A 54872-nucleotide genomic window follows, 5' to 3' on the forward strand; every position below is an offset into this window, starting at 1 on the left:
GCTGCTGGCCGGGCCGCTGTCGCTGGGCATCGCGGGACCGGCCCTCGGTCCTCGGGGAGGTCGCCGGTGATCTCGGCGTCGGGATCCCCGCGGCGACCTGGCTGGTGACGGCCTTCGGCTGGGGTGTCGCGGTGGGCACGCCGCTGATGGCCGGGCTCCTGGCCCGCCGGGGCGTCCGCGCCGTCCTCGCGGTGTGCGGGCTGCTCGTGGCCGCGGGCGCGCTGCTCGTGGTGGCCGGGCCGGCGCTGCCGCTGCTGGTCGTGGGGAGCGCGGCGCAGGCGCTGGGCTGCGCCGGGCTGACGGTGACGGCGATGAACCTCGCCGATTCGGCGCGGCGCATGGGGATCGTCACCGCCTCGCTCGCCGTGGTGGGCTCGGTCAGCCCGCTCGCCGGTCAGGTCGTCGCCGATCTGGCGTCCTGGCGCGCCACGCTCGCGCTGCCGGTGGTCAGCCTGCTCGCGGTGCCTGCCGCCGCGAGGCGCGCGTCGCCGCCGGAGCCGCCGGGCTCCCGGTTCGACGTGCCTGGCGCGGCGCTGGTGACCGCGCTGGTCACCGCCCTGGTGGCCGTCCCGCACTGGCCTGCGCCCGCCGCGGCCGCCGCCGTGGTCACCGTGCTGCTGCTGATCGTGCGCCTGCGGGCCCGGCCGGACGGTTTCCTGCCCGCGGCGCTGGCCCGCTCGCCCCGGTTCCTCGGCCTGTGCGGGGTGGGGCTGGCGCTCGCCGTGGTCAACTTCGGCATCCTGTACGCCGCACCCACGCTGCTGGCCCGGCACACCGGCTGGACGCCCGCGCAGATCGGCACCGTGATGGTGGCGCCCTACCTGCTCGGCGGCGCGTTGTCCTGGCTGGTGGTGGCGGCGTCCGGCCGGATGCGGCCCGGCGTGGTGACCGCGCTGCTGATCGGCGCGGCCACCGCGGCGACGGTGGTGATCTCCTTCGCCGGGGCGACGCCGGTGCTGCTGGCGGGCATGGCGGCCGGGTCGCTGGCGGCGGCCTCGGGGCAGGGGGTGTTCGCGGTGTACGCGGGCGCGGTCGCCGAGGAGCACCGGCCGACGGCGGTCGGTCTGCTCAACCTCTGCTACCTCCTCGGCGCCGCCTTCGGCCCGGCGATCACCGCGCTGATGTCCGCTTAGGACACACCTGTCGCCGAACCGACAACATCGATCGTCTTGACAAAGAAACTTGTCGGTGCCACGCTCGGCGGCATGATGGACGTCGCAGTGATAGACGAGCCCTCCGTGGCCGCCGCGGCGCTGGAACCGGTGCGGGCGCGGCTGCTGCACGAGCTCGCCGAACCCGGGTCCGCGTCGTCGCTCGCCGCGAAGGTCGGGCTCACCAGGCAGAAGGTGAACTACTACCTGCGCGACCTGGAGAAGCACGGCTTGGTCGGTCTGGTCGAGGAGCGCCGCAAGGGCAACATGACCGAGCGCGTGCTGCGCGCGACCGCCGAGGCGTACGTGATCTCGCCGTCGGCCACCGGGCCGGTGGCGCCGGACCCGGGCCGCGCGCCGGACCGGCTCTCCGCCCGCTGGCTGCTCGCCGTGGCCGCCCGCCTCGTGCAGGACGTCGGGGCGCTGATCGGCGCCGGGGCGAAGGCGGGCAAGCGGGTCGCGACCTTCGCGCTCGACGGCGAGGTCCGCTTCGCCAGCGCGGCGGACCGGGCCGCGTTCACCCAGGAGTTGTCCGACGCGGTCGCGGGACTGGTGGCCAAGTACCACGACGAAACCGCCGCCCGGGGGCGCAGGCACCGGCTCGTGCTGGCGATCCATCCCGCGATGACCCGTACCGAGGAGGCGAACGATGGGGCGTGAATTCGAACTGCCCAAGGAGATCGAACTGCCGGCGTCACCCGAGGAGGTGTGGCAGGCGATCGCCACCGGACCGGGCATGGCGGCCTGGTTCATGCCGATGGAGATCGACCCGGACAGCGCCCAGGTCGCCGAGTGGAGCCCGCCGCACCGGCTGTTCGTCCGCACCCCGGAGGCCCCGGACGGCAGCACGCAGGCCTTCCAGTACCTGATCGAGGGCAGGGACGGCGGCACCAGCGTGCTCCGGTTCGTCCACAGTGGCGTCCTCGGCGACGACTGGGACGGCGAGTACGAGGGCATGACCAGCAGTGGCTGGGACATGTACCTGTTCACACTCGGCGAGTACCTGCGGCACTTCCGCGGCCGCCCCGCCACCTACGCGGAGGCCGAGGCCCCCGCGCCCGGCGGCTGGGACCGGCTGCTGCGCGCGCTCGGCACGGCGCGGCTCGGCTCCCCGGTCAAGATCGACCTGCCCGGCGGTCCGTCGCTGGAGGGCGAGGTGGACTACGTGACCGCGAAGTTCGTCGGCCTGCGCACGCCCGACGCGCTGGTCCGCTTCCACGAGCGCTCCGCGGTCGGCCTGCCGATCGCGGTCAGCGACCACCACTACGGCGAAACCGGCGATCCGCAGGACCGCGCCGGCTCCTGGCAACGCTGGCTCGCCGCGACCGTCGGCGATGGGGCTCCACTCTGACGCCGCGCCGCACCCGCAGCGGTGACCGGCACCCGGTCTGACGCGCTCAGGCCGAGTGCCTGCCGTAGGGCACCGCGCGGAGCAGCGTCACCCGCACCGTCGCGCCGCTCGGCACCGTGTAGGTGCGGGTCTCGCCCTGGCGGGCGCCGGTCAGGGCGCGGCCCAGCGGCGAGCCGGGGGAGTACACCTCCAGGTCGTCGCCCGCGCCGTCGCGCACGCCGAGCAGGAAGGTCTCCGGCTCGGGGTCGTCGTCGAACCGGACCGTCAGCACCATGCCCGGTTCGGCGACGCCGTCGTCGGGCGGCGTCTGGCCGACCACGGCGCGGCGCAGCAGGTCCTCCAGCTCACGCGTGCGCGCCTTTCGCTGCCGCAGAGCCATTTCCCGGTCTTCCGGATCGTCGTCCTCCGGGCCGCGCAACGCGGACAGCTCCGCGCTCAGGCGCGCGTACGCCTCCTCGGTCAGCCACACGGTGTCCATCGCGTTACCTCCTTCGTTCGGCCGGGCGGCGGTGCGCCGCCGGAGCAGCGTGGCGTTGGCGTCGTCGGCGAAACCGGCCGCGACGCGCAGCAGGATGTCCCGTTCCACGCGCAGCAGCGCGTTCTCCGCGCGCAGGAACTCCAGGTCCTCGGTGGATCCCATGGCTCACCGCAGCGGGTCGAACGGCCGCAGGGACTCCGGCTGCTTGCCGGTGACGACCTGTTCGGCAAGCAGCTTCCCGGTGACCGGCCCCTGCGTGAGCCCCCACATGCCGTGCCCGCCCGCGACGAACACCCCTGGCTCGGCGGTGGCGCCGATGAGCGGGAGCCCGTCGCTGCTGACCGGCCGCGGGCCCACCCACGTGTCGCTGCGCTCGGCCCACCGCACGCCCTCGAAGAACGGCGCCGCGGACCGCACGATCGCCTCCACGCGCCGCTCGTCGGGCGGGTCGTCGGGGCCGCGGAACTCCATCGTCCCGGCCACGCGCATCGCGCCGCGGTAGGGCGTGCACGCGACGCGCACCGTGGGCAGGTACACCGGTTGCGCCAGCGGCGTCTCGGTGGGCACCGTGAAGGAGTAGCCGCGCCCGGCCCGCACCGGCACGCGCACGCCGAGTTTCCCGGCAAGGCGGCTGATCCACGCCCCCGTCGCGAGGACGGCGACGTTGGCCGAGAAGCTCACGTTGTCGCGGGACACGACCGTCACCGCGTGCCGGTGCGAGCGGACCGACCGCACGTCGAACCCGGCGCGGATGGTGCCGCCGCGGTGGCGCACCGAGTCCGCGAGCGCCCGCACGAACCGGCCCGGGTCGACGTAGCGCTGGCCGGGCAGGTCGATCCCGGCGCCCGCGTGGCCGGACAGTTGCGGCAGTCGCGCGCGGACCTGCGCCGCGGTCAGGCCGGTGTGGTCGGCGCGGGCCCCGGCCGCGGTGAAGCGCCGCAGCTCGGCCAGCAGTCCCGCGGCCGCGCCTGCGGATTCGAACACCGCGGTGATCGGGGCCTCGACGGTCTCCGCCGCCACGCCGCCGCGAACGAGGGTGTCGAAGGCGTCCAGGCAGTCGTCGTTCAGCGCCAGGTTGGCGGCCACCACCCGGCGCCACGCCGGCCAGGTGCAGTGCGCGGCGAACCGCAGCAGGAACGACCACAGCGCCGGGTCGGCGGACGGCGGCACGTGCAGCGGCGCGTCCCGCCGGACGAGCGAGGCGAACCCGGTGCGCCGCACCCCCGGTTCGTTGAGCGGGATCGCCAGCCCGGGCGAGAGCCAGCCCGCGTTGCCCCGGGACGCGCCGGCCGCGACGCCCGTGCGGTCCAGCACGGTCACCCGCACCCCGTGTTCCTGCAGGAACCACGCCGTCGACAGCCCGACGATCCCCGCGCCGACCACGACGGCGGAGCGTGGTCCCTGAGCGCTCTCGTCCACCGGCAACCTCCCTGACTTTCGCCTCCCCCCGAGCATCGCCCGCCCGCGGAAGCCACCGGGTGTCCGGATCGCACAAGTTGCCGGGTTGTGCTTGTAGGGTGGGCACATGGTCAAGCTCGACCGCCTGATCACGATCCTCGGCAGCTACGGCGCCCGCCTGTGCGGATCCGCCGACCGCGAAGCCGGGCTGCGCAGCGTCGCGCTGCACGACCCGGTGCGGCAGGAGTCCCCGGTCGGCGACATCTTCCTCGCCGTCGGCGTGCCGACGGTGGCCGAGGCGATCCGGCTCGCGCGGCAGGCCAGGGCGGTCGTGCTGGTCGTGCGGACCACCGAGGACCCGGCGCCGGACCTGCTGCGCAACGCGGACGGGATCGCCGTGCTCGTGGTCGAGCCGAGCGTGTCCTGGAGCCAGGTCGCCGGCGTGGTCTACGGGCTGGTGCTGGAGGGGCGGGAGACCGAGTCCGGCCGCGGCCCGGCCGACCTGTCCGCGCTGGCCGACACGATCGCCGCCGCGGTCGGCGGGCCGGTCACCATCGAGGACCAGCTGTCCAGGGTGATGGCCTACTCCAGCGAGCAACGCGAAGCCGACCCGGTGCGGCAGGACACGATCCTGGGCCGCCGCGTGCCGGACCGGGTGCGGGCCCTGTTCGAACGGCAGGGCGTGTTCACCCACCTCGCGCGGTCGGACGAGCCGTTGTTCGTGCCTGCCGCGCCCGAGCACGGCCTGCACGGCCGCTCGGTCGTCGCGGTACGCGCGGGCCGGGAGCTGCTGGGATCGTTGTGGGTGTCGTGCACCGCCCCGCTGGACGCGGCGCGCGCGAGCATCCTCGTCGACGGGGCGCGCACGGTGGCGCTGCACCTGCTGCGGTGGCGGGTCAGCGCGGACCTCGAACGGCAGGTGGAGTCCGAGCTGGTCATCCAGCTCCTCGAAGGCGACCCGGACGCGGACGCGGTCGTCCGGAAACTGGGCCTGCCCGCGTCCGGGCTGCGGGTCGTCGCGGTGCGGGCGCACACCGAGGCCGAACGCAACGCCGGGCTGCTGCTGGCGTTCGAGCGCGCCACCACCGGGTTCGGGTGGTCACGGGTCGGGCGCAGCACGTTGTTCGGCAACACCGTCTACACCGTGCTGCCCGCCGCCGATCCCGCGCCCGCGTTCCACTGGGTGCGGCAGCTGGTCGCCGGCCTGCCCGCGCACCTGCGGATCGTCGCGGGCGTGTCCGGGGAGTGCGAGGTCGCGGAGCTGCCGTCCGGGCGCCGGGAGTCCGACGAGTGCCTGACCCTGCACGACCGGCGCGGCAACGGGGAAGCCGTCTGCTACGACGAATCCTGGCACCAGGTGCTGCTGCAACGCCTGCGGTCGGCCGCGGCGACCGGTCGCATTCCCGCCCGCGGTCCGGTGGCGCGGCTGGCCGGGCACGAGGCGCCCGAGCTGCTGCCGACGTTGCGCGCCTGGCTGGAGGCGCAGGGCGACCTCGGCCGCGCCGCCGCGGTGCTGGGCGTCCACCAGAACACGGTCCGCAACCGTTTGCGCCGCGTCACGGCGGCGGTGCCGGGGCTGGACCTGGACGATCCGGCGCAGCGCCTGGCGATGCTGATCGCCATGGCCGTGCACGAGTAGTTCAGCAGCAGTGCTCGCCGCGCCAGGCTTCGCGGCCTTCCTTCACCGCGACCGCGGCGATCACCAGCGCCACCACCGGATCGGCCCACCACCAGCCGAGCAGCGAGTTGAGCAGCAGGCCCACCAGCAGCACGCCGGACAGGTACGTGCACAACAGGGTCTGCTTGGAGTCGGCGACGGCGCTGGCGGAGCCGAGCTCGCGGCCCGCGCGGCGCTGGGCGTAGGACAGGAACGGCATGACGACGAGCGACACCGCGGCCAGCGCGATCCCGACGGTCGAGTGCGCGGCCGGTTCCGCGCCGAGCAGGCTGCGCACCGACTCGACGGTGACGTAGGCGGCGAGCGCGAAGAACGACACCGCGATGACCTTCAGCGCCGTCCGCTCGCGGGCCTCCGGGTCGGCGCCGGAGAACTGCCAGGCCACGGCGGCGGCGGAGGCGACCTCGATCACCGAGTCCAGGCCGAAGCCGATCAGCGCCGTCGACGAGGCGACCGTGCCCGCGGAGATCGCGACCACGGCTTCGACGACGTTGTAGGTGATCGTGGCCGCGACGAGCAGCCGCACCCGGCGGGACAGCGCGGCCCGCCGCCCGGTCGGCGCGGGGGCGCAGCAGCGGTCGGCGTGCTCGCTCATCCGGTGGCGCCCGCGGAGTTCAGGCAGGGCTCGCCGGGATCCACCGCCAGCACGACGTGCACCAGCTCGCCCAGCGCCTTCTTCAGGTGCGGATCGGCCAGCTCGTAGCGCACCTGCCGCCCCTCGTACGTGGCGACGACCAGGCCGCAGCCGCGGAGGCAGGCCAGGTGGTTGGACACGTTGGAGCGGGACAGGTTCAGCTGGCCGGCCAGCCGGCCGGGGTAGTGGACGCCGTCCAGCAGGGCCACGAGGATGCGGCACCGCGTGGGATCGGCGAGCGCCCGGCCCAGCCGGGCCAGCGCCGCGCCGCGGGTCTCACAGGTCAGCATGGGGACAACAGTACAGCGATCGCTGACCTATTGGAAGCGCCGGGTCATGGAGACCACTTAGGACCGTCTACAAAGGTCTCGGCCGGGGCGGCCCCGCGATGCGGCGTTGACCAAAGTCCCGTCAGGTACCGGGTCCAACGGCCGTGGTCGCCGCGCCGGGGACGGGCCACGCTGGTGGGGTGACGCAGGAACCGGAACCGCACCCCAGCCCGGCCGACCACGACCTGGAGGTCGTCGAGGCGATCCTGGAGGTCGTCGCCCGCCACGGGGCCGGGCCGTACCCCGTCGACGACCTGGCGAGCCTCACCGGCCTGGACGCCGACGAGGTGTGGCGGGTGATGGAGCAGCTCGTCGAGGCGGGCCTGGCCACCCGGCACGGCCCGGCTGCGTGACGGGCGTGACGTTGCCGGCACGCGGGCGGTGTGTGCGAGGCTGCGGGTAGCCAACGCACCAGCACCGAAGGAACCGAGCGTGACCGACCAAGCCACCACCACTTTCGCCGACGTCAGCCGCGTCGAGGAGGTCGCCCCGGGGCGCTTCACCGCCGCCGCCCACCCCGAGTGGACCATCGGCGGCAAGCCCAACGGCGGCTATCTGCTGGCGATGCTCGGGCGCGCGGCCACCCACTCGGGGGCACACCGTGACGTGCTCGCGGCCAGCGCGCACTACCTGCGCGCGCCGGAGCCGGGTCCGGTGGAGCTGGGTGTGGAGGTGCTGCGGACCGGCCGTTCGGCGAGCCAGGTGCGGGCCCGCCTGACCCAGGGTGACACGCCGTGTGTGGAGGCGATGTTCACGCTCGGCGCGCTGGACGCGGAGTCCAAGCCGTACTGGAGCGAGGGCATGCCCGAGCCGGAGGGGCGCGAGTACGCCGACTGCCTGCCGGTCACCGGCCCGGCCGGGGGTGGTCCGGGGCCGGTCATCATGGACCAGGTCGACCTGCGCATCCAGCCCGAGGACCTCGGCTTCGGCCGGGGCGCCCCGAGCGGGGCCGGGGTGCTGCGCGGCTGGCTGGGCCTGCCCGGCGGCGCGGACTTCGATCCGCTGTCCCTGCTCTACGCCGTGGACGCCTTCCCGCCGGCCACGCTGGACATCGCGCTCACCGGCTGGGTGCCCACCCTGGAGCTGACCGCCTACGTGCGCGCGCTGCCCGCCCCCGGGCCGGTGCGCGTGCTGCACAAGGCGCAGCTCATCGAGGGCAACCGCGTCGACGAGGTGTGCCTGGTGTGGGACAGCCGCGGCCGCCTGGTCGCCCAGGCCACCCAGCTGGCCGGCATCCGCCTCGACCCACCCGCCTGAGGGGTCGAGCTCAGCCGGCGAACGAGCGGCTGAACCGCTGTCCGGACTCGACCAGTTCACGCGCCCGTCCCAGCGAGCGTTGCTGGTAGTCGCGCAGTGCGGCCGGGATCGCGTCGGCGCGGGCTTCGGCCACGGCCTTGGCGACCTCGTCGGCGAGGACTTCGGCGTCGGTGAGCGCGACGCCGAACCCGCGGCCGGTCATCGGGGTGGACACGTGCGCGGCGTCGCCGACCAGCGCGATCCGGCCGCGCACGAGCCGGTCCGGGACGTATTCGGCGACCGGGGTGCCGGTGACCCCGCTGCGGCGCAGGCAGGCGCGCACCGCTTCCCGCCACGCCGCCGGCCACTGCGCGGCCTCGGCGTCGAGTTCGGCGATCAGGCCCGCCGGCAGGTCCGCCGGGCGCAGCGAGTGCTGGACCACGTCGCCGTCGACGCACCCGGTGGCGCGCAGCAGGTCGTTGCGGCGCGGGTCGAACCAGGCCCAGCCCAGGCGGCGGCGGCCGGGCGGCGCGGACTCGGCCAGCGGGTAGCCGAGGAGGCAGTCGGTGCCTGCGTCGAAGATGTCCATGCCGGGCGGCCAGGCTTCCAGGTCGAGTTCCGTTTCCTCGGCGATGCCGAGCCAGATGACGTACCCGGCGAAGGTCGCGTCGGGGCGCTCGGGGGCGACGGCGCGGCGGATCACGCTGCGGTGCCCGTCGGCGCCCACCACGAGATCGCCGCGGTGGACCGCGCCGTCCGCGGTGCGCGCCCACGCCGAGGTCGCGTCCTGGCCGGCCTCGACGACGCGGGCGCCGTGGACGAGGTCGATGTGCGGGTCCGCCTCGGCGGCGCGGCGCAGCAGGCCGTGCGCCTGTGCCCAGCTCTGCAGGTGGAGGCGCGAGCCGTCCAGGGCGGCGGCGGTGGCCTCGGGGCCGGCGAGGCCGTCCGGGCCGAGGAGCCGGTGCAGGTTGCTCTCGGCGCCGCCCAGGGCCGCGCCGCTGCGGGGCTGCGGGCCGGAGCGTTCGAGGACCGTCACCGCGATGCCGAACTTGGCCAGGCCCAGGGCGGCCATCAGGCCGGCGAGCGACCCCCCGACGACGACGGCCGCTGCGTGATCAGTGGTGCGCATGACTCCAGTCAAACGGCGGAGGCCCACGCCGTGGCAGGACTGTTCTTGCCTGGGACCGGGACTACCAGGCAGTCACGGGCGGGCGCCCTCGCTGTGCGGGCTCGCCGCCTGATCACTGGCTACCAGGCGGTCACGGGCGACGCCCGCGACGGGCGGTGAGGCGCTCGCCCAGTGCCGCTGCGATTTCGCCCGCCGCGGCGAGTTGGTCGGGGCTCAGCGCGTCGACGAAGAGTTCGCGCACCGCGGTCAGGTGCGGGACCGTGGCGGCGCGGAAGGCGGCCGCTCCCTCGGCGGTGAGGACGACCTCGGCGCCGCGGCTGTCGGTGGCGCAGTGCTCCCGCCGGATCAGGCCGCGCCGTTCCATGCGGCCGAGGTGGTGCGACAGCCGGCTGCGTTCCCAGCCGACGCCGTCGGCCAGCTGCGAGGACCGCAGCCGCTGCCCGTTAGCCTCGCTCAGCGCGAGCAGGACCGTGTAATCGCCGGAGGACAGGCCCGCCTCGCTCTGCAGCCGCGAGCCGAGTTCGCCGCGCAGCGCCTCCGCGGTCTCGATGAACCCGCGCCACACCCGCAACTCGCCGGTGGTGGGCAGGACCCGCTGCCGTCGTGCTGGACTCATTCCGACCTCCTGATTGACATGTCAATCATACCGGCGTATGACGGGTGATGACAGATTGACGTGTCAATTACTTGGCGCTCACGGAGGAGCCTTCTGATGTCTGATCTGGTGTTCGGGCTCGACACGTTCGGCGACGTGCCCGAGGACGACGACGGCCGTCCGCTGTCGCATGCCCAGGCGATCCGGCAGGTCGTGGACGAGGCCGTGCTGGCCGACGAGATCGGCGTGGACGCGATCGCGCTCGGCGAGCACCACCGCCCGGAGTACTCGGTTTCTTCGCCGGAGACGGTGCTGGCCGGCATCGCCACCCGCACGTCGCGGATCCACCTGTCCTCCGGTGTGACCGTGCTCAGTTCCGACGACCCGGTGCGCGTGTTCCAGCGCTTCGCCACGGTCGACGCGCTGTCGAACGGGCGCGCCGAGGTGATCCTCGGCCGGGGTTCGTTCACCGAGTCGTTCCCGCTGTTCGGTTACGACCTGGCCGACTACGACAAGCTGTTCGAGGAGAAGATCGAGCTGTTCGCGCGGCTGCTGGACGAGAAGCCGGTGACCTGGAGCGGCACGCTGCGCCCGGCGCTGGAGGACGCCGACGTCTACCCGAAGACGGAGTCGGGGCGCCTGACGACGTGGGTCGGGGTGGGCGGCTCGCCGCAGTCGGTGGTCCGCACCGCGCACTACGGCCTGCCGCTGATGCTCGCGATCATCGGCGGCCCGCCGAAGCGGTTCGCGCCGTACCTGGACCTGTACCGCAGGGCGGCGGGGGAGTTCGGCACGACCGCGCACCCGGTCGGCATGCACTCGCCGGGGTTCGTCGCCGACACCGACGAGCAGGCTCGCGAGGTGTTCTGGCCGCGGTACCGGGTGATCCGCGACCGGATCGGGCGTCAGCGCGGCTGGCCGCCGATCCGCCGCGAGGAGTACGACGCCGAAATCGAGCACGGCTCGCTCTACATCGGATCGCCGGAGACGGTCGCCCGCAAGATCGCCCGCGCGGTGACGGACCTGGGCGTGGGCCGGTTCGACATGATCTACAGCAGCGGTTCGCAGCCGGCGAGCGCGCGCCTGCGGGCGGTGGAGCTGTACGGCACCAAGGTGATCCCGATGGTGCGCGACATCCTGTCGGAGGCGGAATGACCACCATCGGCATCCTCGGCGCCGGCAAGGTGGGCACGGTGCTGGCGCGGCTCGCGCTCTCGGCCGGGTACCGCGTGCTCATCGCCGGCTCGGGCGCTCCGGAGAAGATCGCGCTGACCGCCGACGTCCTCACGCCGGGCGCGATCGCGACCACTGCGGCGGAGGCGGCTGCCGAGGCCGATATCGTGATCTTGGCTCTGCCGCTGGGCAAGTACCGCGCCGTGCCCGTCGCGGCGCTCGCGGGCAAGCTGGTCGTGGACGCCATGAACTACTGGTGGGAGGTCGACGGCATCCGCGACGACCTCGACGACCCGCGCACCTCGTCGAGCGAGACAGTGCAGTCCTTTGTGGCCGGTGCTCGCGTCGTGAAGGCCTTCAACCACATGGGTTACCACGACCTGGAGGACGGCGCCCGCCCCACCGGAACCTCGGACCGCAAGGCGATCGCCATCGCCGGCGACGACCCGGCGGACGTCGCGGCGGTCGCGGAACTGGTCGACGCGCTCGGCTTCGACCCGGTCACCGCCGGCCCGCTCGCCGAGGGCGTGCGCCTCGAACCGGGCTCGGAAGCCTTCGGAGCCAACGTCACCGCCACCGAACTCCGCGCGATCCTCGACCATTTCCCGGACTCCGAACGGGGACGGCAGGTCGCGAAGGCGCGCGCGCTCGACGGGTGACCCCGGTTGAGCCCGACGTGCGAAACTGGCGCGGTGTCGGACTTCGCGGAGCTACGGGAAACGCACCGGCGCAAAGTCCGGGCGGCCGGGCTGGGCGAGTTTGCCGATGAGCTAGTAGCGGCTTCCCTGCCGAGTGTCCGGCTGCTGCCCGCCCGAGGTCCGCACCGCACCCGGCTCGGCGGCGATCCCGAACTGCCTCCCGCGACGCCGTGGCCGCGTGCCGGCCATACGCCACTCAGCTTCGTCGCCCAGCTGGACCTGTCCGAGGTGGCCCCGTACGACGCGGAAGGCATCCTGCCGGCGGACGGCTTGCTGTCCTTCTTCTACGACGCGATCCATCAGCCCTGGGGTTTCGACCCGGCGCACCGGGACTCGGCGACGGTCCTGTTCACACCCGGCGACGCCGAGGTGGCAACCCGGCAGGCGCCGTCGGACCTGCCCGCGAACGGGCGGTTTTCGCCGGTTCCACTGCGGCCACAGGCGGACTGGACGTTCGTGCCCTGGGAGTCCGCCACCGCCGATTCGCTGGGGATGACCAGGCGCACGTTCATCGACGAGAAGCCGGTCATCCGCCGCTCGTTCTACTGGGTCAGGCACGAGGACCTGCTCGCGCGGGCGTGGGACCGGAGCTGGCTCGTGCTGCAGTGCGCGTAGGCCGGGCTCAGCCGCGGGTCAGCTCGATGACCGTGACCTCCGGGCGCGCCCCGATGCGCATCGGCGGGCCCCAATAGCCCGCGCCGGCCGTTACGTAGAGCTGCGTGTCGCCGTGGCGGGAGAGGCCTTCGACCGCCGGCTGGTCCAGCCGGATGGCGTAGTCGAAGGGCCAGAGCTGCCCGCCGTGGGTGTGGCCGGACAGTTGCAGGTCCACGCCGGCCGCGCGGGCCTGTTCGACCTGCACCGGCTGGTGGGCCAGCAGCACGAGCGGGACGTTGTCGTCCCGGCCGTCGAGCGCGGCGTCGAGGTTCGCGCCGTGGCCGGGCAGTCCGGAGCGCGCGGCGGTGCGGTCGTCGATGCCGGCCAGGTCGAAGGTCACGCCTCCGCGGCCGAGCGGGACACGTTCGTTGCGCAGCACGTCCACCCCGAGGGTCGGCAGGTGCCGCAGCCAGGCCTCGGTGTCGACGAAGTACTCGTGGTTGCCCGTGACGAAGTAGACGCCCTGCCCGCTGACCAGGTCGGCCAGCGGGGCGACGTCCTCGCGCAGCTCGTGCAGCTCGCCGTCGACCAGGTCGCCCACGATGGCCACGGCGTCCGGCCGCTGGGCGTTGACCGTCTCGACCAGGCGCTCGAACCGGCCGCCGCCGTAGGTGGTGGACAGGTGCCCGTCGGAGAAGGTGACGATGCGGTAGCCCTCCAGCGCGGGGTCGAGGCCGGCGATCGCGATGGGCACCCGGCGCACCACGGGCGCGGAGTTGGCCAGCACGGCCCCGGTGCCCGCGGTGCCGACCGCGACAGCCCCGGCGGTGAGCGCCAGCGAGCGGGCCAGGAACAGCCGCCGCGACGGGTCCGGCGGCGCCTCCACGGCACCGGGGCCGGACGCGGCGGGCATCGCGCGCCGCCGCCGGTTCAGCAGCCAGCGCACCGGTTCGAGCACCAGCAACGCCAGGAACGCGTAGAGCGCCAGGCCGAGCCAGCTGTAGGCGACCCAGTCCAGCGGAACCTGCGCGGACCAGGGCAGCACGCGGCGCCCGATCACGGCGGCCGCGGGCAGCACGGCGAGGACGACGGTGAGCACGGTCAGCCGCCGCCGCGCCCGCCCGGCGACGGTGGTGGCGCGGACCAGCCGGAACCACAGGTAGCCGTGCAGCACGAGCATCGCGGCGAGGACGACGAGGCCGAAGAGGATGGCGGTCAGGACGTGCTCCAGGCGGCTGGGACGGACACGAACGGGTCAACCGTATCGGCGTGGTCCGCGCCGGTGCGCCAGGGGAGCAGCCTTCCGGGACCGCGTGCCCGGCCGCGGCGGGCCATCAAGGGTGCGGCTTTACGCCGACTCAAGCGCCGCGGCCTCGGGTGGTGACGACGCCGAGCACGATCATTGCGACGCCGAGGACCAGGTGCAGCCAGTTGTCCGCGTTGTTGACCGGGACGAAGTTGGCCGCGCTCGCCTCTTCCACGACCAGCCCGTACAGCCACAGGACCAGGTAGATCGCGCCGCCGCCGACCAGGTAGGCGCGGGCGGCACCGGCGCTGCGCGACATCGCCAGGCCGGCGACCCCGAACAGCAGGTGCACGGCGTTGTGCAGGACCGACACCGAGAACACGCCGAGCAGCATCGCCCTGGAGTGGTGCCCGGCGAAGGTCAGGTCGTCGTAGCCGGTGGTGATGCCTGGGACGAAGCCGAGCACTCCGACCAGGAGGAACACCGCCCCCACGGCTCCCGCCGCGACGCGCACGGGGCTGGTCTTGGACGCAGTGGTGGATCGGGACATGGTGCTCACCTCGTCTGGCTGGATCGGATCGGTCGCCAGCCATTCGTCGCGCCCCGTGGTCCGGATGGGTGCCGGGGCGCGGCGCGTCAGTAGATGTTCGTGTCCGTGAACGAGCTCTCGTGGCTGTTGATCTGCGCCCGCAGCGCGATCTGGTCGAACACGCGGATCTCGCGGGTGATGCGCCCGCCCTGAACCAGGAACTGCGACACCCCGAGCAGGTCCACCGGCTGGCCGGTGAGCGGCCCGAACTCCGGCACGCCCCGGTAGGACCCTTGCATCACCCACAGCACGGCGATGCGCAGCCCGGCGTAGCGCTCCGCGTAGTTGGTCTGGATGTCGCGCACCTCGAACCGCGCGTCGGGGAACGGCGCGATCTGGGTGAGCAGCTCCCGCTGGTACCCCTCGGGGCGCAGGACCGTCCGGTCGCCGATCGTGTGCAGGAACAGGTCGCGCGGCATGAAATCGGTGACCTTGTGCAGCCGCCGCGCGTTCCACACCTCCTCGATGAACTCCAGCACCATCTCGCACTCGGGCCGGTGGTCGTCCGGGCGCGGGCCGCTGTCGCCCGCGGTCAGGACGTCCGCCGGCGCCGGCTTGGTCATCGAGCCCTCGTACCCGCGGAACCGCAAGCCGCGCGCGACCTCGGCCGGGTCCAGCCCGAGCTGCAGGCAGTCGGCGAGATCGTCCCGCACTACCCATTCCTCGACCATCCGCCCGCGCCGGTAGAGGCAGTTGGCGATGGTGCGCTTGCGGATCGGCACCTCGACGCCGTTCACGATGTGCGTGTCCGCGGAGAAGACGAGGTGCGAGCTGAGGAACGCGTCGTCGCCGCGGGCCTCCCACACCACGTCCTCGGCCTGGCCCACGTGCTGCGGCACCTGCGCGATCCGCATCAGGCTGCCTTCGATCACGCCGTCCCTGCCGACGACCGTGCCGAGGCCACCGTGGACGATCGAGTCCGGCTCGTAGTTGTCGGTGATGTAGGAGATGTCGCGCTGGACCCAGATCCGGTCGGTCACCTCGCGGATGAAGTCGTCCGGGTCCTCGTAGGGCTGGTAGGCGACCGGATCGAGGGGCATGGCGTCGTCCTTTCCGTGGCTGGGCCGGGGCACGCCGACTGTATCCGTATGCATGATCGTCGGCAAGAGCGAACAAGCGGCTGTGATCTGCGTCTTGACCGCTTCGCTTCGCCCACCTATGTTGCAGTCCATACGTATGCAAACGGCTCAGCCGTTGTGGCACAATGGAGGTGTCATGTCCACCGTCGCGCCGACCACAGCCGCGTCCACGGACGCGCCCGGACGTCGGAAGACGATCCGGCGCACGATCATCGCCGGCAGCATCGGCAACTTCGTCGAACAGTTCGACTACGGGTTGTACGGCTACATGGCACCCGTCCTCGCCTCGTCGTTCTTCCCGGCGAGCGACCACACCGCGAGCGTGCTCAGTGCGTACGCGGTGATCGCGATCGCCTGCCTGGTCCGCCCGCTCGGCGGGACCCTGCTCGGCAGGTGGGGCGACCGGTTCGGGCGCAAGAAGGTCCTGCTGTGGACCGTGGTGTTCATGGGCATCTCCACGGCCGCGATCGGCGTGCTGCCAACCTACGGCCAGATCGGGCTGGCCGCGCCGCTGATCCTGTTGCTGCTGCGCGTGGTGCAGGGCATGGTGGCCGGCGGCGAGTACGTCGGCGCCGTCGCGTTCGTGGTCGAGTGGGCCGAGCCGCGCCGTCGCGGGTTCTACACCTCGTTCGCCTCCAACAGCTGCTTCCTGGGCATCCTCGCCGGAGCCGGGGTGGCCGCGCTGATGAGCGCGGTGTTCACGGACGAGGCGCTGCACAGCTGGGGCTGGCGGATCCCGTTCCTGGCGGTGCTGCCGCTGTGCCTGATCGGGGTCTGGCTGCGCAGCCGGATCGAGGAGACGCCGGAGTTCGTCGCCGCGACCGAGCACGGCACCAACGTCGTCGCGGCGCCGTTCCGCGAGGCCCTGCGCTCCCAGTGGCGGCCGATCCTGGTGTTCTGCGGCGCTTCGATCATGCTGGCGATCCTGTCCTACACCTGGGTCACCTTCTACCCGGAGTACCTGTCCGACACGCTCGGGCTGTCCAAGTCGGCCGCGTGGCTGTCCAACATGATCTCGGTCGCCGTGCTGATCCCGCTGCTGCCCGTCGCCGGCGCGATCTCCGACCGGATCGGGCGCAAGCCGATGCTGATCACCGGCGCGGTGGCGTGCATCGTGCTGGTGCCGCTGGCGTTCTGGGTGGGCCAGCACGGCACGTTCGGCGCCGCGGTGGTGAGCCAGCTGATCTACATCATCCCGGAGTTCTTCCTGACCGGCATCGTCACGGTGTGCGCGGCGGAGCTGTTCGCGACCCGCACCCGGTTCAGCGCCAGCTCGATCGCCTACAACAGCTCGTTCTCGATCTTCATGGGCATCACGCCGTTCGTCGCGACGCTGCTGGTGTCGACGTTCGGCACGATCTACGCCGTGTGGGTCTACCTCGCGGTGGCCGCGGTGCTGGCGCTGGTGGTGATCACCTTCTTCATGACGGAGACCTACCGCAGCGAGCTCGCCGCGGACAAGTTCGCCCGCTGAGTCCACTCAGGACACCGGCGGCTCCTCCCGTGCCGGGAGGGGCCGCCGGTGTTCGAGCATGTCGTTGCGCATCAGCAGGTCCACCGCGAGTCGGGCGAGTTCTTCGGTGGCGGGGGAGAGCCTGCTGTGCTCCCGCCGGACGAGGGCGAACGTGTTGTGCAGCGGCGGGTCGAAGGTCGTGGTGTGCAGGCGCAGGCCCTCGGTGCGCACGAGCCGTTCGGCCACCGCGCGGGACAGGAACGTGTCGCCGAGCCCGCGGGCGACCAGGTGCAGTGCCGCCTGGGCCTGCTCGACCTCGATGAACGGCTCGATCCGCACCCCGGCGACCTGGGCCCGCTCGGTCAGCTGCAGCCGGTCCGGGTCGGCCTGCCCCACGTGCGCGTCGTAGAGGACGAGGCGCCGCCGCGCCATCGTCTCGATGTCCACCGGTGCCGCGACGTGGTCGGGATCCGCCGACACGTAGAGCACCTCGTCGCGGGCGAGCGGCGTGATCTCCAGCCCGGCCGGGGTGACCGGCAGGACGACGATGCCCGCCTCCAGGTCCCCGGCCGCGACCGCCTCGGCGACGAGCGCGGCGTTGACCCCGACCAGCCGGACCCGCACGTCCGGGTGCGCGGCGGCGAACCGCTCGCCGAGCTCGGCCAGCAGGTAGAAGTCGGCATTGCGGAACAGGCCGAACGAGGCCACGCCGCCGGTCAGCCCGCGCACCGCCTTCACCGTGTCCTCGGCGTTGCGCGCCGCGCTCACCGTCTGTTGCGCGTGCGGCAGCAGTTGCGCGCCCGCGGGTGTGAGCGTCAGCCGACGCCCGCCGCGGTGGAAGAGCTGCAGCCCGCACTCCTCCTCCAGCCTGCGCACCAATTCCGAGATCGCCGCCTGGGTGTAGCCGAGCGCGGCGCCTGCCGCCGTGAACGAGCCGAGTTCGGCCGCCGCGACGAGTGCGCGCAGCTGCGTCAGAGTCACAAGGAAATCCTATAGGTGTCCCAACGGAAGACAAGGTGGTCCTGTGTCCGGTGTGGAGCTAGCTTTCCGGGCATGTACTTCACCGAAGCCACCCAGCGCCGCTTCGCCGGCCGGTTCACCGTCGTCAAGGAGCCCGCGGCCGGGGGCGCCCCGGCTCAGCGCGACGCGGGCGTCATCGACACCGTGACCCGCATGCTCGACCGGATCCGCGCCGAGGGACTCGACGCCGTCACCCGCTACGCCGCCGAACTCGACGGCTACGACGGCAGGCCGCTGGAGATCTCCCGCGAGGAGATGCGCCGCAGCGGCGACGCGCTGCCCGGCGACCTGCGCGCGGCCATCGAACTCGGCGCCGCCCGCACCGCGGCGTTCGCCAAGGCGTCCCGGGACGCGCTGAAGGATCTGGAGGTCGAGCTCGAACCGGGCCTGGTCGCCGGGTACCGCTACGTTCCGGTGCAGCGCGTCGGCGCCTACCTCCCGGCGGGCCGGTTCCCGCTGACCGCGAGCGCGTTCATGACCGTCAACGTCGCCAAGGCCGCCGGGGTCCCGTCGGTCGTCGCGTGCACCCCGCCGCAGCCGGACGGCGGCCCCAACCCCGCCGTGCTCTACGCCGCGTACGTGTCCGGTGTGGACCGGGTCTTCCTGCTGGGCGGGGTGCAGGCGCTCGCCTCGATGGCCTACGGCCTGGTCGGGGACGCGCCGGTGGACATGCTCGTCGGCGCGGGCAACGCGTTCGTGGCCGAGGCGAAGCGCCAGCTGTTCGGCACGGTCGCGATCGACCTGCTCGCCGGACCGTCCGAAGTGGCCGTGATCGCCGACGAGACCGCGGATCCCGAGCTCGTCGCCGCCGACCTGCTCGGCCAGGCCGAGCACGGCCCGGACTCGCCCGCGGCGCTGATCACGACGAACGCCGACCTGGCCGCCCAGGTGTCCGCCGAGATCGACCGCCAGCTCGCGACGCTGGCCACCGCGCCGATCGCGGGCCCGGCCTGGCGCGACCACGGTTCGATCACCGTGGCCGCCGACCGGGAGACCGCGGCGGCGCTGATGGACGACCTCGCGCCGGAGCACCTGGAGATCCAGACCGCCGACGACGGCTGGTACCACGAGCACCTGACCGCCTACGGCTCGCTGTTCCTCGGGCCGTGGAGCACCGTCGCCTACTCCGACAAGGGCATGGCCGGGACCAACCACGTGCTGCCCACCGCGGGCGGCGCCCGGCACGGCGCCGGGTTGTCGGTGTCCCGGTTCCTCCGCCCGCTGACCTACCAGCGGGTCGCCCGCGAGGCCACGCCCGCGCTCGCCGGCGCCGTCGAGGTGATCTCCGCTTCGGAGGGCATGGCGGCCCACCGCGCCACCGCCACCCTGCGCACGCAGCGGCTGGCATTGCAGGAGGCCTGATGGGACGGCCGCTCACCCTCGCGCTCGCCCAGGTGCCGGGTCGCACCGATCTCGACGGGCTCGCCGCGCACGCCACGGCCACGATGCGGCGGTTCCCGGGCACCCGGCTGCTGGCCTACCCGGAACTGCACCTCACGGGCGAGTCCGAATTGGACACAGTGGACAGCGTGGAACCACTGACCGGGCCACGGCACCGGTGCTTCGCCGAGCTGGCCGGGGACCTCGGCGTGTGGCTGTGCCCGGGCAGCGTCGCCGAGCTCGGGGACGACGGGCACGTCTACGACACGGCGGTGGTGTATTCGCCGGAGGGTGAGCTGGCCGCCGCCTACCGCAAGGTGTTCCCGTGGCGCCCGCACGAGCCGTTCCGGCCGGGCCGGGAGTTCGTCGTGTTCGCCATCCCGGGCGTCGGCCGCGTCGGGCTGTCCGTCTGCTACGACGCCTGGTTCCCCGAGGTCACCCGGCACCTGGCGTGGCTGGGCGCGGAGCTGGTGCTCAACGTGGTGCGCACCGACACCGCCGACCGCGCCCAGGAGATCGTGCTCGCCCGCGCCAACGCGATCGTCAACCAGGTGTTCGTCGCGAGCGTCAACGCGGCCGGCCCGACCGGTCTCGGGCACTCGGTGCTGGCCGGGCCGGAGGGGCAGGTGCTCGCCGAGTTGCCCGGCGCGGCCGCCGGGGTGCTCACCGCCGTGGTCGACCTGGACGCGGTGACCGCCGTGCGGCGGCACGGCAGCTTCGGCGTCACCCGCGTGTGGGACCAGCTGCGGGAGGGCGACGAGCCGATCCCGATGCCGCTCTACGGCGGCGCGCTCACGCCGGCGGCCTGGGCCGCGGCGGAACAGCGGCGGACCGCGGAGGCGTGAGGGTCACCGCGCCGCGTGCGTCCCCCGCGGCACCAGCTCCGGGGCGAACGTCACGCGGCGCGGCGCCTCCTCCGCGCTGCCGGAGATGCGTTCGACCAGCAGGTCCGCGGCCGCCTGGGCCATCCCGTCGAGGTCGTGGCGGACCGTGGTGAGGTCGAACGTCTCCCAGGACGCCATCGGCAGGTCGTCGAACCCGATGACGGTCAGGTCGCCGGGCACGTCGATCCCCAGGCGGCGCGCGGCGTTCATCGCGCCGATCGCGATCACGTCGTTGCCGCAGAAGACCGCGCTGGGACGGGAGTCCCCGGCCATCAGGTCGAGCAGGCCCTGGTAGCCGGTGCCGTAGTCGAACGGCCCGCGCCGCACGCGGTGCCGCGGCAGGCCGACCCCGGCCTCCGACAGGCCCACCCGGAACCCCAGTTCGCGGTCCCGCCCGGTGGTGGTCTCCGCGGGCCCGCCGATCAGGGCGACGTCGGTGTGGCCGAGCCGCACGATCTCCTCGGCGACGAGCCGCCCGCCCGCCTCGTTGTCCACCACCGCGGCGTCGGCCTTGTCGTTGCCGGTCTCCCGGTTGAGGAACACGAACGGCAGCCCGCGCCGGGTCAGCTCGGCGGGCAGGGCGGAGCCGATGACCGCCGTGGTGAGCACGACGCCGTCGATGGAGCGGTCCAGCAGCCGCTCGGTCTCCAGCGCGGTTTCGCTGCGCTCGGTGAACAGCATCATCCGGTAGCCGTGCCGTTCGAGCGTGTCGTGCAGGGGGCCGATCAGGTGCGGGTAGAAGGGGTTGGTCAGGTCGGTGACCACCACGCCGATGCGGCGGGTCGAGCGCGTGGACAGGCTCCGGCCCGCCTCGCTGGGTACGTACCCGAGCGCTTCGGCCGCTTCGCGCACCCGTTCTCGGGTGGCCGCGGAGACCCGGTGGTCGCCGCGCAGCGCCCGCGAGACCGTCGGCTGGGAGACCCCGGCGAGCCGGGCCACGTCATGGCTCGTGATCGACATCGGCGCCCTCCCCGGTCCGGCCCTGTGCATACGCATCCTAGCCGAATCGACCCCTTGACAGGCAACCGTGGGGATGATGGCATGCATACGTATTAACAACGACGTTGCGGAGGGTGTCATGGTCAACGGCGAGGGGCGGGTCACGGCGGAGGAGCTGCGGCGCCGGACGATCCGGCGGGCCGATTTCGTGTCCTGCAACCAGGCGTTCATCGACTGCCGGACCCCGGGTTCGGACCGCAAGGAGAACTACTCGATGATCGGCCCGGGGGTGACGCAGAACCCGAACCAGGTGGTGAACCTGCGCGAGCCGCACGGGTTCAACATCGGCGCCGCGGCGATGCCGCACGGCATCACCAACAACCTGCACCTGCACTTCACGGCCGAGGTGTTCCTGTGCTTCCGCGGCGAGTTCCTGCTCCGCTGGGGCGCCGACGGCGACGAGGGCGAACTGGTGCTCCGCGAGGGCGACATCGCCTCGATCCCGACGTGGATCTTCCGCGGGTTCACCAACATCGGCCCCGACGACGGCTGGCTGTTCACCGTGCTCGGCCACGACGACACCGGCGGCATCATCTGGGGCCCGTCGGTGCTGCGCGAGGCCGAGGGCCACGGCCTGTACCTGACCGCGGACAACCGGCTCGTCGACACCGTCGCCGGCGACGAGGTGCCCGACCCGGCCGAGCTGGTCCGGCCGATGGCCGCCGAGGACATCGCCGCACTGCCCTCCTACGACGCCGGCCGGATGCGCCGGCGGGTGGCCACCGCCGGCGACCTGCGGTGGTCCTCGCGGGCTCTGCTGGGCAGCGTCCTGCCCGGCGGGCGCGCCGAACTGGCCGCGGTGATCGGGTTCGGCATGACCGAGGACCGCGACCAGGAACCACGCGTCTACCAGCCGCACGGGCACAACGTGGCATGGCTGCGGGCGGAGCCGGGCGAGGGCGTGCTGCTGCACCGCCACGACGAGACGCAGGTCCTGATGGTGAAGGACGGCGAGTGGGAGGTGACGCTCAACCGGCACGACGAGGTGAGCGTGCGGCTGGGCCCGTGGGACATGCTGTCCGTGCCGCGCGGGGCGTGGCGCAGCATCCGCAACGTGTCCGACTCGACGGCCAGCCTGCTCGTCGTCAACAGCGGGGACGGGCGCGTGCGCCTGGAGTGGGACGACGAGGTCGTCAAAGCGGCCGCCGACGCCGGGGTGGGCGTGGACCACAACGGCTACCTCGCGCCCTACCACCTGCTGCCGCGGCCGGCCGGGCGGTGACGGCGCCGCCGGTGGTGCTCGTGCCCGGCATGCTGTGCGACGCGGACCTGTGGGCCGATGTCGACGTGCCGTCGCCGGTCGTGCACGCGGAGATCACCGCGCCGGACATCGGCGGCATGGCCGAGCAGATCCTCGCCGCGGTCGACGGCCCGTTCGTGCTCGCCGGGCTGAGCCTGGGCGCGATCGCCGGGTTCGAGGTCGCCCGGCGCGCGCCAGGGCGGCTGGCCGGGTTCTGCGCCATGGCGACCAACGCGGGCGCGCCGCGGCGGGAGCAGCTGGCGGGCTGGGCGGAGCTCGACCGGCTCACCGCCGACGGCGGGTTCGAGGCGGCCGTCGCCCGGATCCTGCCGACCATGTTCGCCGAGCCGGATCCCGTGCTGCGTCAACGGTTTCTCGGCATGGCCGGTCGCGTCGGGCCCGCCGTGTTCCGGTCCCAGCTCGCCGCGCAAGCCACCCGGCGCGACGCCCACGCCGCGATCGCGACGCTGTCCTGCCCGGTCCTGGTGCTGTGCGGCGAACGCGACGCGCTCTGCCCGCCTGCCTTCCACCACAAGATCGCCGCGCACGCGCGGGACGCCACCTGCCACGTCATCCCCGGGGCCGGGCACCTGCTGACGCTCGAAGCCCCGGACACCACGACCACCCTGCTGCGCGACTGGCTGCGCGGCCTACCGAAGGAGTTCCGATGCCCAAGGTCCTGAAATCCGCCGTCCCCGCCGAGCAGGTCGCCGCCCAGCGGGACGACGTCGCCGACCGCGTCCGCGGGATCATCGCCGACATCCGGGACCGCGGCGACGCCGCGGTCCGGGAGTACTCGGCGAAGTTCGACTCGTGGTCGCCGGAGTCGTTCCGGCTCTCCCCGGAGCGGATCGAGGAGATCGTCGCCCGCGTTCCGGCCCAGGTGCTGGACGACATCCGGTTCGTGCAGGACCAGGTGCGCACCTTCGCCCGGCACCAGCGGGACTCGATGCGCGAGTTCGAGGTCGAGACCCTGCCCGGGGTCCACTTGGGACAGAAGCACGTGCCGGTCGCCGCGGCGGGCGCGTACGTCCCCGGCGGCCGGTACCCGCTCACCGCGTCGGCGCACATGACCATCGTGACCGCGAAGGTCGCCGGGGTGTCGCGGGTGGCCGCGTGCACGCCGCCGATCCGGGGCGAGGTGCCCGATGCCACCGTCGCCGCCATGCACCTGGCGGGCGCCGACGAGATCTACCTGCTCGGCGGGGTGCAGGCGGTGGCCGCGCTGGCCGTCGGCACCGAGACCATCGGGCGCGTCGACCTGATCGCCGGCCCCGGCAACGCCTACGTCGCCGAGGCCAAGCGGCAGCTGTTCGGCGAGGTCGGCATCGACCTGTTCGCCGGGCCGACCGAGGTGCTGGTGATCGCCGACCACACCGCCGACCCGTTCGTCGTCGCCGTGGACCTGCTGTCGCAGGCCGAGCACGGGCCGGACTCGCCCGCGGTGCTGATCACCACCTCGGCGGACCTCGCGCGGGAGGTGCTCGACCACGTCGAGGCGCTGCTGCCCGGCATGCCCACCCGCGACTTCGCCGAGCCGGCGTGGCGCGACCACGGCGAGATCCACGTGGTGGATTCGGCCGACGAGGCGTTCGCGCTGGCCGACACGTACGCGTCCGAGCACGTCCAGGTGCTCACCGCGCAGCCGCGGCAGGCGCTGGAGAAGATGCGGAACTACGGCGCGTTGTTCCTCGGCCCGGGCACCTGCGTGTCCTTCGGGGACAAGGTGATCGGCACGAACCACGTCCTGCCGACGCGCGGCGCGGCCAGGTACACCGGCGGGCTGTGGGTCGGCAAGTACCTCAAGACCGTGACCTACCAGGAGGTCACCAGCAGCGAGTCGAGCGAGCGGCTGGGCGAGGTGTGCGGCCGGGCGGCGCGGGTCGAGCTGTTCGAGGGCCACGCGCGGTCCGGCGACGTGCGCGCGGCCGGGTTCCGGCGGGGGGAGCTGGCGTGGAACCCGGCCTGAGCGGGCGCACCGCGCTGGTCACCGGCGGCGGCAACGGCCTCGGCCGGGCGATCGCCGTGGCGCTGTCGGAGGCCGGCGCGCGGGTCGTGGTGACCGGGCGGCGGCGGTCCAGTTTGGACGAGACGGTGGCCGCCCTGCCCGGGCCGGGGCGGGCGGCGGTGTGCGACGTGGCCGACCCCGGCTCGGTCGCCGCGCTGGCCGCGGAGCTGGCGGACGAGGAGATCTCGGTGCTCGTCAACAACGCCGGCGTCGCGGGGCCGGTCAAGCCGCTGACCGAGGTCGAGCCGGACGAGTGGGACGAGGTGTTCGCGGTCAACGTCCGCGGCGTGTACCTGGTGTGCCGGGCGTTCCTGCCGCCGATGGTCGCGCGCGGGGCGGGGGACGTCGTGAACATCGCGTCGGTGAGCGGGAAGCGGCCGTTGCTGCGGCGCACCCCGTACTGCGCGTCGAAGATGGCGGTGATCGGGCTGACGGCCACGCTCGCGGGCGAGGTCGGGCCGCACGGGGTGGCGGTGAACTCGCTGTCGCCGGGGCCGGTGGCCGGGCCGCGCATGGAACGCAACTTCCGGCTGGAGGCCGAGCGCACCGGCGTGAGTTACGAGGAGGCGGAGCGGGCTTTTGTGGGGCGGTCGGCGTTGGGCCGGATGGTGACGGAGGCGGAGGTGGCGGCCGGGGTGCTGGCGATGTTGCGGATGCCGGGGCTGTGTGCGGCGGACATCGACCTGTCGGCAGGGATGGTGGCGCGGTGAGGACGCTGAAACAACGCCTGGCGGCGGGGGAGCGGCTGCTCGGCGGCCTGCTGCGGCTGCCGTCGGAAACGCTCGTCGAGATGGCCGGCGTCGCCGGGCTCGACTTCGTCGTGCTCGACTGCGAACACGGGCCCGCCGACCTGGTGCCGCTGCAGCAGCACGTCGTCGCGGCCCAGGCGCACGGGCTGGGCGTGCTGGTCCGGGCCGGGGCGGCCGAGCCCGCGCTCGTCCTGCGCGTCCTCGACCTGGGCGCGGATGGCGTGATCGTGCCGCACGTCGACACCGCGGAGCAGGCCAGGGCGGTCGTCGCGGCCGCGCACTACCCGCCGCTCGGCGAGCGCGGCTTCGCGACCTACAGCAGGGCCGGCCGGTTCGGCGCGCGCGACATCGCCGAGCACCTGTCGCGCTCCGCGGAGACCACGCTGGTCGTGCCGATGATCGAGACGCCGGAGGCGTGCGCGGCGGCGCCGGAGATCCTGGCCGTGCCGGGCGTCGACGCGGTGCTGGTGGGTCCCGCGGACCTGTCGGTGGCGATGGGCCTGACCGGTGGTGCCGCCGAACCCCGCGTCCGCCAGGCGATGGCGGAGGTCGCGAACGCGGCGGAGCGGGCGGGCAAGCCGATGGTGAGCATCGTGGGCGGCGCGGCGCAGGCCGCGGCGGCCCCGCCGGGCGCGGTGATCTACAACCTGGCGCACGTGCTGCTCCACACGCTGCGCGACCTGGCCGGTCAGTCCGGGCGGTAGGACTTCTCCGGCCAGAACGGCCACTCCTCGAACGCCCGGCACCGGCCGTCCCCGGCGAAGCGGATGATCCACAGGTCCCGGTACTGCTGTCGCGTGGGTTCGCCGTAGGTCACCTCGACCCGCACGACGGCGGTGTCCCCGTCGAGGGCAACCGGTTCGCTGGTCATCCGGAAGTCCTCGTCGGGGCCGGTCCGCTCGGCCTCCCACATCGCGGCGATGGCCGGCAGTCCCCGCACCGGTTCGCGGTACGGGGACTGCCGGTAGGTCGCGTCGTCGGTGAACAGTTCCGCCAGGGCGCCGGTGCCCGGTGACCGCCACGCGCGCTCGTAGCCGTCGACCCAGGACCGCACTCGTCGCTCGTCCATCCGGTGAGTGTGGCACCGGACGGCGGCTCAGCGCGGCGGCCGCGCGTCCAGCAGGACCAGGACCGTGACGATCGCGGCGAGGACGAGCAGCGTGATCAGGGCCGCGTCGACCAGCAGGCCGGTCATGACGGGCTCCGCTCGGCGGCGCGCTTGCCGGACCGCAGGCTGGTCATCGTCACGGTCGCCAGGATCAGCACGATGACCAGCAGCGAGACCGGGGTGGGGATGGTCGGCACCGCGGGCCACACCTCGTGCGCCCAGTGCAGCACGAGCTTGACCCCGATGAACGCCAGGATGACGGCGAGCCCGTGGTTGAGGTGGGTGAGCTTGGCCAGCGCGGTGTGCAGCACGAAGTACAGCGCACGCAGGCCGAGCAGGGCGAACGCGTTGGTGGTGAAGACGAGGTACGGGTCCTCGGTGATGCCGTAGACCGCGGGCACGGAGTCGACGGCGAACACCACGTCCGTGGCGAAGACGGCCACCACCACGAGCGTCAGCGGGGTCAGTGCCCGCCGTCCGCGCTCGCGGACCACCAGGCGCGTGCCGCGGTAGTCGTCGGTGACCGGCATCAGCCTGCGCAGCAGCCGGACCGAGCGCATCCGCGACACGTCGGGGTCCGTTTCCGGTCCGCTGAGGGCCTCGTGCAGGATCTTCACCGCCGAGGCGAACAGGATCAGGCCGAACACCAGGAACGCCCACGTGCCTGCCTGCAACAGCGCGGCGCCGGCGGCGATGAAGATGCCACGCAGCACCAGCGCGCCGACGATGCCGTAGAGCAGCACCCGTTGCTGCACCTCGACGGGCACGGCGAACGCCGCCAGCAGCAGCATGAACACGAAGAGGTTGTCGACGGAAAGCGATTTCTCGACGACGAACCCGGTGGCGAACTCCAGCGCCTGCGCGCCGCCGAACGCGGTCCACAACCAGAAGGCGAACACCAGCGGCAGCGTCAGGTAGAACACCGACCAGCCGGCGGCCTCACGCAGCGACACCTCGTGCGGCCGCCGCGTCACGAGGAAATCGGCCGCCAGCAGGGCCAGCAGCACGGCGATGCTGATCACCCACAACCACGGGCTGCCGATCGACGACGCGGGCGCGGCAGCGGCGACCGCGGACTGGTGCGACATGGGGCCTCCTCGAACACCGTCAGCGTTCGAGGTCTCCTTCACCCGCATCGCGGGCGCCCTGCCGGGGACACGCCGGGTGTCCGTACTGACCGGTCAGGGACCTTGGGAAGTACTCCCCTCGGGACCGAGTATCGGACAAATCGGACACCGTGTAAAGAGGGTCACCCGTACGCGGTAACCGGCCGAACCGTCCACATGGGACTGAACAGGGCCGGCGCCCCAGTGGCGCCGGCCCTTCCCGGTCAGAGGCTGTGGGCGGCGATGTCGCCCTGCGAGGTGGTGGCGCGGATGGTCAGCTCCGGGTTGCCGTTGTTCTTCAGCGCGTTGCTGATCCGGCCGTGGCCGGTGCCGGCGTCCAGGGTGGCCGAGACACCGGCCGCCGCGCCGACGGTGATGTCGCCCGCCTGCGTGCGCAGCACGACGGTGCCGCTGACGGCCTCGGTGAGGCGGATGTCGCCGCGGGCGGTGGTGATCTCCGTGGCGCCGCCGACCCGGCCGACCTCCACGTCACCGTCGGTCGCGGTGAGCCGCAGCGTCGCGGCCTCGTCGAGGTGGATGTCGCGGTAGGCGCCCGCCACCCTGACGTTGCCGAAGCGGCCGGTGGCGCGGAGCTCAGCGGCATTGCTGGTGACGTCGACGCGGGAGCCGGCGGGCAGGTGCACGGTGACCGCCACCGAACCGGACGGGCCGAAGACCCGGTTGCCGGGCTCCGGCGCCTCGACCCGCAGCACACCGTCGGCGTAGGTGACGGTGGTCTGTTCGGCCAGCTGCACGTCGCGGCTCTTGCCGGGGTCGGCCGGGGCGACCTCGACGGTCGTGTCGGCGCGGTCCGCGGCGGCCAGGTGGATGCGCCCGGCGGGGACGGTCAGGACGGCGGCGATCGGGGCGGTGGTGGCGAAGTTCTGCATCGGTCTCTCCTTGCTGAGCGGCTTGATGGGAACACCATCGCCCGCTGCACTGACACCGGACCGCCACCGCGCTGACGCGGCCGCTGACACGGGACGTCAGTGGCCGTGGAAGGCCTCCGCCAGCCACCACGACCCGCCGTCGTCGATGATCTTCGCGTCCACGACCAGCGGTTTCTCCCGCGGGCCGGCCAGCCACGCGGAGACCTGCCGCAGGTCGGCGACGGTGCGGACGGTGACCCCGGCGCAGCCGAACCCGCGCCCGATCGCGGCGATGTCGGTCGGCGGGAACCGGACGGTCGCGTGGTCGCCGGTGAAGTGGTGCACCTCCGCGCCGTAGGCGGCGTCGTTGTAGACGACCACCAGCAGCGGCAGGCCCAGCCGCACGGCCGTGTCGAGCTCCTGGGCCGCCATGTGGAACCCGCCGTCGCCGAGGGCGGCGACGGGCAGCCGTCCGGGCTGGGCGATCGCCGCGCCGATCGCGGTGGCCAGCCCCAGCCCGATGGACTGGAAGGCCTGGGTGAAGCAGAACCCGAACTCGTCCGGCACGTCCAGGAACGCGCTGGGGTAACCCATGAAGTTGCCCGAGTCCACCGACACCACGCGCTCGGCGGGCAGGATCCGGTCCAGCTCCGCGGACAGCGTGCGCGGGTCGATCAGGTCCGCGGTCGACTCGTCGCGGTAGTCGGCCGCCGACCAGCGGGCCCGCGCGGCGATCCGGTCCCGCAGCGCGGGGGAGCGGTAGCCGGATTTCCTCCGGTCACCCAGCTCGGCGAGCACCGCGCGGGCGGTCACCGCCGCGTCGCCCACCACGCCGACGTCGACCGGCCGGTGCGCGCCGATCGCGCTCGCCTCCAGGTCGACCTGCGCGAGGCGGGCGCCGGCGCCGATCAGCTTGCCGTGGCGGGTGGTCCACCGGTTGAGCGCGCAGCCCCAGCCGACGACGAGATCGGCATCGCGGACGAGTTCCGCGGTCAGCGGGGAGGCGAACCCGCCGGAGATGCCCAGCGCCCACGGGTCGCCGTGGAACAGGCCGTGCGCCACCGCGGACGTCGCGAGCAGCGCGCCGCACGCGTCGGCCAGTGCCCGGATCTCCGCGGCCGCGCCCCGGCCACCCCGGCCGGCGATGAACACCGGCCGCTCCGCGGCGGCGAGCAGCTCGGCCAGCTCGGCCACCGCGGCGGCATCGGGCTCCGGCGCGGGAGGGGCGGGCACCGGCTCGATGGCTTCCAGCGGCGGCGCGGGCTCGGCCTGCACGTCCAGCGGCAGGTTCAGCACGACCGTGCGGCGCTCGTGCAGCGCGGTCCGGTACGCGCGCACCGTGTCGGCCACCGCGGTCTCCGGGCTGTGCACACGCTCGGCGACCGCGCCGACCGCCCGGGCGAGCCCGTCCTGGTCGATGCGGAAGTTGTTGAGCGGATCGGCGGCGGGCGACTCGGCGGTGAGGACGATCAGCGGGGTGCGGCTCTTGGCCGCTTCGCCGATGCCGGTGACCGCGTTGGTCAGCCCGCAGCCCTGGTGGGTCGACACGAGCGCGACCCGGCCGCTCATCCGCGCGCACGCGTCGGCGGCGGTGGCCGCGCCGCCCTCGTGGCGGGTGGCGTGGAAGGCGACCCCGGCCGCCCGCAACGCGTTGGTGACGTGGAAGTTGCCGCTGCCCACCACGCCGAACACCGGACCGGCGCCCAGCTCCGCCAGGACCCGCCCGACCGCCTCGGCGACGATCACGCCCGCTCCACGAGCGCGTACACGCGCGCCGGGCTGCCCGACCCGCCGACGATCGGCAGCGGCGAGACCACCAGCAGGGCGCCGGTCGGCGGCAGCTGCGCGAGGTTGCGCAGCTGGGTCAGCCCGCACTTGCCCGCGCCGAGCAGGCGGTCGTGGCAGGGGAAGATCGGCTCCAGCTCGGCGGCGCGGCCGGCGTCGGTGCCCACGGTCTCCACGCCGAACCCCGCGATCGGGGCTTCCTCGGCGAGCCACTGCGCGCACTCCGGCGACACGCCCGGGGTGTGCGAAGCGCCGTCGCTGACGTTGAGGAAGCTGTCCTGGTCGCCGGAGCGTGCGTCCCACCCGGTCCGGTAGAGCAGCCAGCCGCCCTCGGGCAGCGGCCCGTGCTCGCGTTCCCAGTCCCGGACGTCGTCGATGCCCAGCAGGAAGTCGGGATCGTCGTCGACCCGCGCCGACATGTCCAGCACGGCGGCCGGCCCGATGAGCGTGCGCAGCGGGATCTGGTCGACGCTGGGGCCGTCCTTGCCGGACAGCCAGTGGTTGGGCGCGTCGACGTGCGTGCCGACGTGCTCGCCGGTGTGGATGTCGTTCCAGTACCAGCGCGGGCCGCGGTCGTCGTAGCGGCTGATCTCCTCCAGCCGGAAGCCGGTGGTGTTGGCGAACGGCGGTGGCAGCTGCAGCACCGGCGTGCTCTCCGACAGCGGCGCGGTCAGATCGACGACCTCGACGCGGCTGCTCCGCAGCGCGGACAGCAGATCGGCCAGGACGGGCATCGGAACCTCCTCGGATCGTGGCGCTCCGGCGGTCGTGCGCGGCCCGCGCTCGGAACGAGACTAGCCACCCGCGCAACGGTCCCGGTCATACGGAATCCATAGGTCCCGCCAGCGATACTCGCGCCATGCGGGTGCTCTTGGTGGAGGACGAACAGCCCCTGGCCGGCTACATCGTCACCGGTCTGCGCAAGCAGGGCTTCGCCGTCGACCTCGCCGGGGACGGGCGCACCGCGCTGGAGAAGTGCGAGCTCACGCCCTACGACGTCGTGGTGCTGGACCGGGACCTGCCGGTCGTGCACGGCGACACGGTCTGCCGCCGCCTCGCCGAACGCGGTGGCGCGCGCATCCTCATGCTGACCGCGTCCGGCTCGGTCAGCGACCGGGTCGACGGGCTCTTCCTCGGCGCGGACGACTACCTCGGCAAACCGTTCGCGTTCACCGAGCTCGTCGCCCGCGTGCACGCGCTGGCCCGGCGCAGCGCCCCCGCCCGGCCGCCGGTGCTGCGTGCCGGTGACGTGACCCTCGACCCGGGCCGGCGCACCGCGGAACGTGGCGGGCGGCTGCTGTCGCTGGCGCCCAAGGAGTTCGGCGTGCTCGAACAGCTGCTGGCCGCCGACGGCGCCGTGGTCAGCGCGGAGACCCTGCTGGACAAGGTGTGGGACGAGCACGCCGACCCGTTCACCAACGCGGTGCGGATCACCGTCGGCACCCTGCGCCGCAAGCTCGGCGGACCGCCGCTGATCGAGACCGTCACCGGCGCGGGCTACCGGCTGCGGCCGTGACGGCGCGGCTGTCCGCCCGCAGCAGGCTGACCCTGGTCTACACCGCGCTGGTGCTGGTCGCGGGCGCGGTCCTGACCGTGGTCACCTACCTGCTGACGCGGCGGCGCGCGGTGCTGGTGCAGATCACCGGCTCCGGCCCGCCGCCCCTGGACGTGGAGGTGCTCGCCCGCGAGGTGCGCGAGGACACCCTCGCGACGCTGCTGGGGCAGGGGTGGATCGCGCTGGCGGCCGTCACCGCGGTGGCCGGGCTGGTCGCCTGGCTCGTGGCCGGCCGGGTGCTGCGGCCCATCCGCACGATCTCGGCCACCGCGCGGCGGCTGTCCGCGGAGAACCTGTCGCACCGGGTGCCGGTGCGCCCGCCGCACGACGAGCTGGCCGCGCTCGCCGAGACGATCAACGGGATGCTGGACCGGATCCAGCGGGGGATGGCCGACCGCGACCGGGCGCTGGAGAGCCAGCGGCTGTTCAGCGCGAACGCCGCGCACGAGCTGCGCACCCCGCTGACGACGATCCGCACGGCGGTCGACGTGACGCTCGACGGCGAACCCACGCGCGCCGAACTGCTGACGATGGCCGCGGACGTGCGGGACGCGGCCGACAACAGCCGCCGCACGCTCGACGGGCTGCTGGCGCTGGCGCGCAGCCAGGCCGGCGCGGGCGACCGCCGCCGGCTCGACCTGTCCGCGCTCGCCGCCGAGTCGCTGGCCGGTGTCGCGAGTGGACTGTCCGCTCAGGACATCGAGGTGGAGCGGGATTTGGACCCCGCTTGGCTGTGTGGCGAGCCGGTGCTGCTGGAGCGGATGGTGGCCAACCTGATCGGCAACGCGGTTCGCCACAACCACCCGGGCGGCTCACTGGCGGTGTCCACCCGGGCCGGTGCCGACGGTGTGGTGCTGCGTGTGGTCAACACCGGCGCCGTCGTGCCGGCCGAGCGCGTGGAACGCCTGCTGGAGCCGTTCGTGCGCGGGGAGAACAGCCGCGGTGGTGCCGGGCTGGGCCTGTCCATCGTGCGTGCCGTGGTGCTCGCCCACGACGGCACGCTCACGGCTGCCGCCAACCCCGGCGGCGGGCTGGACGTCACCGTGCGGCTGCCCGCCGCATAGCATCGGCTGGTGCACGGTGAGGTCGGTGTGATCGCCCGCGACGGGGAGCACGAGGTCGAGATCAAGCGGTCCCGGTTCGTGTGCACCGTCGCGCGGGTCGATGACGTGGCGGCCGCCGCGGCGGTGATCGCCCGGGTGCGCAAGGCCGGGCCCGGTGCGAACCACCACTGCACGGCGCTGCGGATCGGCGATCCGGAGACCGGTGAGATGACCGTCCGCAGCAACGACGACGGGGAGCCCGCCGGCACCGCGGGCGTCCCGATGCTCGAGGTGCTCGCGCGCCGCAACCTGACCGACGTCGTCGCCGTGGTGTCGCGGTGGTTCGGCGGGATCAAGCTCGGCGCGGGCGGCCTGGTCCGCGCCTACTCCGGCGCGCTGGCGGAAACCCTGGACGCCGTCGGGACGCTGCGCCGGGTGCGGCACCGCGAACTGCTGATCGCCGTGCCGCACGACGTCGCCGGCCGCCTCGAACACGACCTGCGCAACTCGCCGTACCGGCTGCAGGACATCGACTACGGCGCGGACGTCACGCTGACGGTCGCGGTCACCGAGGCCGACCGGGACGCGTTCGGCGCGTGGCTCGCGGAGCGGACGGGTGGCGAGGCCGAGGCCCTCGACGCGGGGACGAGGGACCTCTACCTCCCCTGACGCGTCAGACCCGCACCACACCGGGATGGGCGAGGTCGTAGGCGCGGGAGACCTTCTTCGGAACCACCACGCGCACGCGTCCACGAGGAGTTCGCGGGCCTCGGCCGGTTCCAGCGCGGCGCGCTCCTCCTTCGGGAACGCGAACTCAATTACCGTCTCATTGGCGGAGAACGCGACGTAGAGGGTCGGCCCGACCCGGAACTTCAGTCGACCGCGCACGTAGACCGGGTAGGAGCGCTCGAGCTCCGAGCCCAGGCGCGAACGTCTTCGAGCACCGCCACGACGCACCTCCTCACCCGGGGGACCTGGACCTCTTCCTCCCCTGACGGATCAGACCCGCACCAGCTCGATCACCGGGATGACCCGGCTGGTCTTGCGCTGGTAGTCGGCGAACTGGGGCTGCACGGCGGACTGCTTCGCGTAGATCTCGTCCCGCTCGGGGCCCTCCAGCACGCGGGCGATCACGGGGAAGGTCTCGTCGCCGAGCTCGATCGTCGTCTTCGGGTTCGCCACCAGGTTGTGGTACCAGGCGGGGTTCTCGTCGGCGCCGCCCTTGCTGGCGAAGACGAAGATCCGGTCGCCCTCGCGGTAGTAGACCAGCGGGGCGATCCGCTCGATGCCGGATTTCGCACCCACGTGGTGCACCAGGACCAGCGGGCTGCCCTCGAAGATGCCCCCGGCCTTGCCGCCGTTGGCGCGGAACTGGGCGATGACGTCGCGGTTCATCGCGTCGAAGTCGATGTCGGTCACAACGTCGATCATAAGCGAGCGTGACGACCCGATCGATGCTCGAAAGAGCCAGATTCATATCCGATCGTGTCATCCGCTGCTACTGTTGAGCGCATGGACCTGCTGGCTGACGCGCTCGAAGTGGCGGGAGTCCGCGGCGTCCTCGGCGCGCGCATCGCCGCCGGCGGCACGTGGGGCATCTCGTGGAGCTGGATCGGCGGCGCCGGGTTCTACGCCGTCACGGCGGGCACCGCCTGGCTGGGCGTGCCCGGCCGCCCGCCCGCGCAGCTGATGCCGGGGGACGTCGTGCTGCTGCCGACCGGGACCGAGCACACCCTGACCAGCGCGCCGGACGCCCCGGCGGACACGTGCGACTGCGACGCCGCGGAACGGGCCAGGGCCGACGGCGGTGTGCTGCGCTTCGGCACCGGCGAGGTCCAGACCCACATCCTGAGCGCCTCCTACGAGTACGACCCGGCGGTGTCCACCCAGGTGCTCGCCTCGCTCCCGGAGGTGGTGCACATCCGGGCGGACAACGGCGGCAGCTGTCTCGACGACACCGTCCGCCTGCTGGCCAGGGAGCTCGCGCGTCCCCAGCTCGCCACCGCGGTCGTGCTCAGCAGGCTGGTCGACATCCTGCTCGTGCAGTTGCTGCGGGTGTGGGTGGCGCGGAACCCGGCCGGCGCACGCGGGTCCTGGCTCGGCGTGCTGTGCGATCCGCTGGTCGGCGCGGCGATCGCGAAGCTCCACGAGGATCCAGCGCGGGGGTGGACGATCGACCTGCTCGCGGCCGAGCTGGCGGTGTCGCGGACCACGCTCGCCCGCCGGTTCCGCACGGTCGCCGGCGAGTCCTTCGGCAACTACCTGACGCGGCTGCGGATGGATCTCGCGGCGGTCCGGCTCCGGGACACCGACGACGCGCTGGAGGCCGTCGCCCGCTCGGTGGGCTACACCTCGGTGTACGCGTTCAGCCGGGCCTTCCGGCGGGATCGCGGTCACGCGCCGGGCGGTTATCGGAGGTCGGCGCGGGTGTGACCGGCGGTGGGCCGGACGGGACGGCCCACCGCCGTCGCGGATCAGCCTCCGGGCCGGATGTTGTGGTTGAAGCGGAACGTGTTCGCCGGGTCGTAGGCGCGCTTCACCGCGGCCAGGCGGTCGTGCACGGCGTCGCCGTAGGCGGCGCGGACGCCGGCGGGCGTGGCGTCCCGTTCAACGAGGAACGTCGGGGTGCGCCGGGCGGTGGTCCAGGGGCGCAGGCCGTCCACGATCCGGTCGAAGTAGGCCCCCATCGTCGGCATGGCGTCCGGGCCGCCGACGCCCAGCGCGTACAGGGCGAACGGCACGCCCCGGCTCGGCACGGCGTTCGGTGTCGCCGGCTCCCGGTCGAAGGCGCCGCCGAGCGCGCGCAGTTCCACGCCCAGCAGGGGACAGCCGGAATCCGGGCCGGTCAGTTCCACCAGCTTCCCGACCGTGGCGTCGCTCAGCTCACCCAGCGACGCGCCCCCGGAGAAGTGCGGGATCGGGTCGGTCGGGTCGAGGTGGATCTCGGCGATCGAGGTGAACGGCTTCTCGCCGATCAGGTCCAGCACGGCCGGGGCCGCGGCGCGCATCGGCGCCAGCAGCCGTTCCGCCTCCGCCGCCTCGCCGAGGTGCGCGAACCGCAGGTGCACCACGAACGCGCCGCGCAGCGGTTCCGGCAGCTCCGGCATCGGGGGCAGGCGCTGCACCATCACCGAGGTGGTGGCCTCCTCCGGCAGCGTCGGCACCCACTCCCGCCACGCGCGCAGCACCGCTTCGGTGTCGGCGCCGGGGAAGTACAGGGCACCGCCGTAGAAGCGGGGGTGCGGGAACAGGTCGAACTCGATCGCCGTGACCACCCCGAAGTTGCCGATCCCGCCGCGCAGCGCCCAGAACAGCTCGGGCTCCGCCGACGCCACGCGGAACTCACCGTCGGCGGTCACGATCTCGATGCGGCGCACGTGGTCGGCCGCGTAGCCGTACTTCCGCCCCAGGACCGGGCTCAGCCCGCCGCCCAGCGAGTAGCCGACCACGCCGACCGAGGGCGCCGACCCGGCGATCGGCGCCAGCCCGGACTTGGCCGCCTCGTCCAGCACCTGCTGCCAGCGAGCCCCGCCGCCGGCGCGGGCGACCCGGCCCGCCACGCTCACCTCGTCGAGCCGGCGGGTCGTGATGAGCAGCGCTTCCGCCGCCGGGTCCACGACCTGGTGCCCGGTCGCCTTCACCGCGACCGGCATCGAGTTGTCGCGGGCGAACCGGACGGCGTGGCGGACGTCGTCGACGCTCTCCGCGGCGACGACGATCGCCGGGGTCAGCGGGTGGATCGGGTTGAAGCCGGCGCATTCCTCCGCGTACCCGGGATCGCCGGGCCGGAGCACCGCCCCCTGTACGGCGCGGGCGAGTTCCGCGGTGTTCGGCTGCGTCATGAGTTCCCCTGTTCGTAGGCGTTTCCACAATGGACACGCGCTCGGCAGGGTGGCCGTTCCGCGGATCGCGGCGGCGTTCCCTTACGGGCACGGGTTCGGACCCGTGGCGCTACCGCCTCGCCTCGTACACGCGGCTCACCGGCGTTTCGGCGACGCACTTCCACCGGGACAGTCCGGCTTCACCGGCCAGGCGGCGTGGATCGAGGGTTCGTCGGCCACCGTCGCGTGGTCGAGCTTGGCGACAACCCCGTCCAGCGCGGGCAGCCAGGCGGTGACGAGATCGGCCGCGTAGCCGGGGCGGAAGACGCGGCGTCGAACTGGCGGGCACACGCGCGGCCGGTACGGAAGGCCTCGATCAGCTCGCCCTCGACACCGTGGAGCGAGGACAACATCAGGAAGGAACCCATGGCGTACGTCGGCTCGTCCGCGTTCGCAAGCACCGCCGCCTGCTCGTCGGGCAGCGCTTAGCGGTCCGCGTCCGGGCGGGTCGAGCCTGCCGCCGAAGGCGGCCGCACCGTCGGCGATGACGCGCGGGGCGTCGTCACCTGGTGGTCGCGCCCGCCGCGGGGCAGCTCGCGCCCGGCGCGGGGAGGACGCCGTCGACCAGGTAGTGGTTGACGATCGCGTTCACGCACGGGTTCAGCCCGAACTGGCCGTGCACGCCGTCGGCGACGGTGACCAGCGGCTCGTGCAACGCGGCGGCCATCGCGACACCGTTGACGTACGGCGTGGTGGTGTCCCGCTGCCCCTGCACCACCAGGCCCGCCGGGTAACCGGCGCGGACCGGCTTCGGCAGGTATTGCGTGCGCGGGAACGAGCGGTAGGCGCACGGGCCGGGCGCGAGCTCACCCGCGACCGAAGCCGTCGCGCCGTAGGGCATGGCCTCGCGGTAGTAGCGCAGGTCCCGCTCGTACACCGCCAAGTCGGCCGGCCACCGCCAGTCGCAGATCACCGTGTCGTGCGCGTTGTCCACCACTTCGACCGAGCCGGCCGCCGGGGACGGGGCGCGCACCGGGCCGGGGGAGTCCAGCGCGGCACGAATCGACCGGGCCAGCTCCGCCCACTGCCCGGGGTAGCGGGTCGCGTCCACGGGCACGAACTCGGAGCCCGTCTCGGCGCTGCTGTCCAGGTCCGCGACGGTGTGGTAGGCGCCGGCGGGCCGGGTCTCCAGCACGGCCGCGAGCGCCTCGACGTTCTCCTCGACTTCGCGTGGTGTCGAGCCCAGCCGGAACTCGCTGTCCCGAAAGGCTGCCCACGCGGCCCAGTCGTCCAGATTGGACCGGCGCGCGGCCGCGGCGGCGTAGCCCTGGTCGTGCCACGGCGCGGTCGGGTGCAGGGCCGAGTCGAGCACGCTGCGGTCCAGGTGACCGGGGAAGAGCGTGCCGTACACTGCACCGAGCGTGGTTCCGTAGGACACGCCGAGGTAGTTCAGCTTGGCTTCGCCGAGCGCCGCCCGCACGACGTCCATGTCCCGCGCCGTGTTCGGTGTGTTCATGTAGGGCCGCAGCGGTCCACTGATCTGCTGGCAACCCTGCTCGGTGCGCCGCGCGAAGTCGGCCATCTTCACGATGTCGGCGTCCGTGGGCCGGGTCGGCCGGTCCAGCGCCGGGAACGGCGGCTGCAGGCAGCGCAGCGGGGTCGATTCCCCGACACCACGGGGATCCATGCCGATGATGTCGTAGACCCGCGCGAGGTCCTGGTCCGCGTAGCTGAGCGGGAAGGCCAGCCCGGACAGGCCCGGCCCGCCCGGATTGGTCAGCAGCACCCCGCGGCGGTGCGCCGGATCGGTCGCCCGGTGCCGGCTGATCGCGATGCTGATGCGACGGCCGCCCGGATGCGCGTAGTCCAGCGGCACCGCGATGGTCGCGCACTCCAAGGGCAGGTCCGCGCACGGCGCCCACGGGACCGGCTGGGTCTCGACGGCACGCAGCGGATCGGCCTGCGCAGGAACGGCGGACACGGTCAGCACGGCGGTCAGGGCGAGGGTGACGAACCGGCGCATGGTCACGGCCGCCAATCCGGGTGCCCGGGCATCGCGGGTGTCTTGGCGCCGTACAGCCACTCCGTCAGCAGCGGGGTGAGGTCCTGGCCGGACACCCGGTTCGCCGTCGCGATGTAGTCCGCCGTCGTCGCCGAGCCACCCCGGTGCTCCAGGTAGAACGCGCGCTCGATGCGCTCGAACGTCTGCTGGCCCACGGTCTCGTGCAGTGCGAACAACGTGAGCGCGCCGGGCAGGTCGGTGTCCAGCAGGATGCCGCCCGGGCTCGTCAGGCGGGCCGGCGGGCCCGACTGGTCGCGGATGGACTGGTCCTGCTGGTACAGCTCACGCATCGTGTCGGCCAGGTTCCGGTAGCCCTGTGACGCGCCGAAGACGTTCTGGTAGTACATCGCGTGGCCCTCGTTGAGCCACATGTCGTCCCACGATGCCGGGGAGACGGCGTCGCCGAAGTACTGGTGCGCCAGCTCGTGCACCATGGTCTCCGACTGCAGCTCCGGCGGCAGCGCCAGTGCCGGCGCGGAGAACGTCGACAGGGTCGCCGTCTCCAGCGCCACGCCGTCGTACGGGCCGACCACGCCGAGCACGCCGTACTTCTCGAACGGGAACGGCAGGCCCAGCGTGTCCTCCAGCCACCGCACCTGCTCCGGCGTGCGCCGCGCGGCTTCGGTGATCCGCGGGAGGACGTTGGCGTCGGTGATCCCGTACTGCTCGGTCGCCTGCGGCGGGACGCGGAAGCCGCCCATCGTCGACGGGACGTGGCTGACGATCGGCAACCCGTGCGGCCCGGTCTGCTCGACCGTGGTGAACTTGCCGACCGCGACCTGCACCACGTTCGTCGGGATGTCCGTCGCGGTTCCGTACACATAGGACGAGCGGTCGTCGTGGGTGGTGAGCGAGCGCAGGGTGCCGTTGGCCGCGACCTGCCGGTCCCGCGGCACCGTGACGCGGAAGGTGAACCGGGCCTTGTCGCGCGGGATGTCGTTGCACGGGAAGAACAGGTGCGCCCGGTCCGGTTGGCCCATCAGGGCGAACCCGGAGTCGGTGCCGGCCCAGCTCTCCCAGGTGAAGGGGACGTCGGCGGGCCAGTCGTAGTAGGGCGGGACCGGCTTCTGCGCGCGGTCGGCGGTGTAGCCGACGCGGACCTCGAACGTCCGGCCCTCGCGCAGCGTCTTCGCCGGGGTGACCAGGAGCTTCTCGTGCGCTGGGTCGACGGTGAACGTGGCCGGGACGCCGTTCACGGTCACCGATTCGATCCGCTGCCCGACCGAGTCGAGGCTGAACGACGACAGGTTCTGCGTCGCGCGCGCCGTCATCACCACCGACGACCGCATGGTGGTGACGGCCGGGTCGTAGTCGAAGCTCACGTCGTAACCCGTGGCGTCGTAACCGCCGTTGCCCAGCGTCGGGATCAGCCGTTCCCCCGCGCTGGTCGCCCCTGGCGTGCCGGTCGCGGCGTCCGCGGTGACCGGGCTGAGCGCCGCCCCCACCAGCACCGCCGCCGCGGCCCACGTCCTGCCTCGCATGCTCGATTTCCCTTCCGCTTCCGTGATCGCTGCCCATCAGACAACCAGGTCCGGCCCCGCCGCATCGGCCGATCGGCCGGGCGTCACCTGGCCGGGTGGCCGACGGCCGTTCGGGCGCTGTGCGGTGCCCGTCCGGTCCTGGCACGGCCGCGGCACCCGGGAGGGATACTGGACCCGCAGGTGCGTTTCCACCTCCGGGAGGTTCGGTGCTGACCAAGAAGGGCGCCGCCACGCGGCAGCGGATCATCGAGGCCGCCGCGGCGGAGATCCGCGAGCACGGCGTGGCCGCGGCGACGCTGGAGGACATCGGGCGGCGCAGCGGCACCGGCAAGAGCCAGATGTTCCACTACTTCCCGGACGGCAAGGACCAGCTGCTGCTGGCGGTGGCACAGTGGGAAGCCGGCCGCGTGCTGGAGGACCAGCAGCCCTACCTCGGGCAGCTCACCACGTGGGAGGCGTGGCACCGGTGGCGGGACGTGGTGGTCGAGCGCTACCAGCGGCAGGGCGTCCACTGCCCGCTCGGCGTGCTGATCACCGAGGTCGGCCCGAAGACCCCCGGCGCGCAGGCCGTGACGCGGCAGTTGCTGGAGCAGTGGCAGCACGAGGTCCGCCAGGGCATCACCGTGATGCGCGACAGCGGCCGGATCAGCCGTGACATCGACCCGGACCGGGCCGCCGCCGCGCTGATCGCGGCCATCCAGGGCGGGGTGACGATCCTGATGTCCACCGGGTCCGCCGCGCACCTGGAGTCCGCTTTGGACCTGTGCCTGGATTACCTGCGTCTGCCGGTGTCCGCCTGAGCGCGGCGCGTCAGTCCGCCGGAACCCAGTTGCGGACGTCCGGCCGGTAACCCGCCGGCTTGTCCGCCACCTTCGTGCCCGGGTTGACGATCCACGACTGGTACTGCGGTGTGAACATCACGTACGGCTTGCCCGGCGGCACCGCGCTGGCCGCGTCCAGGTCGGCCCGCAGCTCCGCGGGGATCTCGAAGTCGAGAGCCGCCAGCGACGCGTCGAGCTGCGCCGTGCTGCTCGCTCCGACGATGGCCGACGCGATGCCGGGCTGCGTCGCCGCCCAGTTGAGCGCCACCTGAGCCATCGACACGCCCAGCTTCTCCGCCACGGTTTCCAGCGGCCCCAGCACGTTCCACTGCGCGTCCGTCCATTGCAGACCGGAGCCGCCCGCGCCGCTGAGCCTGCCCTCGCCGGCCAGGCCCTGGTCGGACCGGCGGTACTTGCCGGTCAGGAACCCGGACGCGAGCGGGCTCCACACCGTGACGCCCATCCCGAGTTCCTGCCCCGCGGGCACGTGCTCGGTCTCGATCGTCCGGTCGACGAGCGAGTACGGCAGCTGCAGGTTGATCAGCGGCACCAGCGAGTTCGCCTCGGCGAGCGACTGCGCGCGGGCGGCGTACCAGGCCGGCACGTCGGACAGGCCGGCGTACCGGATCTTGCCGGCCCGGGTCAGGTCGTCGAACGTGCGCAGCACCTCCTCGACCGGGGTGATGCGGTCCCAGGTGTGCAGCAGGTACAGGTCGAGGTAGTCGGTGCCGAGGCGGCGCAGCGAGGCTTCCACCGCCCGGATCATGTGCTTGCGCCCGTTGCCGCCCGCGTTCGGGTCGCCCGGGTCGACGCTGTTGGTGAACTTGCTGACGAGCACGAGCCGGTCGCGGGCCCCGGCTTCGGCGATGAGCCTGCCGAGGATCCGCTCGCTCTCGCCCGCGGTGTAGAAGTCCGCGGTGTCGACGAAGTTGCCGCCCGCCTCCAGGTAGCGCCGGAAGATCGGGCGGGCCTCCTCTTCGGTCTTGCCGTAGGGGGCGTGGAAACCGTCCTTGCCGAAGTTCATGGTCCCCAGCGACAGGCGGCTGACGCGCAGGCCCGACCGGCCGAGGAGGAAGTACTGATCCAGTGACATGAGCCCAGGATGGAGACGCAAAAATGGACCCGCAAGTACAGAACTGCGGCGTCAGCCGAGCCGGACGGGAAGCGTCTCCAGACCGCGCATGAGCAGGCTGAACCGCCAGGTCAGCTCGTCCGGGGCGGCGTCGAGGCGCAGGTCCGGGAAGCGGGTGACCAGCTTGCCGAGCGCGACCTGTCCTTCCAGCCGGGCCGGGGCGCGCCCTGGCAGTGGTGGATGCGGTGCCCGAAGGCGACGTGCCCGGCGCGGCGGGCGAGGTCGAGCCGGTCCGGGTCGTCGAAGCGCGCCCCGTCCCAATCGGCATGCCCAGCCGGAACCTCCCGGCGTCGCGCAGCGAGTTCGTCGCGGTGGCGGTGAGCCGGCCGCTCTGGGGCGTTCACGTGTTCTTCCCGTTCGGCAAAGAAAAACCGGGCCGGAGAACCCCTCTGACCGCCGTCGGGGTTCTCCGGCCCGGTGGGTGTCTCGCCACAAGGGCTCGGTAGCGAGACGTGTCCGGCCTGGGGGACCGTGCTCCGCCACGCTAGGGCGCCTCCGTTGACGGATGGTTGACGCGCCGTGGACGGGTCACAGTGCCAGGTCCCGCTTGGTCTGCTCGTAGCGCTCGACCATCGCGGGGCGGGCCAGCCGCATCGCCGCGGGCAGGTGGTCGAGCACGGCCGCGGCGCCGGGCGCGGGGCGGGGGTCGCTCAGCAGGCCGAGCACCAGCTCGGGCGCCGACCGCGGTGGCAGGTCGGCAACGGCCCGGCGCAGTGTCTCGATCGTGTACGCCGGAATCCTCGGGAACACCTCCCACAGCGTGAGTTCCTCGTGGTCGAGGTGCGCGATCAGCAGGTCCCGCGTCCGCGCCGCGGCCGGTTCGCCCAGCGCGGCGGCGATGCCCACCGCCGCGGCCTGGCGGTGCGGCGCGGGGAACATCAGGGCGTGTTCGAGGTCGTCGGTGGCCTGCACGAGCCTGCTCAGCTGCGCGTCCAGCGCCGTCCGGCTCGTCCGCAGCGAATTCAGCGCCACACCGGGGAACAGGTCGCGCAGCACCGGCCAGAACCGCACCTCCGCGTGGCGCCGGTGCCGCCGCAGGAACTCGTGCTGCCAGTGCGCGACACGCACGAGGGTTTCGACGTCGACCGGTTCGCCCGTGGCCAGCCGGGACATCGCGGCGGCGGTCAGCGCGGCCGCCCGCCGCAGAACGGTGTGCACGGCGAGCAGTTCGTCGTACATGCGGTTCTTCTCGGCAACGCGCCCGCTCGCTTCCACACCGCCGAAACTAGCCACCTCCGGCGCGCGGCACGTGGTGGCGAAGCGCTGGTGCAGCAACACTCGCCCGATGGGGCAGCCGGATCAGCTGTCGCGCGCCGACCGCGCCAGCACCTCCTGCACGCCTTCGACGAGCGGTTCACACGTCGCCAGCGCCGTCGCGAGCCCGGCCGCGGGCGGCCCGCCGACGCCCTGGCCCAGCACCACCCCGAGGATCAGCCCCGGCACTCCCGGCGCCCGCGCCGCCCACATCAACGCGCCCCCGGCCGCCGTGCTCGACCCGGTCTTCACCCCGACCACGCCGTGCTTGCCCAGCAACGTGTTCGTGTTCGCGTAGCGGCCCGGCACACCCCGCACCACGACGCTCGGCTGCGCGACGATCGCCCGGAACACCTCGTCCCGCATGATCTCCCGCAGCAACCGGAGCTGGTCGGCGGCCGTGCTCGTGGTCGAGTCCTCCAGCCCGCTCGCGCCGGTGTAGGTGGTGTCCGCCATCCCGAGTTCGGCGGCGGCGCGGTTCATCTTCGCCACGAACGCCTGCTCACTCCCGGCGTCCCAGCGGGCCAGCAGCCGCGCGATGTTGTTGCCCGAGGGCACCAGCATCAGCGACAGCAGGTCCCGTTCGGACACTTCCGTGCCCGCGCCCACCCACACCGTCGACTCGCCGTCGTTGCCGGCCTCGGCCTCCGCCTGCCGGTCGACGACGACCTCCGGACCGCTGTCCCCGGGCGCCAGCGGGTGGTCGCGCAACACCACGTACGCGGTCATCACCTTGGCGACACTGGCGATCGGCACCGGCGTCTGCTCCCCGGACACGCCCAGGCTGCCCACGCCTTCGACCTCGACGGCGGCCTGGCCTTCCGCCGGCCACGGCACCCCGTCCCGCACCTGGAACGCCGTCGAAGGGTCGTCGTGCACCCGCAGCACGACGACGACTCCGGCCACCACCGCGACCACGGCCGCGACCACGGCCGCCAGCCACCACTTCCCGAGAACCCGCATGTGCCCACAGTGGACGCCGAAGGTGTCCGGACCGGCGGAGCCGTGCATCAGCCACCGCGCGGCCGGGTATCAGTCCGGCATCACCGGAAACCGCACCGTCGCCAGCGCACCACCGCCGGGTGCGGCGCCGAAGTCCAGCGTCGCGCCGATCACCCGCGCCTGCCCCAGCGCGATCGTCAGGCCCAGCCCGTGGCCCCGGCCACGCGCGGCCGTCCCGGTGCGGAACCGTTGCGGCCCCTCGGCCAGCAGGACAGCGGGGAAGCCGGGGCCGTGGTCGCGCACGCACACCACCGTGCCGGCGACCGTGACCTCCACCGGGGCGGCGCCGTGCCGGACCGCGTTCGTCACCAGGTTCGCGACGATCCGTTCCGCCCGCCGCGGATCCGTCCACACCACCCGCGCCGTGGCGACTCGGACGCGCGCGGTCAGCCCGCTGCGGGCGACGGTCTGCTCCACCAGTTCGCCCAGCGGCACCGCGGTCAGCTCGGCGCGCTCGGCCCCGGCGTCGAGGCGGGAGATCTCCAGCAGGTCCTCCACCAGCCCGCGCAGCACCCGCACGCGGTCGCGCACCAGGTCGGTCGCCTCGCCGTCGGGCAGCAGCTCGGCCGCGGTGACCAGACCGGTCAGCGGTGTGCGCAGCTCGTGCGCGACGTCGGCGGTGAACCGCTGCTCGCTGACCAGGCGGTTCTGCAGCGCGGCCGCCATCGTGTCGACCGCGGCCCCGATGTCGGCGACCTCGTCCCCGCCGCGGGCGTTGATGCGGGCGTCGAGGTCCCCGCCCGCGATGGAGCGGGCGGTGCCCGCGACGCGCCGCAGCCGCCGGTTGACCAGCTCGCTGAGCAGGGCGGCGGCCACGATTACCACGGCGACCGTCACCAGCGCGGTCTTCACCACGAACCGGTCCTGTGCCGCGACGTTGCGCACGTCGGTGCCCATGTCGACGCGGACGGCGAGCACGTCGCCGCCTGCGTCCCGCGCTGCCCACATCCACGGCACCGCGGGCCTGGTCGTGTCGTACCAGGTCACGGCCTCGTCCGGGGTCGCCAAGGCGAGCTCCCGCAGGGCAGGGGGCGCGTCCTCGGCGTAGCTGGGCAGCTGCCCGGTGGCCAGGTAGGTGTCCGTGAGGGCTTGCAACGCGGTCACCGCACGCGAGCGGCCCGACGTCTCGGCCCGCGCCGTCGCGCTCTGGTGCACCAGCACGCCGAGCACGAGGGCGACCACGCTCGCCGCGGCCGCCGCCAGCCCTGCGGTCTGCCACCGCAGCGATCGCCAGTTCAGCAGGGCTTTCAGCGCGCTCACGGGCGCATCTTGTAGCCGAAGCCGCGGACGGTCTCGATCCGCTCCGCGCCGATCTTGCGGCGCAGCCGCTGCACGGTCAGGTCGACGACCCGGCTGTCGCCGTCCCACCCGTAGTCCCAGACCTTGCGCAGCAGGGTGGGCCGGTCCAGCACCAGGCCGGCGTTCGCGGCGAACTCCAGCAGCAGCCGCAGCTCGGTCGCCGACAGCGCGACCGGCTCCCCGGCCACGGTGACCTCCAGCGCGCCGGTGTCGACGGTGAGGTCGCCGACCGTGAGCACCCCGGCCGGGCCGGGCGCCTCGTAGCCGGCCCGGCGCAGGACCGAGCGGATACGGGCGACCAGCACCGCGGTGTCGACCGGCTTGGTCACGTAGTCGTCGGCCCCGGCCTCCAGACCGGACACCACGTCGAGGGAGTCCCCGCGGGCGGACATCATCAGGATCGGCACCGTGCTGGTCTCGCGCAGCCGGCGGCACAGGCCGATGCCGTCCAGGCCCGGCAGCATGACGTCGAGCAGCACCAGCCCGGGTGATTCCCGGCGGAACACCTCCAGCCCGGTCAGCCCGTCCGCGGCGGTGGTCACCGCGTAGCCGTAGCGCGACAGCGCCAGCGTGAGCGCCCTGCGGATGACCTCGTCGTCTTCGACGAGCAGAACCGAGACCGGAGCAGACATCGCCGCCAAGTTACCCCACGACTGGCAGGGCCGCCGTCACCTCGCCGACCAGTTCAGCCAGTTCGGCGGGCCGGGACAGGAACGGGGAGTGGCCGCCGGGCAGGTGCCGCACCACGTCCGCCATGCCTTGAGCGATTGCCCGGTCGACGAACAGCCCGGGCAGGCTCAGGTCGTCGTCGCAGACGACCAGGGCCGACGGGATCGTCCGCCACGACGCCCGGGTCAGCTCCTCGGTGAACGCCCTCGCGCTCTGCGGGCGCAACAGTCCCACGGCCTTGCGCGTCCAGTCGTCCGGGACGTCGGGGTAGAGGGCCTGCTCCGGGTCGGGGCCCGGTGCGAAGTCCGCGTCCGCCGGGAACCACGGCCCGCCCAGCGGCGTGATCACGGACTCGCCCTCCGCCAGCATGTGCGCCGCGAGGTAGATGATCCGTTCGACGGTGGGGCCCGCGGCCTCGGTGGCCGGGACGCCGCCGTAGGAGTGCGCGAGCACGGTCACCGGGCCGTCGATCGCCGCCAGGTGGTCCCGCACCGCCCGCGCGTCGTCGCGCATCCCGGCCGCCGGGTCGCCCCACGTGCTCGGCAGGTCCACGGCGGACACCGCCCACCCGCGGCTCTCCAGCTCGGGCACGAACAGTTCCCAGCACCACGGGCCGTGCCAAGCCCCGTGCACGAGCACCAGGTTCCGTGTTCCGTCGGTCATGTCGTCCTTCTTTCTTCCAGGCAAATCCGGGCGGTCGCCGCGGCCACCGCGGCGAGACGGGCGTAGTCCACTGTGTCCGGACGGTCGGTGGCACGGTGGTAGTGGGCGTTGCGGAAGTTCGCGGTGTCGGTGACCATCAGCGACGGCACCGAGCGGTTCCAGAACGCAGCGTGGTCGCTGCGGCCGAGGTGGTTGAGCACCGGGACGAGCACCCCCAGTGCCACGCCGGCCGGGCCGTCCGGACGCGGGTCGCGCAGCGGCACCGACCGCAGCCCGTGTGCCGCGGCCGCGGTCTGCCAGGCCCGCGCGAGCGCGGCGGAGGAGCGCCGGTGGATCACGGCCGCGAAGTCACCGCGAAGGCCGCGGGAACGCACCTCGCCCGCCGCCGTGGGAAAGGCCAGCGCCATCCCGCCGGGCAGGCGCTGGCTGCCCGGCACGTCGGAGTAGTAGCCCACCGACTCCAGGCACACCACCGCTCGCAGGCCGGTCAGCCGGCGCGCGGCGACCTTCGCGCCGATCAGCCCGAGTTCCTCCATGTCGGGGAAGACCAGCGTCACGGGCGCGTGCTCGTCGGCCGCGCGCACCAGCCGCGCGACCTCCAGCGCGGCGGCGACCCCGGACGCGTTGTCGTCCGCGCCCGGACTGCCCTGCACGGTGTCCAGGTGCGCGGCGACGACCAGCGCCGGGCCGGTCGCGCCGGGCAGGCGCGCGATGAGGTTGGTCCCGCTCAGCCTGCGGTGCAGGCGCACCTTCAGCGGCATCGCGCGCGTGCCCGGCCGGTCGCTGACCCCGAACCGCCAGCGCACCGTGAACGGGTCGCGGCGCACGGACCAGCCGGCGGCACGCAGCTCGTCCTCGACGTAGCGGCGGGCGCGGTCCATCGCGGCGGGCGCGTGGACGGAACCACGCGGCTCCGCGGCCAGCGCCGCCACGTCGGCGGTCAGCCGCGCGACGCTCACGTCCAGTTTCACCCGGCCAGCCTGACCGGCCGCCGCCGACGTCCGGTCGACGTGCCGCGTATACGCCACGTACACGGCGCGGGCGTACCGTCGTGGTGTCGGAAACCCGGGGGGAGCGGCTGTGCGGCAGGTCACGTGGTCCACTTCGGACGTCGAGCCCCGCGAGGCCACCGGGTACTGGCGCGACCTCGTGTGCGCCACCTTCGTCCGGGTCCGCGTCGACCCGCTGGCCGACGAGGGGTTCACCGGCACCGTCAGCCACACCGACCTCGGCGGGATCGGCGTGTCCCGGCTGGCCGCGCAGCCGCAGAGCGTGCGCCGGGACCGCGCGCTCATCGCGGGCGAGGACGACGGGTACCTGCTCGCCAATATCCAGCTCACCGGGCGCGGCCTGGTGACCCAGCACGGCCGCGCCGCCGTGCTGGACCCGGGTTCGCTGGTGTTCGTCGACAGCACCGAGCCCTACGCGATGGAGTTCGCCGGCGCCTTCACGCAGCTGGTGATCCGCATCCCGCAGGCCCAGCTGCCCCGGCGCGACCTCAGCGCGTCCACCGCGGTGGCGCTGCCGGGGAAGGGGCCGGCCGGGGTCGTGACGACGTTCCTCTCCGGGCTCGGCGACCTCGCCGCGCCCGCGGCCCGCGACCTCGTGCCCCACGCGCTGGGTCTGGTCGGCACCGCGCTCGGCTGGGCCGCCGGGTCCGATTTGGACGGCAACGCGGAGTTCGTTCGGGAACGGATCCAGCGATTCCTGCGGCTGCACGCCGGCGATCCCGGGCTCGACGCCGAGACGGTGGCGGCGGCGTGCGGGGTCTCCCGGCGCACCCTGTTCCGCGCGCTGGCGGGCAGCGAGTCGTTCGGCGCGCAGCTGCGCCGGCTCCGCGTCACCCGCGCCCAGGAGCTGTTGCGCGCCAAGCCGTCCTGGCCGCTCGACGTCGTCGCGGGCGCGTCCGGGTTCGCCGGAGCGGCCCAGCTGCACCGCGCGTTCAAGGTGCTGACCGGAGTCACCCCGGGCGAGTACCGCCGTGGCACGCGACGTCACGGACCCGGGCACTGATCGTCAGCCCGCCCCGGCCGCCACCGCCCACACTGGACCCATGTCCGAGAACCCTTCCCCCAGCGCGCGCCTGCTGATCGGCGCCAGCGGTTCCGCCGCCGTCGCCCTGCTGCCGATGTACATCTCCGCGTTGCGCGGCTCGTTTCCCGGGAGCGTCACGGTCCTGATGACCCACACCGCCGCGGAGTTCGTCCCGGCGTCGACGATCGCGTTGTTCGCCGACAAGGTCGTCACCGCGGGCGACCGGACGACGTGGGCGCGGGACAACCACCAGACCCTCGCGGCCGGCCACGACCTGATGGTGGTGCTGCCGGCGACCGCCAACGTGCTGTCCGCCGCCGCGACGGGCGCCGCGCCCAGCCTCCTGACCGCGGCGATCACCGCCGCTCCCGCGCCCGTCGTGTTCTTCCCCGCGATGTCCGCGGAAATGTGGGCAAACCGGGCAGTGCAGCGGAATGTGGGACAGTTGCGACAGGACGGACACATCGTCGTCGACCCGGTCCCGGCGCCCCGCTACGACGTCGCCGCCGGCGCGTTCGTGGAAAGCCCCGCGCCGCCACCGCCGCCGCGGTTCGCCGAGATCGTGCGGGACCGGTTGTCCGTTCACATGCCGTCAACAGAACGCGGCTAATGTCGGCATGGTGAAGACCATCAACACGACCGAGCCCGTCGCGCTGATCGGCGCGGGCGCGCTCGGCACGTTCCTGGGCCACCACCTGGCCCGCGCGGGACACCCCGTGATCGTGTGCGGACGGTCCGAAGTGGACCGCCTCGTGGTGACCGACGAGACCGGCAGCCGCGAGGAGCCGGTGAAGTGGGTGGCCACGCCCGGCGACCTGCCCCCGGTGCGCTGGGCCGTGCTGGCCGTGAAGATCGGGGCCACGCCCTCGGCCGCGGACTGGCTCGCGAAACTGCCCGCCGACGGGGGAGTCCTCGTCGCGCAGAACGGCATCGACCAGCGGGAACGGGTGGGCCCGCTGACCGCCGCGACGGTGGTCCCGGCGCTGGCGTGGCTCAACTGCGAGCTCGTCGGGCCGGGCCACACCCGCAGCCGGACCACCGGACGCGGGATCGTGGTGCCCGACGACGACGGCGGCCGCGCGGTGGCCCGGCTCTACGACGGTTCCGGTCTCATCGTCGAGACCAGCCCCGACCTCCGGCTCGCGTCGTGGGAGAAGCTGATCATCAACGTGGTGACCAACTCGCTCACCGCGCTGACCGGGCGGCGCATGGAGATGCTGGGCGACCCGGCGCTGCGTGCCATCGCGATGGACCTGGCGGCCGAGACCGCCGCGGTCGCCAGGGCGGCCGGGGTGGGCCTGACGGGCGCGCGGGCCAGGGAGATCGTCGAGTGGATCAGCGGGATGGACCCCGGCATGACCACCTCGATGCTGCAGGACCGCCAGGCCGGACGCCCGCTGGAGCACGACGGCCTGCTCGGCCCGGTCGTGACCCTGGCCGGTGAGTATCGGGTGCCGGCGCCGGTGACCACCACGGTCCTGCGCCTGTTGCGTGGCCTGCCGAGCTGAAGTGTGGGGAGCGCGATGCTCCCCTCGCGCGATCTGCCGCACTGAGAACGCGAAAACGCCGTCCGCACCGGAGAAACCCGGCGCAGACGGCGTTCTTCACGCGACTGTTCAGAACCTCGTGCAGCGGTAGCTCGACGCGAGCGCCGGGTCACCGTAGCCCTGGTAGCGCGACACCTGCGGCAACGGGCACAGGTCCCGCGACGCCGAACCGTCCAGCGTGGTCGCGGCCAGCGTGGCCGGGGCCTTGCCGTGCTCGACCCAGTCGACCAGCGCGCCCAGCGCGTTCACCGGCTGCGCGCCCGCGCCACCACCGCAGTGCTGCACACCCGGGGCGAGGAACAGGCGGTAGAAGTCGTTCACCCGCTCCGCCCCACCCATCCGCTGCTCGACCTGCGAGCGGTAGGCGAGCGTGCCGCCCGGCGGGATCAGCTGGTCAGCGGTCCCGACGAACGTGATCAGCTTGCCACCCGAGCGGCGGAAGTCCGACAGGTCCGGGTCGGAAGTGCCGATGACCCGGTCGTACTCCCGCACCGACTGCCGGAACAGGTCGCGGTACTGGGCGTAGGTCAGCTTCGACGTGTCGAAGCCCGGCTGCTTCTCCAGGAAGGCCTGCACCCACTGCACGGCCACCGGGAACCCGGGCGCGGTCAGCTGCCCGTCGGGACCGGGCGCGGTGCCCGCCAGCCACGTGTAGTCCGCGCCCTTGGGCAGCCCGGACCACAACGACCGTCCGCGTTCGTCGGTCGGGCCGTTCCAGATCTTGCGCATGACGTCCGCGTCGGCGGTGGTCACGGTGACCTCCTGGCCGTCGCAGAGCACCTTCTTGCCGACGAGCGAGCGCGGGTCGTAGCCGCACTCGTCCGGCCGGTCGATGATGCCGTTGGTGACCCCGTCACGGGGATCGCACGCCTGGATCGCGGCCTGCTGGAACGCGCCGAGCACGCAGTTGCTGACGAAGTGGTGGTCGTTGTTCATCACGGTCTGCGGCCACAGGGTCGCCACCGCGAACTGCGTCCAGTTCACCGCGGGCGCGTTGGCGAGGATGCCGTCGAAGTCGTTCGCGTACTTCTGGGCCTCTTCGTAGCCCTGACGGCCACCGGTCGAGCAGCCGTTCCAGTACGCGTACGACACGCCGCGCTGGTAGTGCTCGCGCACGACGTCCTTGCCGATCACGGCCGACTCGTGCACCGAGCGGGACGCGAAGTCGGTCAGCAGGGCCTGGTCGACCGTGCCGTCGGCGGTGACCACCCAGCTGGTGTCGAGCTCGCTGCGCACCCCGGCGTCGGTGGTCACGCCCGTGTAGCCGTCCTTCACGGCCTGCACCAGCGGCGGGCCGAAGTTGCCCGCGGCGTAGGCGCTGCCGCCGACGCCCTGCAGGCGGCCGGTCCAGCCGGTCTCCGGCAGCGCGACCGCGATCTTGACGTGGTCCCTGCCGGTGTGGGTGACCGTCACGGTGATCTAGCAGTACGCCGGCACCCCGGTGATCTCGCTGGCCGGGGCCAGCGGGGTGGCGGGGAACGAGACGGTCCCGCCGTCGTGGTGTTCCGCCTGCACCGACTCGATCTTCGCGCCCTCCGGCGCGGTGACCGGCACCGCCGCGCAGGCCGGGGTCGCGGCCTGCGCGGGCGCGAGCTGGGTCGACGCGCTCGCGGCGAGGGGGATCAGCGCGGCCAGCGGCATGGCCGCCGCCAGTAGCCCGGTCAGGCGTCTGGCTCTTCGTTTTTCAGGCATTTCTGGCACCTTCCTTCCGGGCCCGACCCTAGGAACCGGAAGTTGACGATCGATGGACGTTCCGCGGACGGAGGTCACTCGAAGGAACAGCCGGGGTTGGGCACGTCGACGGCGAGCGGCTGACCGACCGGGCTCTGGTAGAGCACGTCGAGCACGACCGGCGTGCTGCCCAGGTTGCGTCCGATGTGGACGTATCCGGGTCCGCTCTCCTCGGAGACGATCTGCCCGGCGTGGTAGACGCCATCGCTGGCGCAGCTGGAGTCGTTGTGGCTCAGCACACCCTGCTTGACGTACCCGGTGACCTGGCCGGGGTGGTAGTGCCAGCCGGTGCTGCCGCCCGGCGCGAGGGTGATCTCCTTCAGCACGTAGTCGGTGTTCCCGATGACGTGGTCGAAGATCGTGACGGCCGAGACACCTTGGCCGGGGGTGGCGTCGGCCGTGCCGGGCAGGACGGTCAGCGCCAGTCCGGCGGCTGCGGTCACGACGAGTGCGGTTTTCTTGATCATGCGGCCGAAGTTAGGGCGGCGCTGTGAACAGCGGCTGTACGCGGTGTCGACGCGCGTCGATCACGCGTACACACCGCGGCGGCACCATGGCGGCCATGTCGGACAACACTTCCGGGGAGACCCGGGCACTCGCCCTGCCCACCCTGCTGCGGGGCGCGATCGAAGCCGCCCGGGACGAGGCCGAGAAGCTCGGCGACCTGCCGGACCACCTCGTCGCGGAACTGCGCGCGTCGGGCGCCTTCAGCCTGCTCACCCCCGCCGCGTACGGCGGGCTGGAAGTCCCGGTCACCACCGCGCTGGCCGTGTACGAGCACTTCGCCCGGATCGACCCCGCCACCGCGTGGGTCGTCTGGAACGCCAACTTCGGCTTCACCGCCGCGATGCTGAGCGAGGCGGGCGCCGCGAAGATCTGGACCGGCGGCGGCGAGCCGGTGTTCGCCAACGCGGGCCAGCCGGGCACCGCCGTCGCGGTCGAGGGCGGTTACCGGCTGTCCGGCCGGTGGCGCATCGTCAGCGGCGTCAACCACGCCGAGTGGTTCGTTCCGCTCGGCGTCGTGATGGACGGTGAGCAGCCCGCGATGACCGAAGCGGGCAAACCCGACGTGCGGCTCTTCCACATCTCGCGGGACCAGCTGAAGATCGAGCACACCTGGAACGTCAGCGGGATGCGCGCGACCGGCAGCCACGGTGTCGTCGTCGAGGACGCGTTCGTTCCCGCCGAGCTCACCGCGAACATCGACACGCCGCTGCGCCTGGACCGGCCCATCTACCGCATCAACCCGGTCCTGCTGGTCTTCGCCGGCTGCACCGCGGTCGCGCTGGGCACGGTCCAGCAGGCGATCGACGAACTGGTCGCGCTCGCCCCGGGCAAGACCACCGCGTTCGGCGGCCTGCTCGCCGAGCAGCCGCGCGTGCAGGAGCTGCTGGCCCGCCACGAGACCGCGGTGCGCGCCGCTCGGTTGTTCCTGTTCGACGTGACCAGGCGGATCGACGACACCGCAGGCCGCGTCGCGCCGGTCACGCTGGACCTGCACGCCGACCTGCACTCGGCGATGGCCCACGCCGCGACGGTCGGCCGGGAAGCCCTCGTCGCGGTGTACGAGCTGGGCAGCTCCACCTCGCTCTACCTGGGCAACCGGCTGGAACGGCTGCACCGGGACGGGATGGCCGCGTTGCAGCACGTCAACCAGGCGCCGGAGTTCTTCGGCGGCTCGGGCCGGGTGCGGCTGGGCCTGGACCACGGGCTGCCGCTGTTCTGATGGCGCCGGGGGATTCCCCGCTCCTTGGGCAGCCACCACCGCGTGGCGGGTCGCTGCCTGGACGAACCGGTTGAGCCGGGCCGAGCGCACCGATTTCGGTATCGTCGCCGTCGGGACATCGAGGGCAGGGGTGCGGCGGGATGGGGTTGTTCGGACGGGAAACCGAGCTCAAAAGACTGCGCGAGCTCGTGGACGGCCCGGGGGAGTGCACGGGTTTCCTGCTGACCGGGGAAGCCGGCATCGGGAAGTCCGCGCTCGTCGCGGAAGCAGCCGCCGCCGCGTCGGTCGCCGGGGTGCGCGTGCTGACGGCGACCGGGGTGGAGGCCGAGCAGAACCTCGCCTACGCGGGCCTGCACCAGCTGCTCTACCCGGTGCGGGCCGGGATCGACGCGCTGCCCGCGCCGCAGAAGGCCGCGTTGCGGACCGCGCTCGGCCTCGCCGACGGGGACGAGCCCAGCACCTACCTGGTCGGCCTGGCGACGCTGACCCTGCTGGCCGAGGAGGCCGCGGACCAGCCGCTGCTGCTCGTCGCCGAGGACGTGCACTGGCTCGACCGCGCGAGCGTCGACGTGCTGGCCTTCGTGGCCCGCCGGATCGACGCCGAGCCGGTCGCCCTGATCGCGACCCTGCGCGACGGCGACCGCTCACCGCTGCAGGACGCCGGGCTGACCCCGATGCCGGTCGAGCGGCTGTCCGACGAAGACGCCGTGGCCCTGCTCGACTCGGTCGCCCCGGACCTGGACCCGCCGGCGCGGGAGCAGGTGCTCGCCCAGGCGGCGGGCAACCCGCTCGCGCTGGCCGAACTGCCCGCCGCCGTGGCCGAAGCGGGCGTGCTCGATCCCGTGCTGCCGCTCAGCGACCGCCTGGAACGGGCCTTCACCGCCCGGGTCGCCGACCTGCCCGCCCCGGCCCGCACCGCGCTGCTGGTCGCGGCGCTCGGGCAGAGCGACTCGGTCGCCGAAACGCTGTCCGCCACCGGGCTCGTCCTGCAGGACACCGTCGAGGTCGACGTGCTGACCCCGGCGGTGGCCGCCGGCCTCGTCGACGTCGCGGTGGGGGCGGTGACGTTCCGG

56 protein-coding genes and 2 pseudogenes (1 of these 58 running past the window's edge) are annotated in these 54872 nt (G+C 73.3%); 27 read left to right on the forward strand and 31 right to left on the reverse strand.

The features are described 5' to 3' along the window. The 3 genes from AMY39116_RS43200 to AMY39116_RS0319075 form a co-directional block, all read left to right on the forward strand. The coding region (locus tag AMY39116_RS43200; RefSeq protein WP_020419236.1) for an MFS transporter at positions 1-1133 on the forward strand (1133 nt) is incomplete at its 5' end. 72 nt (positions 1134-1205) lie between these two features. Then, positions 1206-1811: a helix-turn-helix domain-containing protein gene (locus AMY39116_RS0319070; RefSeq protein WP_027936051.1), complete on the forward strand. Its 606-nt coding sequence runs from the start codon at positions 1206-1208 to the stop codon at positions 1809-1811. Continuing rightward, positions 1801-2502 carry an SRPBCC domain-containing protein gene (locus AMY39116_RS0319075; protein WP_020419238.1) on the forward strand — a complete coding sequence of 234 codons (702 nt, stop codon included), beginning with the start codon at positions 1801-1803 and terminating at the stop codon, positions 2500-2502. Before AMY39116_RS0319070 ends, AMY39116_RS0319075 begins: the two co-directional genes overlap by 11 nt. A gap of 46 nt (positions 2503-2548) precedes the next feature. Here the strand turns inward: AMY39116_RS0319075 and AMY39116_RS0319080 are convergent, their stop codons facing one another. After that, entirely contained in the window at positions 2549-3142 is a 594-nt protein-coding gene (locus tag AMY39116_RS0319080; protein WP_020419239.1) for a GreA/GreB family elongation factor, read from the reverse strand. Positions 3143-3145: 3 nt separating this feature from the next. Beyond that, the gene (locus tag AMY39116_RS0319085; RefSeq protein ID WP_027936053.1) at positions 3146-4399 is read right to left on the reverse strand and encodes an FAD-binding oxidoreductase; all 1254 of its coding nucleotides are present in this window, start codon (positions 4397-4399) and stop codon (positions 3146-3148) included. 106 nt (positions 4400-4505) lie between these two features. On the opposite strand from AMY39116_RS0319085, the gene AMY39116_RS0319090 reads away from it, so the two are divergent. After that, positions 4506-6017 (forward strand): CdaR family transcriptional regulator, encoded by a 1512-nt coding sequence (locus AMY39116_RS0319090; RefSeq protein WP_020419241.1) that lies wholly within the window; start codon positions 4506-4508, stop codon positions 6015-6017. A gap of 1 nt (position 6018) precedes the next feature. Here the strand turns inward: AMY39116_RS0319090 and AMY39116_RS0319095 are convergent, their stop codons facing one another. Both AMY39116_RS0319095 and AMY39116_RS0319100 read right to left on the reverse strand, forming a co-directional pair. Beyond that, positions 6019-6651 (reverse strand): cation transporter, encoded by a 633-nt coding sequence (locus AMY39116_RS0319095; RefSeq protein ID WP_020419242.1) that lies wholly within the window; start codon positions 6649-6651, stop codon positions 6019-6021. Then, a complete protein-coding gene (locus AMY39116_RS0319100) occupies positions 6648-6980 on the reverse strand; it encodes a helix-turn-helix transcriptional regulator (protein ID WP_020419243.1) in 333 nt (110 codons plus the stop codon). The genes AMY39116_RS0319095 and AMY39116_RS0319100 overlap by 4 nt, the downstream gene beginning before the upstream one ends. 179 nt (positions 6981-7159) lie before the next feature. Between AMY39116_RS0319100 and AMY39116_RS0319105 the strand changes: the two genes are divergently transcribed. After that, positions 7160-7372: a hypothetical protein gene (locus AMY39116_RS0319105; RefSeq protein WP_020419244.1), complete on the forward strand. Its 213-nt coding sequence runs from the start codon at positions 7160-7162 to the stop codon at positions 7370-7372. 79 nt (positions 7373-7451) lie between these two features. After that, complete coding sequence (locus AMY39116_RS0319110; RefSeq protein ID WP_020419245.1) at positions 7452-8276, forward strand: thioesterase family protein; 825 nt, start codon at positions 7452-7454, stop codon at positions 8274-8276. Positions 8277-8286: 10 nt separating this feature from the next. Here the strand turns inward: AMY39116_RS0319110 and AMY39116_RS0319115 are convergent, their stop codons facing one another. Next, on the reverse strand, positions 8287-9384 hold the full coding sequence (locus AMY39116_RS0319115; RefSeq protein WP_020419246.1) for an FAD-dependent monooxygenase: 1098 nt from the start codon (positions 9382-9384) through the stop codon (positions 8287-8289). Between the two features lie 130 nt (positions 9385-9514). Then, positions 9515-10000: a MarR family winged helix-turn-helix transcriptional regulator gene (locus tag AMY39116_RS0319120; RefSeq protein ID WP_020419247.1), complete on the reverse strand. Its 486-nt coding sequence runs from the start codon at positions 9998-10000 to the stop codon at positions 9515-9517. A 96-nt stretch (positions 10001-10096) separates the two neighbouring features. Between AMY39116_RS0319120 and AMY39116_RS0319125 the strand changes: the two genes are divergently transcribed. The 3 genes from AMY39116_RS0319125 to AMY39116_RS45540 are packed head-to-tail and all read left to right on the forward strand — an operon-like array spanning position 10097 to position 12465. After that, positions 10097-11134, forward strand: a complete 1038-nt coding sequence (locus AMY39116_RS0319125; protein ID WP_020419248.1) for an LLM class flavin-dependent oxidoreductase — start codon at positions 10097-10099, stop codon at positions 11132-11134. Continuing rightward, positions 11131-11811 carry an NADPH-dependent F420 reductase gene (locus tag AMY39116_RS0319130; RefSeq protein ID WP_020419249.1) on the forward strand — a complete coding sequence of 227 codons (681 nt, stop codon included), beginning with the start codon at positions 11131-11133 and terminating at the stop codon, positions 11809-11811. Before AMY39116_RS0319125 ends, AMY39116_RS0319130 begins: the two co-directional genes overlap by 4 nt. A 33-nt stretch (positions 11812-11844) precedes the next feature. Beyond that, positions 11845-12465 (forward strand): DUF1963 domain-containing protein, encoded by a 621-nt coding sequence (locus AMY39116_RS45540; protein ID WP_162146046.1) that lies wholly within the window; start codon positions 11845-11847, stop codon positions 12463-12465. Between the two features lie 7 nt (positions 12466-12472). Here AMY39116_RS45540 and AMY39116_RS0319140 read toward each other — a convergent pair whose 3' ends face one another. From AMY39116_RS0319140 to AMY39116_RS0319155, 3 genes are all read right to left on the reverse strand, one after another. Next, positions 12473-13624, reverse strand: a complete 1152-nt coding sequence (locus tag AMY39116_RS0319140; RefSeq protein ID WP_020419251.1) for a metallophosphoesterase — start codon at positions 13622-13624, stop codon at positions 12473-12475. 178 nt (positions 13625-13802) lie between these two features. Further along, positions 13803-14240, reverse strand: coding sequence for a DUF4383 domain-containing protein (locus AMY39116_RS0319150; protein ID WP_027936054.1), 438 nt, complete (start codon positions 14238-14240; stop codon positions 13803-13805). Positions 14241-14326: 86 nt separating this feature from the next. Then, a complete protein-coding gene (locus AMY39116_RS0319155; protein ID WP_020419253.1) occupies positions 14327-15319 on the reverse strand; it encodes an ester cyclase in 993 nt (330 codons plus the stop codon). Positions 15320-15494: 175 nt separating this feature from the next. Here AMY39116_RS0319155 and AMY39116_RS0319160 point away from each other — a divergent pair, with 175 nt between their 5' ends. Continuing rightward, the gene (locus AMY39116_RS0319160; protein ID WP_020419254.1) at positions 15495-16832 is read left to right on the forward strand and encodes an MFS transporter; all 1338 of its coding nucleotides are present in this window, start codon (positions 15495-15497) and stop codon (positions 16830-16832) included. Positions 16833-16838: 6 nt separating this feature from the next. On the opposite strand, the gene AMY39116_RS0319165 is transcribed toward AMY39116_RS0319160, so the two are convergent. Continuing rightward, the gene (locus tag AMY39116_RS0319165; RefSeq protein ID WP_020419255.1) at positions 16839-17792 is read right to left on the reverse strand and encodes a LysR family transcriptional regulator; all 954 of its coding nucleotides are present in this window, start codon (positions 17790-17792) and stop codon (positions 16839-16841) included. Positions 17793-17864: 72 nt separating this feature from the next. Here AMY39116_RS0319165 and hisD (AMY39116_RS0319170) point away from each other — a divergent pair, with 72 nt between their 5' ends. Together hisD (AMY39116_RS0319170) and AMY39116_RS0319175 are read left to right on the forward strand one after the other, a co-directional pair. Further along, positions 17865-19193 carry a histidinol dehydrogenase gene (gene hisD / locus AMY39116_RS0319170; protein WP_020419256.1) on the forward strand — a complete coding sequence of 443 codons (1329 nt, stop codon included), beginning with the start codon at positions 17865-17867 and terminating at the stop codon, positions 19191-19193. Beyond that, entirely contained in the window at positions 19193-20056 is an 864-nt protein-coding gene (locus AMY39116_RS0319175) for a carbon-nitrogen hydrolase family protein (RefSeq protein ID WP_020419257.1), read from the forward strand. Before hisD (AMY39116_RS0319170) ends, AMY39116_RS0319175 begins: the two co-directional genes overlap by 1 nt. Before the next feature lie 3 nt (positions 20057-20059). On the opposite strand, the gene AMY39116_RS0319180 is transcribed toward AMY39116_RS0319175, so the two are convergent. Further along, complete coding sequence (locus tag AMY39116_RS0319180) at positions 20060-21055, reverse strand: LacI family DNA-binding transcriptional regulator (protein WP_020419258.1); 996 nt, start codon at positions 21053-21055, stop codon at positions 20060-20062. A gap of 118 nt (positions 21056-21173) precedes the next feature. On the opposite strand from AMY39116_RS0319180, the gene AMY39116_RS0319185 reads away from it, so the two are divergent. The 5 genes from AMY39116_RS0319185 to AMY39116_RS0319205 are packed head-to-tail and all read left to right on the forward strand — an operon-like array spanning position 21174 to position 25795. Further along, the gene (locus tag AMY39116_RS0319185; RefSeq protein ID WP_020419259.1) at positions 21174-22316 is read left to right on the forward strand and encodes a cupin domain-containing protein; all 1143 of its coding nucleotides are present in this window, start codon (positions 21174-21176) and stop codon (positions 22314-22316) included. 11 nt (positions 22317-22327) lie between these two features. Further along, the gene (locus AMY39116_RS43205; RefSeq protein WP_020419260.1) at positions 22328-23017 is read left to right on the forward strand and encodes an alpha/beta fold hydrolase; all 690 of its coding nucleotides are present in this window, start codon (positions 22328-22330) and stop codon (positions 23015-23017) included. Then, positions 23002-24303, forward strand: a complete 1302-nt coding sequence (gene hisD, locus AMY39116_RS0319195; RefSeq protein WP_020419261.1) for a histidinol dehydrogenase — start codon at positions 23002-23004, stop codon at positions 24301-24303. The genes AMY39116_RS43205 and hisD (AMY39116_RS0319195) overlap by 16 nt, the downstream gene beginning before the upstream one ends. Further along, positions 24288-25052, forward strand: a complete 765-nt coding sequence (locus AMY39116_RS0319200; protein WP_020419262.1) for an SDR family NAD(P)-dependent oxidoreductase — start codon at positions 24288-24290, stop codon at positions 25050-25052. Before hisD (AMY39116_RS0319195) ends, AMY39116_RS0319200 begins: the two co-directional genes overlap by 16 nt. Next, positions 25049-25795, forward strand: a complete 747-nt coding sequence (locus AMY39116_RS0319205) for an HpcH/HpaI aldolase/citrate lyase family protein (RefSeq protein ID WP_020419263.1) — start codon at positions 25049-25051, stop codon at positions 25793-25795. Before AMY39116_RS0319200 ends, AMY39116_RS0319205 begins: the two co-directional genes overlap by 4 nt. On the opposite strand, the gene AMY39116_RS0319210 is transcribed toward AMY39116_RS0319205, so the two are convergent. From AMY39116_RS0319210 to AMY39116_RS0319235, 5 genes are all read right to left on the reverse strand, one after another. Beyond that, positions 25780-26160: a nuclear transport factor 2 family protein gene (locus tag AMY39116_RS0319210; RefSeq protein WP_039791641.1), complete on the reverse strand. Its 381-nt coding sequence runs from the start codon at positions 26158-26160 to the stop codon at positions 25780-25782. The two genes, AMY39116_RS0319205 and AMY39116_RS0319210, sit on opposite strands and share 16 nt — an antisense overlap. A gap of 122 nt (positions 26161-26282) precedes the next feature. Then, on the reverse strand, positions 26283-27287 hold the full coding sequence (locus AMY39116_RS0319220; protein WP_020419266.1) for a TerC/Alx family metal homeostasis membrane protein: 1005 nt from the start codon (positions 27285-27287) through the stop codon (positions 26283-26285). Between the two features lie 242 nt (positions 27288-27529). Next, positions 27530-28195, reverse strand: coding sequence for a DUF4097 family beta strand repeat-containing protein (locus tag AMY39116_RS0319225; RefSeq protein ID WP_020419267.1), 666 nt, complete (start codon positions 28193-28195; stop codon positions 27530-27532). A 96-nt stretch (positions 28196-28291) separates the two neighbouring features. After that, positions 28292-29920: a thiamine pyrophosphate-binding protein gene (locus tag AMY39116_RS0319230; protein WP_020419268.1), complete on the reverse strand. Its 1629-nt coding sequence runs from the start codon at positions 29918-29920 to the stop codon at positions 28292-28294. Further along, the gene (locus tag AMY39116_RS0319235; protein WP_020419269.1) at positions 29917-30693 is read right to left on the reverse strand and encodes a cyclase family protein; all 777 of its coding nucleotides are present in this window, start codon (positions 30691-30693) and stop codon (positions 29917-29919) included. Before AMY39116_RS0319235 ends, AMY39116_RS0319230 begins: the two co-directional genes overlap by 4 nt. 125 nt (positions 30694-30818) lie before the next feature. Here AMY39116_RS0319235 and AMY39116_RS0319240 point away from each other — a divergent pair, with 125 nt between their 5' ends. Genes AMY39116_RS0319240 through AMY39116_RS0319250 form a run of 3 tightly spaced genes read left to right on the forward strand, consistent with a single transcriptional unit; the run spans position 30819 to position 33226 of the window. Next, entirely contained in the window at positions 30819-31475 is a 657-nt protein-coding gene (locus AMY39116_RS0319240) for a response regulator transcription factor (RefSeq protein ID WP_020419270.1), read from the forward strand. After that, a complete protein-coding gene (locus tag AMY39116_RS0319245) occupies positions 31472-32578 on the forward strand; it encodes a cell wall metabolism sensor histidine kinase WalK (protein WP_020419271.1) in 1107 nt (368 codons plus the stop codon). Before AMY39116_RS0319240 ends, AMY39116_RS0319245 begins: the two co-directional genes overlap by 4 nt. A 9-nt stretch (positions 32579-32587) precedes the next feature. Beyond that, positions 32588-33226: a YigZ family protein gene (locus AMY39116_RS0319250; protein ID WP_020419272.1), complete on the forward strand. Its 639-nt coding sequence runs from the start codon at positions 32588-32590 to the stop codon at positions 33224-33226. 330 nt (positions 33227-33556) lie between these two features. Here the strand turns inward: AMY39116_RS0319250 and AMY39116_RS0319255 are convergent, their stop codons facing one another. Next, positions 33557-33988, reverse strand: a complete 432-nt coding sequence (locus tag AMY39116_RS0319255; RefSeq protein WP_020419273.1) for a nitroreductase family deazaflavin-dependent oxidoreductase — start codon at positions 33986-33988, stop codon at positions 33557-33559. Positions 33989-34069: 81 nt separating this feature from the next. Between AMY39116_RS0319255 and AMY39116_RS0319260 the strand changes: the two genes are divergently transcribed. Then, the gene (locus tag AMY39116_RS0319260) at positions 34070-34990 is read left to right on the forward strand and encodes an AraC family transcriptional regulator (RefSeq protein WP_020419274.1); all 921 of its coding nucleotides are present in this window, start codon (positions 34070-34072) and stop codon (positions 34988-34990) included. A gap of 41 nt (positions 34991-35031) precedes the next feature. Here the strand turns inward: AMY39116_RS0319260 and AMY39116_RS0319265 are convergent, their stop codons facing one another. From AMY39116_RS0319265 to AMY39116_RS0319280, 4 genes are all read right to left on the reverse strand, one after another. Continuing rightward, positions 35032-36399, reverse strand: a complete 1368-nt coding sequence (locus AMY39116_RS0319265) for an FAD-binding oxidoreductase (RefSeq protein WP_020419275.1) — start codon at positions 36397-36399, stop codon at positions 35032-35034. A gap of 135 nt (positions 36400-36534) precedes the next feature. Then, the gene (locus AMY39116_RS46195; RefSeq protein WP_157358612.1) at positions 36535-36729 is read right to left on the reverse strand and encodes a hypothetical protein; all 195 of its coding nucleotides are present in this window, start codon (positions 36727-36729) and stop codon (positions 36535-36537) included. Between the two features lie 211 nt (positions 36730-36940). Beyond that, the gene (locus tag AMY39116_RS43210; protein WP_051123567.1) at positions 36941-38401 is read right to left on the reverse strand and encodes an alpha/beta fold hydrolase; all 1461 of its coding nucleotides are present in this window, start codon (positions 38399-38401) and stop codon (positions 36941-36943) included. A 2-nt stretch (positions 38402-38403) separates the two neighbouring features. Beyond that, complete coding sequence (locus AMY39116_RS0319280) at positions 38404-39921, reverse strand: M1 family metallopeptidase (RefSeq protein WP_020419278.1); 1518 nt, start codon at positions 39919-39921, stop codon at positions 38404-38406. Between the two features lie 206 nt (positions 39922-40127). On the opposite strand from AMY39116_RS0319280, the gene AMY39116_RS0319285 reads away from it, so the two are divergent. Then, positions 40128-40721: a TetR/AcrR family transcriptional regulator gene (locus AMY39116_RS0319285; protein ID WP_020419279.1), complete on the forward strand. Its 594-nt coding sequence runs from the start codon at positions 40128-40130 to the stop codon at positions 40719-40721. Positions 40722-40731: 10 nt separating this feature from the next. Here AMY39116_RS0319285 and AMY39116_RS0319290 read toward each other — a convergent pair whose 3' ends face one another. The 8 genes and pseudogenes from AMY39116_RS0319290 to AMY39116_RS0319325 all read right to left on the reverse strand — a co-directional run bounded on the left by AMY39116_RS0319290 (position 40732) and on the right by AMY39116_RS0319325 (position 47795). After that, positions 40732-41835 carry an aldo/keto reductase gene (locus AMY39116_RS0319290; protein WP_020419280.1) on the reverse strand — a complete coding sequence of 368 codons (1104 nt, stop codon included), beginning with the start codon at positions 41833-41835 and terminating at the stop codon, positions 40732-40734. A 51-nt stretch (positions 41836-41886) separates the two neighbouring features. Beyond that, positions 41887-42155: pseudogene (locus AMY39116_RS47570) on the reverse strand (cytochrome P450); the annotation flags it as partial. Positions 42156-42402: 247 nt separating this feature from the next. Next, entirely contained in the window at positions 42403-43053 is a 651-nt protein-coding gene (locus tag AMY39116_RS0319300) for a hypothetical protein (RefSeq protein ID WP_157358613.1), read from the reverse strand. A gap of 120 nt (positions 43054-43173) precedes the next feature. Continuing rightward, positions 43174-44091 carry a D-alanyl-D-alanine carboxypeptidase family protein gene (locus tag AMY39116_RS0319305; protein ID WP_051123568.1) on the reverse strand — a complete coding sequence of 306 codons (918 nt, stop codon included), beginning with the start codon at positions 44089-44091 and terminating at the stop codon, positions 43174-43176. Between the two features lie 69 nt (positions 44092-44160). Then, positions 44161-45390, reverse strand: coding sequence for a HAMP domain-containing sensor histidine kinase (locus tag AMY39116_RS0319310; RefSeq protein WP_020419282.1), 1230 nt, complete (start codon positions 45388-45390; stop codon positions 44161-44163). Next, complete coding sequence (gene cseB, locus AMY39116_RS0319315; protein ID WP_039791646.1) at positions 45387-46061, reverse strand: two-component system response regulator CseB; 675 nt, start codon at positions 46059-46061, stop codon at positions 45387-45389. The genes AMY39116_RS0319310 and cseB overlap by 4 nt, the downstream gene beginning before the upstream one ends. 10 nt (positions 46062-46071) lie before the next feature. Further along, positions 46072-46761, reverse strand: a complete 690-nt coding sequence (locus tag AMY39116_RS0319320) for an alpha/beta hydrolase (protein ID WP_020419284.1) — start codon at positions 46759-46761, stop codon at positions 46072-46074. Further along, entirely contained in the window at positions 46758-47795 is a 1038-nt protein-coding gene (locus AMY39116_RS0319325; RefSeq protein ID WP_020419285.1) for a M28 family peptidase, read from the reverse strand. The genes AMY39116_RS0319320 and AMY39116_RS0319325 overlap by 4 nt, the downstream gene beginning before the upstream one ends. A 46-nt stretch (positions 47796-47841) precedes the next feature. Between AMY39116_RS0319325 and AMY39116_RS0319330 the strand changes: the two genes are divergently transcribed. Genes AMY39116_RS0319330 through AMY39116_RS43215 form a run of 3 tightly spaced genes read left to right on the forward strand, consistent with a single transcriptional unit; the run spans position 47842 to position 50303 of the window. After that, positions 47842-48774, forward strand: coding sequence for an AraC family transcriptional regulator (locus AMY39116_RS0319330; RefSeq protein ID WP_020419286.1), 933 nt, complete (start codon positions 47842-47844; stop codon positions 48772-48774). Between the two features lie 40 nt (positions 48775-48814). Further along, positions 48815-49405, forward strand: a complete 591-nt coding sequence (locus tag AMY39116_RS0319335; protein WP_020419287.1) for a flavoprotein — start codon at positions 48815-48817, stop codon at positions 49403-49405. A gap of 7 nt (positions 49406-49412) precedes the next feature. Then, a complete protein-coding gene (locus tag AMY39116_RS43215) occupies positions 49413-50303 on the forward strand; it encodes a ketopantoate reductase family protein (RefSeq protein WP_020419288.1) in 891 nt (296 codons plus the stop codon). Between the two features lie 108 nt (positions 50304-50411). On the opposite strand, the pseudogene AMY39116_RS43220 reads toward AMY39116_RS43215, so the two are convergent. Together AMY39116_RS43220 and AMY39116_RS0319350 are read right to left on the reverse strand one after the other, a co-directional pair. After that, positions 50412-51983 (reverse strand): annotated as a pseudogene (locus AMY39116_RS43220) (tannase/feruloyl esterase family alpha/beta hydrolase). A 125-nt stretch (positions 51984-52108) separates the two neighbouring features. Then, positions 52109-52540: a cupin domain-containing protein gene (locus AMY39116_RS0319350; RefSeq protein ID WP_020419291.1), complete on the reverse strand. Its 432-nt coding sequence runs from the start codon at positions 52538-52540 to the stop codon at positions 52109-52111. Between the two features lie 95 nt (positions 52541-52635). On the opposite strand from AMY39116_RS0319350, the gene AMY39116_RS0319355 reads away from it, so the two are divergent. Then, positions 52636-53799, forward strand: a complete 1164-nt coding sequence (locus tag AMY39116_RS0319355; RefSeq protein WP_027936058.1) for an acyl-CoA dehydrogenase family protein — start codon at positions 52636-52638, stop codon at positions 53797-53799. A gap of 140 nt (positions 53800-53939) precedes the next feature. Next, on the forward strand, positions 53940-54872 hold the 5' portion of the coding sequence (locus tag AMY39116_RS0319360; protein WP_020419293.1) for an AAA family ATPase. The gene runs 1779 nt beyond the window's last position; only the first 933 of its 2712 coding nucleotides appear in the window; the start codon lies at positions 53940-53942; its stop codon lies beyond the right edge, outside the window.

The organism is Amycolatopsis sp. ATCC 39116 (assembly GCF_000231075.2).
GTDB classification, from domain to species: domain Bacteria; phylum Actinomycetota; class Actinomycetes; order Mycobacteriales; family Pseudonocardiaceae; genus Amycolatopsis_E; species Amycolatopsis_E tucumanensis.

Bases quoted from the DNA above. Each gene is read 5' to 3' on its own strand.
- AMY39116_RS0319070 (WP_027936051.1), top strand. From the start codon at position 1,206: ATGATGGACGTCGCAGTGATAGACGAGCCCTCCGTGGCCGCCGCGGCG.
- AMY39116_RS0319075 (WP_020419238.1), top strand. From the start codon at position 1,801: ATGGGGCGTGAATTCGAACTGCCCAAGGAGATCGAACTGCCGGCGTCA.
- AMY39116_RS0319080 (WP_020419239.1), bottom strand. From the start codon at position 3,142: ATGGGATCCACCGAGGACCTGGAGTTCCTGCGCGCGGAGAACGCGCTG.
- AMY39116_RS0319090 (WP_020419241.1), top strand. From the start codon at position 4,506: ATGGTCAAGCTCGACCGCCTGATCACGATCCTCGGCAGCTACGGCGCC.
- AMY39116_RS0319095 (WP_020419242.1), bottom strand. From the start codon at position 6,651: ATGAGCGAGCACGCCGACCGCTGCTGCGCCCCCGCGCCGACCGGGCGG.
- AMY39116_RS0319100 (WP_020419243.1), bottom strand. From the start codon at position 6,980: ATGCTGACCTGTGAGACCCGCGGCGCGGCGCTGGCCCGGCTGGGCCGG.
- AMY39116_RS0319115 (WP_020419246.1), bottom strand. From the start codon at position 9,384: ATGCGCACCACTGATCACGCAGCGGCCGTCGTCGTCGGGGGGTCGCTC.
- AMY39116_RS0319120 (WP_020419247.1), bottom strand. From the start codon at position 10,000: ATGAGTCCAGCACGACGGCAGCGGGTCCTGCCCACCACCGGCGAGTTG.
- AMY39116_RS0319125 (WP_020419248.1), top strand. From the start codon at position 10,097: ATGTCTGATCTGGTGTTCGGGCTCGACACGTTCGGCGACGTGCCCGAG.
- AMY39116_RS0319130 (WP_020419249.1), top strand. From the start codon at position 11,131: ATGACCACCATCGGCATCCTCGGCGCCGGCAAGGTGGGCACGGTGCTG.
- AMY39116_RS0319140 (WP_020419251.1), bottom strand. From the start codon at position 13,624: ATGCTCGTGCTGCACGGCTACCTGTGGTTCCGGCTGGTCCGCGCCACC.
- AMY39116_RS0319150 (WP_027936054.1), bottom strand. From the start codon at position 14,240: ATGTCCCGATCCACCACTGCGTCCAAGACCAGCCCCGTGCGCGTCGCG.
- AMY39116_RS0319155 (WP_020419253.1), bottom strand. From the start codon at position 15,319: ATGCCCCTCGATCCGGTCGCCTACCAGCCCTACGAGGACCCGGACGAC.
- AMY39116_RS0319160 (WP_020419254.1), top strand. From the start codon at position 15,495: ATGTCCACCGTCGCGCCGACCACAGCCGCGTCCACGGACGCGCCCGGA.
- hisD (WP_020419256.1), top strand. From the start codon at position 17,865: ATGTACTTCACCGAAGCCACCCAGCGCCGCTTCGCCGGCCGGTTCACC.
- AMY39116_RS0319175 (WP_020419257.1), top strand. From the start codon at position 19,193: ATGGGACGGCCGCTCACCCTCGCGCTCGCCCAGGTGCCGGGTCGCACC.
- AMY39116_RS0319180 (WP_020419258.1), bottom strand. From the start codon at position 21,055: ATGTCGATCACGAGCCATGACGTGGCCCGGCTCGCCGGGGTCTCCCAG.
- AMY39116_RS0319185 (WP_020419259.1), top strand. From the start codon at position 21,174: ATGGTCAACGGCGAGGGGCGGGTCACGGCGGAGGAGCTGCGGCGCCGG.
- hisD (WP_020419261.1), top strand. From the start codon at position 23,002: ATGCCCAAGGTCCTGAAATCCGCCGTCCCCGCCGAGCAGGTCGCCGCC.
- AMY39116_RS0319210 (WP_039791641.1), bottom strand. From the start codon at position 26,160: ATGGACGAGCGACGAGTGCGGTCCTGGGTCGACGGCTACGAGCGCGCG.
- AMY39116_RS0319220 (WP_020419266.1), bottom strand. From the start codon at position 27,287: ATGTCGCACCAGTCCGCGGTCGCCGCTGCCGCGCCCGCGTCGTCGATC.
- AMY39116_RS0319225 (WP_020419267.1), bottom strand. From the start codon at position 28,195: ATGCAGAACTTCGCCACCACCGCCCCGATCGCCGCCGTCCTGACCGTC.
- AMY39116_RS0319235 (WP_020419269.1), bottom strand. From the start codon at position 30,693: ATGCCCGTCCTGGCCGATCTGCTGTCCGCGCTGCGGAGCAGCCGCGTC.
- AMY39116_RS0319240 (WP_020419270.1), top strand. From the start codon at position 30,819: ATGCGGGTGCTCTTGGTGGAGGACGAACAGCCCCTGGCCGGCTACATC.
- AMY39116_RS0319255 (WP_020419273.1), bottom strand. From the start codon at position 33,988: ATGATCGACGTTGTGACCGACATCGACTTCGACGCGATGAACCGCGAC.
- AMY39116_RS0319260 (WP_020419274.1), top strand. From the start codon at position 34,070: ATGGACCTGCTGGCTGACGCGCTCGAAGTGGCGGGAGTCCGCGGCGTC.
- AMY39116_RS0319265 (WP_020419275.1), bottom strand. From the start codon at position 36,399: ATGACGCAGCCGAACACCGCGGAACTCGCCCGCGCCGTACAGGGGGCG.
- AMY39116_RS43210 (WP_051123567.1), bottom strand. From the start codon at position 38,401: ATGCGCCGGTTCGTCACCCTCGCCCTGACCGCCGTGCTGACCGTGTCC.
- AMY39116_RS0319280 (WP_020419278.1), bottom strand. From the start codon at position 39,921: ATGCGAGGCAGGACGTGGGCCGCGGCGGCGGTGCTGGTGGGGGCGGCG.
- AMY39116_RS0319290 (WP_020419280.1), bottom strand. From the start codon at position 41,835: ATGTCACTGGATCAGTACTTCCTCCTCGGCCGGTCGGGCCTGCGCGTC.
- AMY39116_RS0319300 (WP_157358613.1), bottom strand. From the start codon at position 43,053: ATGTACGACGAACTGCTCGCCGTGCACACCGTTCTGCGGCGGGCGGCC.
- AMY39116_RS0319305 (WP_051123568.1), bottom strand. From the start codon at position 44,091: ATGCGGGTTCTCGGGAAGTGGTGGCTGGCGGCCGTGGTCGCGGCCGTG.
- cseB (WP_039791646.1), bottom strand. From the start codon at position 46,061: ATGTCTGCTCCGGTCTCGGTTCTGCTCGTCGAAGACGACGAGGTCATC.
- AMY39116_RS0319320 (WP_020419284.1), bottom strand. From the start codon at position 46,761: ATGACCGACGGAACACGGAACCTGGTGCTCGTGCACGGGGCTTGGCAC.
- AMY39116_RS0319335 (WP_020419287.1), top strand. From the start codon at position 48,815: ATGTCCGAGAACCCTTCCCCCAGCGCGCGCCTGCTGATCGGCGCCAGC.
- AMY39116_RS43215 (WP_020419288.1), top strand. From the start codon at position 49,413: ATGGTGAAGACCATCAACACGACCGAGCCCGTCGCGCTGATCGGCGCG.
- AMY39116_RS0319350 (WP_020419291.1), bottom strand. From the start codon at position 52,540: ATGATCAAGAAAACCGCACTCGTCGTGACCGCAGCCGCCGGACTGGCG.
- AMY39116_RS0319355 (WP_027936058.1), top strand. From the start codon at position 52,636: ATGTCGGACAACACTTCCGGGGAGACCCGGGCACTCGCCCTGCCCACC.